This window comes from Mesorhizobium sp. NZP2077, from assembly GCF_013170805.1.
GTDB lineage: Bacteria > Pseudomonadota > Alphaproteobacteria > Rhizobiales > Rhizobiaceae > Mesorhizobium.
In genome coordinates this window covers 5,500,960-5,556,242 of record NZ_CP051293.1, presented here as the reverse complement: position 1 = coordinate 5,556,242, position 55,283 = coordinate 5,500,960, and the positions used below count along the sequence as shown (strand labels likewise).

The 55,283-nt window shown below is 63.0% G+C and carries 59 protein-coding genes, 1 pseudogene and 1 riboswitch (2 of these 61 only partly in view); of the genes and pseudogenes, 42 read left to right on the top strand and 18 right to left on the bottom strand.

The genetic code is table 11. The features are described 5' to 3' along the window. Positions 1–958: the 3' portion of a tetratricopeptide repeat protein gene (locus HGP13_RS27845; RefSeq protein ID WP_172231511.1), read on the top strand. 818 nt of this gene lie to the left of the window's left edge; 958 of the gene's 1,776 nt are visible here — the last part of the coding sequence; its start codon lies off the left edge, out of view; its stop codon occupies positions 956–958. A 71-nt stretch (positions 959–1,029) separates the two neighbouring features. On the opposite strand, the gene HGP13_RS27840 is transcribed toward HGP13_RS27845, so the two are convergent. After that, the gene (locus HGP13_RS27840) at positions 1,030–1,491 is read right to left on the bottom strand and encodes a GNAT family N-acetyltransferase (protein ID WP_172231508.1); all 462 of its coding nucleotides are present in this window, start codon (positions 1,489–1,491) and stop codon (positions 1,030–1,032) included. Between the two features lie 211 nt (positions 1,492–1,702). On the opposite strand from HGP13_RS27840, the gene HGP13_RS27835 reads away from it, so the two are divergent. Then, positions 1,703–2,689, top strand: a complete 987-nt coding sequence (locus HGP13_RS27835; RefSeq protein WP_172231505.1) for a glycine--tRNA ligase subunit alpha — start codon at positions 1,703–1,705, stop codon at positions 2,687–2,689. A 91-nt stretch (positions 2,690–2,780) separates the two neighbouring features. On the opposite strand, the gene HGP13_RS27830 is transcribed toward HGP13_RS27835, so the two are convergent. After that, entirely contained in the window at positions 2,781–2,957 is a 177-nt protein-coding gene (locus HGP13_RS27830; RefSeq protein ID WP_172231502.1) for a hypothetical protein, read from the bottom strand. A 195-nt stretch (positions 2,958–3,152) separates the two neighbouring features. Here HGP13_RS27830 and glyS point away from each other — a divergent pair, with 195 nt between their 5' ends. Together glyS and HGP13_RS27820 are read left to right on the top strand one after the other, a co-directional pair. Continuing rightward, complete coding sequence (gene glyS, locus HGP13_RS27825) at positions 3,153–5,531, top strand: glycine--tRNA ligase subunit beta (protein ID WP_172231499.1); 2,379 nt, start codon at positions 3,153–3,155, stop codon at positions 5,529–5,531. A gap of 110 nt (positions 5,532–5,641) precedes the next feature. Then, entirely contained in the window at positions 5,642–5,926 is a 285-nt protein-coding gene (locus HGP13_RS27820) for an ATPase (protein ID WP_172231496.1), read from the top strand. Positions 5,927–6,006: 80 nt separating this feature from the next. Here the strand turns inward: HGP13_RS27820 and HGP13_RS27815 are convergent, their stop codons facing one another. Both HGP13_RS27815 and HGP13_RS27810 read right to left on the bottom strand, forming a co-directional pair. Then, entirely contained in the window at positions 6,007–6,396 is a 390-nt protein-coding gene (locus tag HGP13_RS27815) for a hypothetical protein (RefSeq protein WP_172231493.1), read from the bottom strand. Positions 6,397–6,567: 171 nt separating this feature from the next. Then, positions 6,568–7,014: a hypothetical protein gene (locus HGP13_RS27810; protein ID WP_172231490.1), complete on the bottom strand. Its 447-nt coding sequence runs from the start codon at positions 7,012–7,014 to the stop codon at positions 6,568–6,570. A gap of 178 nt (positions 7,015–7,192) precedes the next feature. Between HGP13_RS27810 and HGP13_RS27805 the strand changes: the two genes are divergently transcribed. The 3 genes from HGP13_RS27805 to HGP13_RS27795 all read left to right on the top strand — a co-directional run bounded on the left by HGP13_RS27805 (position 7,193) and on the right by HGP13_RS27795 (position 10,358). Next, positions 7,193–8,167: an L-threonylcarbamoyladenylate synthase gene (locus tag HGP13_RS27805; protein ID WP_172231487.1), complete on the top strand. Its 975-nt coding sequence runs from the start codon at positions 7,193–7,195 to the stop codon at positions 8,165–8,167. A gap of 9 nt (positions 8,168–8,176) precedes the next feature. Then, positions 8,177–9,607, top strand: coding sequence for an FAD-binding oxidoreductase (locus HGP13_RS27800; protein WP_172231484.1), 1,431 nt, complete (start codon positions 8,177–8,179; stop codon positions 9,605–9,607). Between the two features lie 184 nt (positions 9,608–9,791). Continuing rightward, positions 9,792–10,358, top strand: a complete 567-nt coding sequence (locus HGP13_RS27795; protein WP_172231481.1) for a DUF6101 family protein — start codon at positions 9,792–9,794, stop codon at positions 10,356–10,358. Positions 10,359–10,588: 230 nt separating this feature from the next. Here HGP13_RS27795 and HGP13_RS27790 read toward each other — a convergent pair whose 3' ends face one another. From HGP13_RS27790 to HGP13_RS27780, 3 genes are all read right to left on the bottom strand, one after another. Then, entirely contained in the window at positions 10,589–11,779 is a 1,191-nt protein-coding gene (locus tag HGP13_RS27790) for an integrase core domain-containing protein (RefSeq protein ID WP_172231478.1), read from the bottom strand. Between the two features lie 118 nt (positions 11,780–11,897). After that, positions 11,898–12,881, bottom strand: a complete 984-nt coding sequence (gene ubiA / locus HGP13_RS27785; protein WP_172234872.1) for a 4-hydroxybenzoate octaprenyltransferase — start codon at positions 12,879–12,881, stop codon at positions 11,898–11,900. A 68-nt stretch (positions 12,882–12,949) separates the two neighbouring features. Next, a complete protein-coding gene (locus tag HGP13_RS27780; protein WP_172231475.1) occupies positions 12,950–13,861 on the bottom strand; it encodes a LysR family transcriptional regulator in 912 nt (303 codons plus the stop codon). Positions 13,862–13,950: 89 nt separating this feature from the next. Here HGP13_RS27780 and HGP13_RS27775 point away from each other — a divergent pair, with 89 nt between their 5' ends. Next, positions 13,951–14,772, top strand: coding sequence for a phytanoyl-CoA dioxygenase family protein (locus HGP13_RS27775; protein WP_172231472.1), 822 nt, complete (start codon positions 13,951–13,953; stop codon positions 14,770–14,772). A gap of 126 nt (positions 14,773–14,898) precedes the next feature. Beyond that, on the top strand, positions 14,899–16,176 hold the full coding sequence (purD, locus tag HGP13_RS27770) for a phosphoribosylamine--glycine ligase (RefSeq protein WP_172231469.1): 1,278 nt from the start codon (positions 14,899–14,901) through the stop codon (positions 16,174–16,176). A gap of 5 nt (positions 16,177–16,181) precedes the next feature. Here purD and HGP13_RS27765 read toward each other — a convergent pair whose 3' ends face one another. From HGP13_RS27765 to HGP13_RS27755, 3 genes are all read right to left on the bottom strand, one after another. Then, entirely contained in the window at positions 16,182–17,294 is a 1,113-nt protein-coding gene (locus HGP13_RS27765; RefSeq protein WP_172234871.1) for a glycoside hydrolase family 25 protein, read from the bottom strand. Between the two features lie 164 nt (positions 17,295–17,458). Continuing rightward, positions 17,459–17,647: a DUF1778 domain-containing protein gene (locus tag HGP13_RS27760; protein ID WP_172231466.1), complete on the bottom strand. Its 189-nt coding sequence runs from the start codon at positions 17,645–17,647 to the stop codon at positions 17,459–17,461. Between the two features lie 40 nt (positions 17,648–17,687). Continuing rightward, a complete protein-coding gene (locus tag HGP13_RS27755) occupies positions 17,688–17,906 on the bottom strand; it encodes a hypothetical protein (RefSeq protein WP_172231463.1) in 219 nt (72 codons plus the stop codon). Between the two features lie 209 nt (positions 17,907–18,115). On the opposite strand from HGP13_RS27755, the gene HGP13_RS27750 reads away from it, so the two are divergent. Both HGP13_RS27750 and HGP13_RS27745 read left to right on the top strand, forming a co-directional pair. Continuing rightward, positions 18,116–19,885 carry an acyl-CoA dehydrogenase family protein gene (locus tag HGP13_RS27750; RefSeq protein ID WP_172231460.1) on the top strand — a complete coding sequence of 590 codons (1,770 nt, stop codon included), beginning with the start codon at positions 18,116–18,118 and terminating at the stop codon, positions 19,883–19,885. Positions 19,886–19,916: 31 nt separating this feature from the next. Further along, entirely contained in the window at positions 19,917–20,666 is a 750-nt protein-coding gene (locus HGP13_RS27745) for a crotonase/enoyl-CoA hydratase family protein (protein WP_172231457.1), read from the top strand. Positions 20,667–20,788: 122 nt separating this feature from the next. Here the strand turns inward: HGP13_RS27745 and pdxH are convergent, their stop codons facing one another. Continuing rightward, positions 20,789–21,406, bottom strand: coding sequence for a pyridoxamine 5'-phosphate oxidase (pdxH, locus tag HGP13_RS27740; RefSeq protein WP_172231454.1), 618 nt, complete (start codon positions 21,404–21,406; stop codon positions 20,789–20,791). A gap of 40 nt (positions 21,407–21,446) precedes the next feature. Here pdxH and HGP13_RS27735 point away from each other — a divergent pair, with 40 nt between their 5' ends. From HGP13_RS27735 to HGP13_RS27720, 4 genes are all read left to right on the top strand, one after another. Then, the gene (locus HGP13_RS27735) at positions 21,447–21,908 is read left to right on the top strand and encodes an RT0821/Lpp0805 family surface protein (RefSeq protein ID WP_172231451.1); all 462 of its coding nucleotides are present in this window, start codon (positions 21,447–21,449) and stop codon (positions 21,906–21,908) included. A 99-nt stretch (positions 21,909–22,007) separates the two neighbouring features. After that, entirely contained in the window at positions 22,008–22,937 is a 930-nt protein-coding gene (locus HGP13_RS27730) for a J domain-containing protein (RefSeq protein ID WP_172231448.1), read from the top strand. 105 nt (positions 22,938–23,042) lie between these two features. After that, complete coding sequence (gene fabI, locus HGP13_RS27725) at positions 23,043–23,864, top strand: enoyl-ACP reductase FabI (protein ID WP_172231445.1); 822 nt, start codon at positions 23,043–23,045, stop codon at positions 23,862–23,864. A 52-nt stretch (positions 23,865–23,916) separates the two neighbouring features. Continuing rightward, a complete protein-coding gene (locus HGP13_RS27720; protein ID WP_172231442.1) occupies positions 23,917–24,504 on the top strand; it encodes a histidine phosphatase family protein in 588 nt (195 codons plus the stop codon). A gap of 120 nt (positions 24,505–24,624) precedes the next feature. Here the strand turns inward: HGP13_RS27720 and HGP13_RS27715 are convergent, their stop codons facing one another. Next, on the bottom strand, positions 24,625–24,885 hold the full coding sequence (locus HGP13_RS27715; protein ID WP_027041441.1) for a DUF1344 domain-containing protein: 261 nt from the start codon (positions 24,883–24,885) through the stop codon (positions 24,625–24,627). A gap of 185 nt (positions 24,886–25,070) precedes the next feature. Between HGP13_RS27715 and aroC the strand changes: the two genes are divergently transcribed. Both aroC and ribB read left to right on the top strand, forming a co-directional pair. Further along, on the top strand, positions 25,071–26,180 hold the full coding sequence (aroC, locus tag HGP13_RS27710) for a chorismate synthase (protein ID WP_172231439.1): 1,110 nt from the start codon (positions 25,071–25,073) through the stop codon (positions 26,178–26,180). Between the two features lie 101 nt (positions 26,181–26,281). Beyond that, complete coding sequence (ribB, locus tag HGP13_RS27705) at positions 26,282–27,382, top strand: 3,4-dihydroxy-2-butanone-4-phosphate synthase (RefSeq protein WP_172231436.1); 1,101 nt, start codon at positions 26,282–26,284, stop codon at positions 27,380–27,382. A 143-nt stretch (positions 27,383–27,525) separates the two neighbouring features. Here the strand turns inward: ribB and HGP13_RS27700 are convergent, their stop codons facing one another. Further along, a complete protein-coding gene (locus HGP13_RS27700; RefSeq protein ID WP_172231433.1) occupies positions 27,526–28,749 on the bottom strand; it encodes an MFS transporter in 1,224 nt (407 codons plus the stop codon). Between the two features lie 118 nt (positions 28,750–28,867). Between HGP13_RS27700 and HGP13_RS27695 the strand changes: the two genes are divergently transcribed. Both HGP13_RS27695 and HGP13_RS27690 read left to right on the top strand, forming a co-directional pair. Further along, entirely contained in the window at positions 28,868–29,467 is a 600-nt protein-coding gene (locus HGP13_RS27695) for a TetR/AcrR family transcriptional regulator (RefSeq protein ID WP_172231430.1), read from the top strand. A 102-nt stretch (positions 29,468–29,569) separates the two neighbouring features. Further along, positions 29,570–30,553, top strand: a complete 984-nt coding sequence (locus HGP13_RS27690) for a hypothetical protein (protein WP_246707141.1) — start codon at positions 29,570–29,572, stop codon at positions 30,551–30,553. A gap of 116 nt (positions 30,554–30,669) precedes the next feature. Here HGP13_RS27690 and bluB read toward each other — a convergent pair. Next, positions 30,670–31,254, bottom strand: a pseudogene (bluB, locus tag HGP13_RS38070) (5,6-dimethylbenzimidazole synthase); the annotation flags it as partial. Between the two features lie 92 nt (positions 31,255–31,346). Further along, positions 31,347–31,527: riboswitch (cobalamin riboswitch) on the bottom strand. Between the two features lie 121 nt (positions 31,528–31,648). Here bluB and HGP13_RS27680 point away from each other — a divergent pair. From HGP13_RS27680 to HGP13_RS27655, 6 genes are all read left to right on the top strand, one after another. Further along, positions 31,649–32,575, top strand: coding sequence for a histone deacetylase family protein (locus HGP13_RS27680; protein WP_172231424.1), 927 nt, complete (start codon positions 31,649–31,651; stop codon positions 32,573–32,575). Positions 32,576–32,578: 3 nt separating this feature from the next. Next, complete coding sequence (locus HGP13_RS27675) at positions 32,579–32,830, top strand: exodeoxyribonuclease VII small subunit (RefSeq protein WP_172231421.1); 252 nt, start codon at positions 32,579–32,581, stop codon at positions 32,828–32,830. 111 nt (positions 32,831–32,941) lie between these two features. Then, positions 32,942–33,208 carry a DUF2277 domain-containing protein gene (locus tag HGP13_RS27670; protein WP_027035955.1) on the top strand — a complete coding sequence of 89 codons (267 nt, stop codon included), beginning with the start codon at positions 32,942–32,944 and terminating at the stop codon, positions 33,206–33,208. A gap of 40 nt (positions 33,209–33,248) precedes the next feature. Next, on the top strand, positions 33,249–34,169 hold the full coding sequence (locus HGP13_RS27665) for a pirin family protein (RefSeq protein WP_172231418.1): 921 nt from the start codon (positions 33,249–33,251) through the stop codon (positions 34,167–34,169). 184 nt (positions 34,170–34,353) lie between these two features. After that, on the top strand, positions 34,354–36,267 hold the full coding sequence (dxs, locus tag HGP13_RS27660) for a 1-deoxy-D-xylulose-5-phosphate synthase (RefSeq protein WP_172231415.1): 1,914 nt from the start codon (positions 34,354–34,356) through the stop codon (positions 36,265–36,267). 148 nt (positions 36,268–36,415) lie between these two features. After that, positions 36,416–36,706, top strand: a complete 291-nt coding sequence (locus HGP13_RS27655) for a hypothetical protein (protein WP_172231412.1) — start codon at positions 36,416–36,418, stop codon at positions 36,704–36,706. Here the strand turns inward: HGP13_RS27655 and HGP13_RS27650 are convergent. Beyond that, a complete protein-coding gene (locus HGP13_RS27650; RefSeq protein WP_172231409.1) occupies positions 36,703–37,104 on the bottom strand; it encodes a GFA family protein in 402 nt (133 codons plus the stop codon). The genes HGP13_RS27655 and HGP13_RS27650 overlap by 4 nt on opposite strands. A 163-nt stretch (positions 37,105–37,267) precedes the next feature. Between HGP13_RS27650 and HGP13_RS27645 the strand changes: the two genes are divergently transcribed. The 4 genes from HGP13_RS27645 (at position 37,268) to HGP13_RS27630 (ending at position 42,326) form a co-directional block, all read left to right on the top strand. Then, a complete protein-coding gene (locus HGP13_RS27645) occupies positions 37,268–38,032 on the top strand; it encodes a TlyA family RNA methyltransferase (protein ID WP_172231406.1) in 765 nt (254 codons plus the stop codon). Next, on the top strand, positions 38,029–39,264 hold the full coding sequence (locus tag HGP13_RS27640; protein WP_172231403.1) for a class I SAM-dependent RNA methyltransferase: 1,236 nt from the start codon (positions 38,029–38,031) through the stop codon (positions 39,262–39,264). The genes HGP13_RS27645 and HGP13_RS27640 overlap by 4 nt, the downstream gene beginning before the upstream one ends. Positions 39,265–39,461: 197 nt before the next feature. Next, positions 39,462–41,813, top strand: a complete 2,352-nt coding sequence (locus HGP13_RS27635) for a caspase domain-containing protein (RefSeq protein WP_348648949.1) — start codon at positions 39,462–39,464, stop codon at positions 41,811–41,813. A gap of 237 nt (positions 41,814–42,050) precedes the next feature. Next, positions 42,051–42,326, top strand: coding sequence for a hypothetical protein (locus tag HGP13_RS27630; protein WP_172231397.1), 276 nt, complete (start codon positions 42,051–42,053; stop codon positions 42,324–42,326). A 308-nt stretch (positions 42,327–42,634) separates the two neighbouring features. Here the strand turns inward: HGP13_RS27630 and tldD are convergent, their stop codons facing one another. The 3 genes from tldD to HGP13_RS27615 all read right to left on the bottom strand — a co-directional run bounded on the left by tldD (position 42,635) and on the right by HGP13_RS27615 (position 45,268). Beyond that, complete coding sequence (gene tldD / locus HGP13_RS27625) at positions 42,635–44,047, bottom strand: metalloprotease TldD (RefSeq protein ID WP_172231394.1); 1,413 nt, start codon at positions 44,045–44,047, stop codon at positions 42,635–42,637. Positions 44,048–44,163: 116 nt separating this feature from the next. Continuing rightward, the gene (locus tag HGP13_RS27620) at positions 44,164–44,631 is read right to left on the bottom strand and encodes a YbjN domain-containing protein (protein WP_172231391.1); all 468 of its coding nucleotides are present in this window, start codon (positions 44,629–44,631) and stop codon (positions 44,164–44,166) included. A 76-nt stretch (positions 44,632–44,707) separates the two neighbouring features. Further along, positions 44,708–45,268, bottom strand: coding sequence for an invasion associated locus B family protein (locus HGP13_RS27615; protein WP_172231388.1), 561 nt, complete (start codon positions 45,266–45,268; stop codon positions 44,708–44,710). 259 nt (positions 45,269–45,527) lie between these two features. Here HGP13_RS27615 and coxB point away from each other — a divergent pair, with 259 nt between their 5' ends. The 13 genes from coxB to HGP13_RS27555 all read left to right on the top strand — a co-directional run. Next, entirely contained in the window at positions 45,528–46,544 is a 1,017-nt protein-coding gene (gene coxB, locus HGP13_RS27610; RefSeq protein ID WP_172231385.1) for a cytochrome c oxidase subunit II, read from the top strand. A 38-nt stretch (positions 46,545–46,582) separates the two neighbouring features. After that, on the top strand, positions 46,583–48,235 hold the full coding sequence (gene ctaD / locus HGP13_RS27605) for a cytochrome c oxidase subunit I (protein ID WP_172231382.1): 1,653 nt from the start codon (positions 46,583–46,585) through the stop codon (positions 48,233–48,235). Positions 48,236–48,309: 74 nt separating this feature from the next. Beyond that, positions 48,310–49,254, top strand: a complete 945-nt coding sequence (locus HGP13_RS27600; RefSeq protein ID WP_172231379.1) for a heme o synthase — start codon at positions 48,310–48,312, stop codon at positions 49,252–49,254. 2 nt (positions 49,255–49,256) lie between these two features. After that, positions 49,257–49,415, top strand: a complete 159-nt coding sequence (locus tag HGP13_RS27595; protein WP_172219753.1) for a hypothetical protein — start codon at positions 49,257–49,259, stop codon at positions 49,413–49,415. Further along, positions 49,415–50,047, top strand: coding sequence for a cytochrome c oxidase assembly protein (locus tag HGP13_RS27590; RefSeq protein ID WP_172231376.1), 633 nt, complete (start codon positions 49,415–49,417; stop codon positions 50,045–50,047). Before HGP13_RS27595 ends, HGP13_RS27590 begins: the two co-directional genes overlap by 1 nt. 1 nt (position 50,048) lies before the next feature. Next, positions 50,049–50,930, top strand: coding sequence for a cytochrome c oxidase subunit 3 (locus tag HGP13_RS27585; RefSeq protein WP_172231373.1), 882 nt, complete (start codon positions 50,049–50,051; stop codon positions 50,928–50,930). Positions 50,931–51,179: 249 nt separating this feature from the next. After that, positions 51,180–51,566 carry a DUF983 domain-containing protein gene (locus tag HGP13_RS27580; RefSeq protein WP_172231370.1) on the top strand — a complete coding sequence of 129 codons (387 nt, stop codon included), beginning with the start codon at positions 51,180–51,182 and terminating at the stop codon, positions 51,564–51,566. Further along, positions 51,563–52,318, top strand: coding sequence for an SURF1 family protein (locus HGP13_RS27575; RefSeq protein WP_172231367.1), 756 nt, complete (start codon positions 51,563–51,565; stop codon positions 52,316–52,318). The genes HGP13_RS27580 and HGP13_RS27575 overlap by 4 nt, the downstream gene beginning before the upstream one ends. 98 nt (positions 52,319–52,416) lie before the next feature. Further along, positions 52,417–53,427 (top strand): 4-hydroxy-3-methylbut-2-enyl diphosphate reductase, encoded by a 1,011-nt coding sequence (ispH, locus tag HGP13_RS27570; protein WP_172231364.1) that lies wholly within the window; start codon positions 52,417–52,419, stop codon positions 53,425–53,427. Between the two features lie 5 nt (positions 53,428–53,432). After that, positions 53,433–54,395, top strand: a complete 963-nt coding sequence (locus HGP13_RS27565) for a homoserine kinase (RefSeq protein WP_172231361.1) — start codon at positions 53,433–53,435, stop codon at positions 54,393–54,395. A gap of 11 nt (positions 54,396–54,406) precedes the next feature. Then, positions 54,407–54,940 (top strand): ribonuclease HI, encoded by a 534-nt coding sequence (gene rnhA, locus HGP13_RS27560; protein ID WP_172231358.1) that lies wholly within the window; start codon positions 54,407–54,409, stop codon positions 54,938–54,940. 40 nt (positions 54,941–54,980) lie between these two features. Then, entirely contained in the window at positions 54,981–55,223 is a 243-nt protein-coding gene (locus HGP13_RS38620; protein WP_281410978.1) for a histidine phosphatase family protein, read from the top strand. Further along, a protein-coding gene (locus HGP13_RS27555; RefSeq protein WP_281410977.1) for a histidine phosphatase family protein crosses the window boundary here: on the top strand, positions 55,213–55,283 show its 5' end (the start). 274 nt of this gene lie beyond the right edge of the window; only the first 71 of its 345 coding nucleotides appear in the window; it begins with the start codon at positions 55,213–55,215; its stop codon lies off the right edge, out of view. Before HGP13_RS38620 ends, HGP13_RS27555 begins: the two co-directional genes overlap by 11 nt.

The following is a 55,283-nucleotide window of genomic DNA, read 5'->3' as shown; positions in this document are numbered from 1 at the left end:
CGACGGTGCTTCCGAAATCCTGCTCGATCTCGCCACCGCGCTCAACCGTGGCGGCGGCGAGCCGTTCGTTCGCCTTTACCTGCAATATGCGCTTGCCCTGCGGCCCGACAGCGACGCGGCTCTCGTGCAGCTCGCCGCCGTCGCCGAACAGTTGAAGGACGGCGAGGGCGCCATCGCGCTCTATCGGCGCATCCCCGACTCTTCACCGCTCAAGGAGCTTTCGGACCTGCAGCTTGGCCTCAACCTGGCCGATCTCGATCGCCATGACGAGGCGATCACCCATCTGAAGGCCTTCGTCGAGGCCCATCCCGACGACATGCGCGCCTATCTGGCGCTCGGCGGGGTCTATTCCTCGAAGGACGATTTCCGCTCGGCCGCCAATCTCTACGACAAGGCCGTCGAGGTGCTGAAAGCGCCGACCGCGGCCAACTGGAACATCTTCTATCAGCGCGGCATCGCCTATGAGCGGCTGAAGGAATGGCCGAAAGCCGAGCCGAATTTCCGCAGGGCGCTGGAGCTGCAGCCCGACCAGCCGCAAGTGCTGAACTATCTCGGCTATTCCTGGGTCGATATGAACACCAACCTCAAGGAAGGCCTGGCGATGATCCAGAAGGCCGTCGATCTCAGGCCGAGCGACGGTTACATCGTCGATTCGCTGGGCTGGGCCTATTTCCGCCTCGGCAGGTTCGATGACGCGGTGCGCGAAATGGAGCGCGCCGTCTCGCTAAAGCCGGAAGATCCGGTTCTCAACGACCATCTCGGCGACGCCTACTGGCGCGTCGGCCGCAAGCTTGAAGCCACCTTCCAGTGGAACCAGGCCCGCGACCTGAAGCCGGATCCCGATGTGCTGGCCACCTTGCAGCAGAAGCTGATGAAGGGCCTGCCGCCGATCGAATCGAACACCGCGCAGGAGACCCCCAAGGTCAAGCCCGAGCCGGTGCCCGCCCCGAAAGGGTGAAATCGGCTTTTTTTTGCAATGCGAACGGGGCTCTTTCGGAGCCCCGTCTTCGTTTGGAGGGCGCGCTGTCCTCAAAATAGTTTGCGATAGACGACAAACCCGGAGCGTTCGCCGACCTTGTCATAGAGCTTCATCGCGGTTTGATTGGTTTCGTGCGTCAGCCAGTAAACCCGGCCCGAGCCGGCGGCCTGGGCGCGCTGATAGACGCCTTCGATCAACGCACGGCCGATCCCCTTTCCGCGCGACGCCTGCGTAGTGAAAAGGTCCTGCAGATAACAGTTTGGCGCGATCGCCGTCGTGCTGCGGTGGAAGAGATAGTGCACGAGGCCGAGAAGCTGTCTGTCGCTTTCGGCAACCAGGGCATGGACCGGCTCATAGGCATCGAAGAAGCGCGACCACGTCATCGCGGTGATTTCTCTTGCCAGCGCCGTCTCGCCGGAGCGGCCATAAAATGCGTTGTAGCCATCCCACAGCGGCAGCCATAGGTCGAAATCCTGTCGCGTGACCGGGCGGACGATAACGGAGCTGGGCATGGCTGAACCTGTCGTCGTTGTTGTGGGGATCGAACAGACCGCAGGCGCCAATTCCCGGCAATGGGCCACCCAGTTGCAAAGTACTCGACATTGTTCAGCACGATCGCGTGGCGACCCTGTGCGCCTTGCTTGACGCTTCGCCGCCGTGTCTCTAGGACGTGCCGCTAAGAGCATGATCCCGAAAAGTGGATACCGGTTTTCGGAAAAGATCATGCTCAAGGGACAGGCTCTAGCCTTTGCTGTCGAGGCCACCGTGACGATTGAACTTCCCGCCCATATGCATCCCAGCCGCTCGTTCCAGGGGCTGATCCTGACCTTGCACAATTACTGGGCGGCCTATGGTTGCGTCATCCTCCAGCCCTACGACATGGAAGTCGGCGCCGGCACGTTTCATCCGGCAACGACGTTGCGCGCGCTCGGGCCGCGGCGTTGGAACGCCGCCTATGTCCAGCCGTCGCGCCGTCCCAAGGATGGCCGCTATGGCGAGAACCCGAACCGGCTGCAGCATTATTACCAGTACCAGGTGATCCTGAAGCCGAACCCGCCGAACCTGCAGGAACTCTATCTCGGCTCGCTCCAGGCGATCGGCGTCGATCCGCTGCTGCATGACATCCGCTTTGTTGAGGACGATTGGGAGAGCCCGACGCTGGGCGCCTGGGGGCTTGGCTGGGAATGCTGGTGCGACGGCATGGAAGTGTCGCAGTTCACCTATTTCCAGCAGGTCTGCGGCATCGAATGCGCGCCGGTGGCCGGCGAACTGACCTACGGGCTGGAGCGGCTGGCCATGTATGTGCAGGGCGTCGACAACATCTACGACCTCAACTTCAACGGCCGTGAAGGTGCCGAAAAGGTCACCTATGGGGACGTCTTCCTGCAGGCCGAGCAGGAATATTCGCGCCACAATTTCGAATACGCCAACACGGCGATGCTGCTCAGGCATTTCGAAGACGCCGAGGCCGAGTGCAAGGCGCTGCTCGATGCCGGTGCGCCGGCGTCGAACGACAATCTGCCGATGCACAAGATGGTCTTTCCCGCTTACGACCAGTGCATCAAGGCCAGCCACGTCTTCAACCTGCTCGACGCGCGCGGCGTGATCTCGGTCACCGAGCGGCAGAGCTACATCCTGCGAGTGCGCAATCTGGCGAAAGCCTGCGGCGAGGCGTTTTTGAAGACGCATGCGGGTGGGCTGGCGGCCTAGAGCAATTCCAGGAAAAGTGCGAAGCGGTTTTCCCGGGAAAAGCGCATAGCGCTTTCCCTTGGGAATTGCGTCAGAACAAAGCTCTGTTGTTTCAGGCAGACCTCATCGTCTCGAGAGACGCGTTGACCGGCGAAAGGATCTGGCCGCTCTGCCCGGCCATCGTCCGGAGGGCCTGGCGCACACCCGGCATCGAGAAGGCGCCGTGGACCTGCGCGGTGAAACAGGCGCTGAGTGCGAGGATCTGGAGAAGTCTGGATGCCGTTTTCATGGTCGTTCAGCCAAGTGTTCCCTGCCTGAGCGTGGGTCGCTTCAGCGCTGCGTTCGGTTCATGGAAATCTTTGATCCAAGGACGGGCGGGGTCGCCGCGTCCCGACAGGGTGGTCAAAATTTCTGGAAAGGGTGACAGCGGCCAGCCGAGTTGCTATGCCCCGCCCGGACCACTCTCCCGCATGAGCTGACCCCGATGCCCGATCTGCTTCTAGAACTTCGCTCCGAGGAAATCCCCGCCCGCATGCAGCGCAAGGCGGCGGGTGATCTGAGGAAGATGCTGACCGACGGTCTGGTCGAGGCAGGGCTGACCTATGAGGCGGCGCGCGAGTACTGGACGCCGCGGCGTCTGACGCTTGATATCAGGGGGCTGACCGCGCGTTCGAAGGATATAAGCGAGGAAATCAAGGGGCCGTCGACGACGGCGCCCGAGCAGGCGGTCCAGGGATTCCTGCGCAAGGCCGGGCTATCTTCGGTCGCAGAGGCGCATGTCCATTCCGACCCGAAGAAGGGCGACTTCTATGTCGCCCACATTTCGAAGCCGGGCAGGGCGGCTGAAGAAATCGTCGCCGAATTGGTGCCAGGCATCATCCGCAATTTCCCCTGGCCGAAATCGATGCGCTGGGGGCCGGCCTCGGCCAAACCGGGCTCGCTGCGCTGGGTGCGGCCGCTGCAATCCATCCTGTGCACCTTCGGGCCGGAGACCGAGGAGCCTGTCGTGGTCGATTTCGAGATCGACGGCATCCGCTCCGGCAACATCACCTACGGCCACCGTTTCCTCTCGCCTGATGAAATCACCGTGCGTCGCTTCGACGATTATGTGAGCAAGCTGGAAGCCGCGAAGGTGGTGCTCGACGCCGACCGCCGCAAAGAGATCATCCTCGCCGACGCCCGCAATCTTGCTTTCGCCAACGGGCTCGACCTGGTCGAGGACGAAGGCTTGCTCGAGGAAGTGTCCGGGCTGGTCGAATGGCCGGTCGTGTTGATGGGTGAGTTCGAGCAGGCGTTCCTCGCCATTCCGGCCGAAGTGATCCGGCTGACCATCCGCGCCAACCAGAAGTGCTTTGTCACGCGTCCGCAAGGTGAAAGCGAAGCGCTTTCCAACCGCTTCATCCTCACGGCCAACATCGAGGCCACGGATGGCGGCAAGGAGATTGCCCACGGCAACGGCAAGGTGGTGCGCGCGCGTCTCTCGGATGCTCTCTATTTCTGGACGACCGACCAAGGCGATCTGCCGGATCTCGCTACGCTTGAATCATCGGCTGAAAAGTTCGGGCTCGATCTGAAAAAGCCGCTCGACCAGCGCATGGCCCGGCTCGACCATCTCAATGTGACGTTCCATGCCAAGCTCGGCACACAGGGCGAGCGGGTGGAGCGGATCAAGCGGTTGGCGGAGGAATTGGCGCCGATCGTCGGCGCCGATGCCGCTCTCGCCACTCGCGCCGCGGTTCTCGCCAAGGCCGACCTGCAGACCGAGGTGGTCGGCGAATTTCCGGAATTGCAGGGCGCCATGGGCCGCAAATATGCACTGCTGCAAGGCGAACATCCATCCGTGGCCGCAGCCATCGAGGAACATTACAAGCCGCAAGGCCCGTCGGACTATGTGCCGAGCGAACCGGTGTCGGTTGCCGTCGCGCTCGCCGACAAACTGGATACGCTGGTCGGCTTCTGGGCCATCGATGAAAAGCCGACAGGGTCGAAGGATCCCTATGCTCTGCGCCGTGCCGCGCTGGGCGTAGTGAGGATCATTCTGGAAAACAAACTCAAGCTTTCGCTGGGCATTGCCATTGCGGCCGCAGTCTCTTCGGCTCTCGCTGCATATGAACAAAAGGGCGAAGGGGCTGAGAGCTGTGGCGTTGTCGCGATGCTCGATTCCCGCATTCGCGACTACAAGGGGACAAGCCAGCTGTTGTCGGAAGCGGGCCTGATTTCCAACTTGTTGAAAGGCGGGCTGGCCAACGCAAGTTCAGAAACTTTTGGCTCCGCCGATCAGGAGCGAGAGTTCTTCGATGGCCAGCGTCTGATGGAACTCAATGCATCGCTGTCGCCATTCATCGCCGACCTCGTTGCATTCTTCCACGACCGCCTCAAAGTCTATCTCCGCGACAAGGGCGCACGCCACGATCTGATCGACGCCGTCATCACGCCGCAGTCCGACGACCTCCTGCAGATCGTGCGCCGCGTCGAGGCGCTCGGCTCGTTCCTCGACACCGAGGACGGCAAAAATCTGCTCGCCGGCACCAAGCGTGCGGCCAACATCCTGGCCGCCGAGGAGAAGAAGAAAACGGCGGTCGCCGAAACCGTTGAGCCGGCTCTGTTCCGGCAGGATACCGAGAAATCGCTGTTTGCGGCGGTGAATCAGGCCGAGAAGCAAGCCGGCGAAGCGATTCAAAACGAAGACTTTTCCGCCGCCATGCTGGCGCTTAGCGTGTTGCGCGAACCCGTTGATTCATTCTTTGAGGGTGTTCTCGTGAATGATGAGGACTTGTCCGTACGTGCCAACCGTCTGGCGCTGCTCGCTCGCATTCGTGCCGCTACCGGTCAGGTCGCCGATTTCGCAAAAATCGCTGGCTGAGAGCCCAGCAAAAATATCTTCGAGCCGGCCGTCCGAGCCGGCTTACAGTCATATGACGATGACCTCTCCGTGGCAAAAGGGACATGTTCCCCAACCCAACGGAGGCTTCCATGAATTCCGATCACGAAATCGAAGTGACTGAAGAAACCTCGGCCGCCGCCGAGGCGATTGAAACCGCTTCCGAAACCGATCACGACGCGGCTGCCGCGGTCGAAGCCGCCGATCACTCTGCCGATCACTCTGATGACGAGGACGGCGACGAAGAAGACGGCGAAGAGTCCGACGAAGACGACGCCGATCACGCGGTGAAGGCCGAAGGCGACGAGGGTGAAGAAGAAACCGAAGACAGCGAGTCCGAAGAAGAAGAAGACGACGACAAGGAAGAAGCGGCCTGAGATTTCAATCCGGTTCTGTCGAGAAAAAGGGCGGCGCATCAGTGCCGCCCTTTTTGTCCATCTTCCCGGAAGCTGACTTGTCAGTCTTCCAGGATGCTGACGCGCACGCTGTTTTCGTAGACGTCGACCTGGATCAGCGGCTCGCCATTGACGATGGCGCGCTTGGTCGAGGCACTCATCGCACCAGGACGCTCCAGCATGCGCTGCAGATCGGCGCGCTGGTCGTTGCTCGTGAACCACTCATCGCCCTGGTCGTCTCTGTCGCGGCGATGGAATTTGTGCCAGTTGGCGCGGTCCTGCCGCACCATCTGCGCGGCGCTGTCCAGCGCATAGCCGTCGCTCGCCTGATGATCGCGCTCGGAAATGCGCGCGACATACGATCCCAGCATGTCATCGGCTTGCGCTGCACTGGCGCCCAGCAGCGACGCCAGCAGAAGCCCGGCCACGGTAACGGTCTTGGATATTCTCATGATCAACCCCCTTTGTACGACGAACCCTTCTGCCAGAGTCGCTTGACCAAATTCAGGCGGCGGCGTCGAACGGCAGATATGTCAGCACGAGCTCACGCGGCAATGGTGCGCAGGGCGCCGGAGCGCCGTCAAGCTGCAGCGACCTGGCCAGTCCACAAAGTTCTCGGGCCGCTACTTGACCTTGCCGACGCCGGAAGCGGGCGCCGTCGATGCGGCCGCCGGTGCGGCTGGCTTCTTCTTCTGTGCGCCCGGTGCCGGAGCGGCCGAGGCGATCGCCTTGGCCGGAGCAGGGGTGGTGGTGGCGGTCGCGGCCGGGGCCTTGCCTTGCGTCGGTGTCGAGAAGTCGCCACCGACGACGCCGCCACGAATGATCATCGGGCCTGGCATGAAACCGTGCCGTGCCTCAGGTGCGTTCGGGATTGCTGCCACCTTCTCATAAGTGACGTCGGGCTCGCCGAGCGCAACGACGGACACCACATCGGTTGCCTTAATTTCGGTGGCCTTCAGCATGAGGATGGAAGGCGTCGCGGCAGGCGGGCCGGGAAAGACCAGCGACGAGGCCTGAACTCCGGTGCTCAACGCCGCCAGGGTGATCCCCAACAGGATACGCACAGACACGATCACCACTCCCCTTTTGCCCAAGCCCTTGTCGTAGCGGACCGGAATTGATGCCGGCTTTCACGGAAACATAGCATTTTAGGGATTGATAAATTGCCAAGGCTATCTCTTGCCGAACAGCCGGCTTGCCCAACAGCCGCCATCGTACTACGCAGCCGCCATCTGCGAGGTGATGAGAGTGGCTGAGATACTTGCCGTTGGCGAAGCGTTGGAGCGGGCGCTGGCTCTGCTTCAGGGTGGCGATGTCGTCGCCATCCCGACGGAGACCGTCTACGGGCTTGCCGGCGACGCCACCAACGGCATTGGCGTCGCGCGCATTTTCGAGGCCAAGGGACGGCCGCGCTTCAACCCGCTGATCGCCCATGTCGCCGACATGGCGATGGCCGAGCGGATTGCTGTGTTCGATCCGCTGTCTAGGAAGTTGGCACAGACGTTCTGGCCGGGTCCGCTGACGCTGGTGCTGCCGCAGCGGTCCGGCAACGGCATTCATCCGCTGGTCACGGCCGGGCTTGACACGATCGCCTTGCGCATGCCGAGAGGCTTTGGCGGCGACCTCATTGCAAGACTCGGCCGGCCGCTTGCCGCACCCAGCGCCAATTCATCCGGCAGGATCAGCGCGACGACGGCACAAGCGGTGGCGGCCGATCTCGGCGCCCGCATCAAGCTGGTCGTCGATGGCGGCGCTACACCGGTTGGGCTGGAATCGACCATCGTCAAGGCCGAAGGGGAACGACTGCGCCTGCTCCGGCCCGGCGGCATTGCCGCCGAGGAGTTAGAAGCAGCCATCGGCGTGAAACTGTTGCGCGGCGGTGTCGCCGGCGTCGAGGCGCCGGGCATGCTTGCCTCGCACTACGCGCCAGGTGCCGCGATGCGGCTCGATGCCGATACCGTTGGCAAAGACGAAGCGTTGCTCGGTTTCGGCGGCCAGCGGGCTGAAGGCTGGCACCATGCGGCTGCCTTTCGCAATTTGTCGGTATCAGGCGATCTGCGCGAAGCCGCGAGCAATCTTTTCGCCTATATGCAGGATCTGGATCGCAGCGGCGCGCGCACCATCGCCGTCGAGCCGGTCCCCTTCGACGGGCTTGGCGAAGCCATAAACGACCGCCTCTCTCGCGCCGCCGCCCCCCGTGACAACACTGAGCCCACACCGTAGTTTTCCCTCATGACCGAAGCTGCAAAGACACTTGATCCTGCTCTCATCGGCCGCTTCGCGGCGATCGTCGGCGACAAATACGCGCTGCGCGACGAGCAGGACATCGCGCCTTACCTTATCGAGCGACGCGGACTCTGGCATGGCGCGACGTCGCTGGTGCTGCGACCGGGAAGTGTCGACGAAGTCAGCCGAATCATGCGGCTGGCGACCGAGACAGCAACGCCCATCGTGCCGCAAAGCGGCAACACCGGGCTGGTCGGCGCCCAGGTACCGGACAGGTCCGGCCGCGAGGTCATCCTGTCGTTGTCGCGGCTGAACCGTATCCGCGAGATCGATGTCCTGTCCAACACGGTGACAGCAGAGGCCGGCGTCATCCTGCAGACACTGCAGGAGGCTGCCGATGCCGCCGACCGGCTGTTTCCGCTGTCGCTCGCCGCGCAAGGCTCCTGCCAGATCGGCGGCAACCTTTCTTCCAATGCCGGCGGCACCGGCGTGCTTGCCTATGGCAATGCCCGCGAACTCTGCCTCGGTGTCGAGGTGGTGCTGCCAACGGGCGAGGTGTTCGACGATCTGCGCAAGCTGAAGAAGGACAACACCGGCTACGATTTGAAGAACCTGTTCGTCGGCGCCGAAGGCACGCTCGGCATCATCACCGCAGCCGTGCTCAAACTGTTCCCGAAACCGAAAGGGCGCGAGGTCGCTTTCGCCGGCCTGTCGTCGCCCGAGGCGGCACTATCGCTGTTCAGCCTGGCGACCGATCGCGCCGGCGCTTCACTCACGGCATTCGAACTGATCAGCAGGAGACCTTACGATTTCACGCTCACGCATGGTCAAGGTGTCGTGCGGCCGCTGGCCGATGACTGGCCCTGGTATGTCTTGATGCAGGTTTCCTCCGGCCGCTCGGAAGCCGACGGCCGGGCGCTGATCGAGGAGGTGCTGGCGGATGGTCTCGAGCAAGGCATCGTTGGCGATGCGGTTGTCGCGGCAAGCCTTGCCCAAGGCGACGCCTTCTGGAATTTCCGCGAGACGTTACCAGAATGCCAGAAGCCGGAGGGGGCTTCGATCAAGCACGACATCTCGGTGCCGATCGCATCGATCCCGCGTTTTATCGAAGAGGCCGCCGGCGCGGTGGCCTCGGTCAGTGCCGGCGCCCGCGTGGTCTGCTTCGGCCATATGGGCGACGGCAACCTTCACTATAACATCTCGCGGCCCGTGGATGGCGACGACGACGCGTTTCTCGCCCTCTACCACCCCATGAACAAGGCCGTGCACGATGTCGTGCGGTCCTTGCATGGATCGATCTCGGCCGAGCACGGCATCGGCCAGTTGAAGCGCGACGAACTGATCGCGACGGCGCCGCCGATGGCTATCGATCTGATGCGTAGGGTGAAAACCGCCTTCGATCCGGCCGGCATCATGAATCCCGGTAAGGTTATCTGATCCTTTCAACATCTTGTGGTCGGTGGCATTCCGATAACCATCCCTGAGATCAGCAAAATTTAACCGACTTTCTTAAGCGCGGCGGTAAGGAGCCCGCGCTACTGTTTCCCCATAACGAGGCCGGGAAAACTGGCCCGGAGAGAACCGGACACCGGCTCTCAGGAGACAGACAGGAAGGCACTCTATGAACACTGGACTGAAGCCAGTCTGGGCGGGACGCAACATGCGCCTCGACCCATTCCGCCTGCCGCAGGTGGTGAGCTACGCCACGCGCGACGACTATGGCGACGTGACGTTCACCATCGATCACCGCGGCGCCGTGATCCGTCGCCTGCTCGAGATGAGCGGCGTGCCGGCGATCATCGCTCTGCCAGCCAATGCGTTCCGCGGCGTTGCCGCGCGCGCGATGGAGGATCCGGACGGCAATGTCACGGTGACCCTGGAACTCCTGCACAATGATCCGATGCTGTCGGTGCCGCTTTTGGTGGCCGACGATCTCGAAGATGTCGCCGCCGACTGGCGCGCCTGGGCCGATGCCTACCGCCTGCCGATGCTCTTGATCGAATCGGACGGCGTCGCCCGCACCTTGGAAGAATCGCTCGGCGCCGCCATCAAGACGCTGCCGCCGCAGGATCGCCGCAAGGGCCGCATTTCGAACACGCGCCGCCCGCGTTTCCTCGCCCGTCGCAGGGCCGGCAACCTCGGTCTCAGGCTGGTCATCGACGGCCAGGAGATCATTTCGCGCGACTAGCCTTCTTCTCCCCGTCACTATACGGGGAGAAGTGCCCGGCAGGGCGATGAGGGGCAGCGCTGACCTAAGTGTTTGGCCACCACCTTAAGACTTAGTTGAGTGTGCGTTGTGTCGCCGCTGAATCTCTCGCCTCGCCTCCAAGGCTGGCGCCGCCCCTCATCCGGCTGCCGGTGTCCAGCCGATAGATGGGTAACAGTTTGAACCGGATACATAGGTAACAGTTTTCGCCCTTATGGAGGGTTCGCCGCAGCGCCAAGCTGTTGGGTTGGCGCGGCGCTTCGGCGAACCAGTTTCATGTGCTTCTGGTCGATGAAGCCGAGCGGATGGGCATAGAAGCGCATGGCCCATTCGCCGTTCTCAGTTTCTTCGATGGCAATAGGCTCGCCCGCCAGCGTGGCCGAGACGTAGATCTCGGCGCCCTGCCATTTGATGGCGCCGTTCTGGCGTACACTGCGCATCGCCGCCTCGGCCGGATAGTCCGGCTCGGGTGTCGTCCTGGGCATGGGGCGTGTCGAGGGACGGTAATGCTGTGCCGGGGTGCCCATGCCAAGTGCCTCGTGCGGGCGTTCCTCATTGTAGCTGCACCGGAAGGCCTCGAACGCCTGAGCTTGAGCCGCCCTGTCGGCCTCCGGTGCCTTGGCCATCGGCAGCATGGTCAGGTGGAAGCGCTCATGGCGCCCGTTCTGCTGCGGCTTGCCCGGCTGGATGCGCTCAAGGGCGATCCCGAGTTTGACGAAGCGCGCCGCAAGCGGCGTCAGGCCGGTGACGCCGGGCGAGGCGAAGGGTGGACCATTGTCGCTTCTGAAGCGATCCGGCAGCCCATGCTCTTCAAACAGCCGCTCGAACACCGGCCAGGCCTCGGCTTCGGCCGTGGAACCCGTTGCTTCCAGCGCCAGAAGGTAGCGGCTCGATGCATCCATCACCGTCAAGGGTTCGCAACGCCACCCATCACGGGTTCGGAACCAGCCCTTGTGATCCCCAGTCCATACCGCGTTCGGCTCTGAAGCTTCCGGCCATGGACCATTGCCTGCCGCCTTCCAGCGCCTGCGCTTACGCCCCACAAGTCCATGTCGCTTCAGAATCTCACCGGCCGTCGAGACCGCAGGCCAGCCGCAGCAGGGCTCCGCTCGCTTGAGCCTGGCCATGATCTTCTTGGGTCCCCACAGCGGGTGGGCCTCCTTCATAGCCACGATCCGCTCCACCACATCCCAAGGCGTCGCCCGGCCGTGATTGAGCGGCGCTCGCGGCAGGTCATGCAAACCATCCCCGCCAAACTCCCGATAGCGCCCAAGCCATTTGTAGCCGCTCTTGCGCGAGATGCCGTAGGCCGCACAGAGCGCGCTCATCGTCTCCTCACCCGAAAGGCAGTCCACAACAAACCGTAGCCGCTCGTCCATGATGCCAGTCTCTCGCCAAACCATCGCCGGTCCTCCGGCGGACAAGAAAACTGTCACCCATGCTATCGGTCCATTCTGTTACCTATCTATCCGGTTCGGACACCGCCACCTTCTCCCCGTATAGTGACGGGGAGAAGGAAAACTACACCAGCGGCTTCAGCGCCACCCACAGTGCGCCGCCGATCAGGCCGAGGAAGATCAGCCAGCCGACCTGGTTGTTCGACCGGAACAGCCGCAGGCATTGGTCGGGATCGTTGATATCCAGAACCGCGATCTGCCGGGCCATGTGGGCGCCGGCGGCGATCAATCCGGCGAGCGCCACCACCGGCGCCTGCGCCGACGCAAAGGCGATGGCGAAGCAGATCAGCGTGCCGCCATAAAGTCCTGCCAGCCACGCCTTGGTGTTGTCGCCAAACAGGCGCGCCGTCGAACGCACGCCGACAATGGCGTCGTCCTCCTTGTCCTGATGCGCATAGATCGTGTCGTAGCCGATCACCCACAGGATCGAACCGATATAGAGCATGATGGCGGGGCCATCGAGATCGCCGAATTCGACCGCCCATCCCATCAACGCGCCCCAGGAAAAGGCCAGGCCGAGAAACAGTTGCGGCCAGTTGGTTATCCGCTTCATGAATGGATAGATTGCCACGATCACCAGCGAACAGACGCCGAGCAGGATGGCGAAGCTGTTGAACTGTATGAGCACGGCAAGGCCGACCAGGGCCTGCAGCACAAGAAACAGCCAAGCCCGCCGGCGCGTGGTCTGGCCTGACGGCAGCGGACGCGAGCGGGTGCGTTCGACCTGGTTGTCGATGCCTTCGTCAACGATGTCGTTATAGGTGCAGCCGGCACCGCGCATGGCGATGGCGCCGGCCAGGAACAGCACAAGATACCACGGCGCTGGCAGCAGCGAGAGCAGCGGGTCGCCGGGGCGCGGATAGGCGCTCGCGGCGAGTGCGGCCGACCACCAGCACGGCCACAAAAGCAATTGCCAGCCGATCGGCCTGTCCCATCGCGCAAGCTGCGCATAGGGCCAGATCGGGCGCGGCAGCACGCGGTAGACCCAATGGCCGTTCGGCGCATCGGCAACACGGCCCTGGGCGGCTTTCGACTGGATAGGTTCCATGCCCATGGAGTGGCAGCAGCCGCGGAAACCGTCAAGCGGCAAGCGGATGAAGCGCGACCATCAGCTCGTCAGGAGGTGAAGATGTCGCGCTTGGAAAACCAGTCCCTCGCCGTCTCGACGAATGCCAGTGCCGCGTTCGACACGCGCTGATGCGTGTCATAGGTGAGCAGGATCCGTTGCATCGGCAGCGGATCCGACAATGGTTTGCAGATGAGAGGCAGGCCATCATAGCTGCGGTCGCCATGCGGGCGGGTATAGCTGACCGCGACGCCAAAACCGTTCGCCACCATGCTGCGCTGGAGTTCGAACGAACTCGTCGCCCTGTCGGCCACCGGCGAGAGGCCGCGGCTGCGGAACAGGTCGAGCATATGCTGCCAGCTGTGCGGCTGATCCGTCGTGATCAGCGGATAGGCGGCGAGGTCCGCCAGGCTGACCGACGGTTGGTCCGCCAGGGCATGACCCGCCGGCAACAGCGCGTGCGGGCGAAGTTCGTGCAGCAGGATGCGCGCGAAATGTGTCGGCAAGCTGAGATCATAGGTGAGGCCGAGATCGATGACGGCATCGCCAAGCCGCCGCCCAAGCGTCTCGAACGTCTCGTCGCGGACGACGACTTTCACCGCGGGATAGCGTTCGGAAAAGGCGCGGAGCAGGGCCGGTGCGAAGAATGGCGCCAGATCCTCGAAGCACCCCAGCACCAGTTCGCCGCCGACAGCCGATTTGCTTGAACCCAGGCCGACGAGTTCGTCCGTTTCGGTGAGAACCTGTCTCGCCTTGGCCACGAAAGCGCGACCGAACGATGTCGGCGACACGCCGCTCCCCCGCTGGCGGACGAACAGCTTCTGGCCGAAATTCTTTTCGACAGCGTCAATCGCCACCGAAATTGAAGGCTGTGAGACGTTCAGCATCTTTGCCGCGCCGGTGACGCTGCCATGGCGCGCCACGGCGACGAGATAGCGCAATTGCGTGAGGGTGACGTTCATAGGATTAGTCTATATATCAGATGGAAAGTTATTATTTTACTGAATGAAAGAGGATTGCGATAGTCGGTTCATTCCAAGAGGAGAACACCATGGCTTCCCAAGCTGCCACCCACACTGCGGACGCCCCCGTGATCGACGCGGACACAATTGCCGACTACCAGCGTGACGGCGCGGTTTGCATCCGCGGCGCCTTCAAGGGCTGGGTCGACACGATCGCTGCCGGCATCGAGCGCAACATGCAGAACCGCAGCGCCACCGCATCGGATATCGCCAACGGTCGCGGCAGTTTCTTCGATGACTACTGCAACTGGGAGCGCATTCCCGAATTCGTTGAGGTGGTGCGCGAATCGCCGGCGGCGCAAATCGCGGCGGCGGTCATGCAGTCGCGCACGGCTCAGTTCTTCCATGATCATGTTCTGGTCAAGGAACCCGGCACGCAGAAGCCGACGCCCTGGCATCAGGACATCCCCTATTATTTCGTCGATGGTCAGCAGACGGTCAGCTTCTGGATCCCCATCGACCCGGTGAAGGAGGCGACGCTGCGCCTCATCGCCGGCTCGCACAAATGGGACAAGATGATCCTGCCGGTGCGCTGGCTGGACGACAGCAATTTCTATGCCGGCGAGGGCGACTATCTGCCGGTGCCGGATCCCGACAACGACCCGTCGATGAAGGTTCTCGAATGGGAGATGGAGCCGGGTGACGCCATCCTGTTCGACTTTCGCACCGCGCATGGCGCGCGCGGCAACCCGACCGCGGCACGCCGCCGGGCGCTGTCGCTGCGCTGGGTCGGCGACGATGCCCATTATGTCGAGCGGCCGGGCCGCACATCGCCGCCCTATCACGGCCATGGCATGCAGCCGGGCCAGAAATTGCGCGAGGACTGGTTCCCGGTGGTGTTTCCCGCCTAGATCGAGTTGCCAGAAGATCGGGATAACGTTCCCGTGCGCAATTCGGATCAAAACACCCTGATGCCTTGACCCGCCGCCCAGAGAGCAATAGCGGGTTGCTCCAAGGGTTAGCATCAAGAGGTGGCCATGAACGTTCTTCTTCTAGGCTCCGGCGGCCGCGAACATGCGCTGGCCTGGAAGATCGCCGCCTCGTCGCTGCTGACCAAGCTCTGCGCGGCTCCCGGCAATCCGGGCATCGGCAGCGAGGCCGAACTGGTCAAGCTTGATATCACCGATCATGCCGCCGTCGCCGCCTTCTGCCGGGAGAAAAAAATCGACCTCGTCGTGGTTGGTCCGGAAGGGCCGCTCGTCGCCGGCATCGCCGATGATCTGCGCGCCGAAAATATCCGCGTCTTCGGGCCTTCCAAAGCTGCCGCGCGGCTGGAGGGGTCGAAGGGTTTCACCAAGGACCTCTGCGCCCGATACAACATCCCGACCGCCGCGTATGGTCGTTTCGGCGATCTGGCCTCGGCGAAAGCCTATGTCGAAAAGATGGGCGCGCCGATCGTCATCAAGGCCGACGGGCTCGCCGCCGGCAAGGGAGTCACCGTCGCCATGGCGCTGGACGAGGCGCGGGCGGCACTCGATGCCTGTTTTGAGGGCTCCTTCGGCGCCGCCGGCGCGGAAGTGGTGGTCGAGGAATTCATGACCGGCGAGGAGGCGAGCTTCTTCTGTCTCTGCGACGGCACGACGGCACTGCCCTTCGGCACGGCGCAGGACCACAAGCGCGTCGGCGACGGCGACACCGGCCCCAACACCGGCGGCATGGGCGCCTATTCGCCGGCTCCGGTGATGACGCCGGAAATGATCGAGCGCACCATGCGCGAAATCATCGAGCCGACCATGCGCGGCATGGCCGAGCTTGGCGCGCCTTTCGCCGGCATTCTCTTCGCCGGGCTGATGATCACGGACAAAGGGCCGAAGCTGATCGAATACAACACCCGTTTCGGCGATCCGGAATGCCAGGTGCTGATGATGCGGCTCAGGGATGATCTGCTGGTCCTGCTCAACGCCGCCGTGGACGGCCAGCTGGCGCACACGTCCATACGCTGGCGCGACGAGGCGGCACTCACCGTGGTGATGGCGGCGAGGGGCTATCCCGGCACACCTGAAAAAGGCTCCGTCATCCGTGGCGTCGAACAGGCGGCGGGCGAGGGCGTCCAGGTCTTCCACGCCGGCACCGCCATCAACGGAGGCGCACTGGTCGCCAATGGCGGCCGCGTCCTCAATGTGACCGCGACCGGTGCCACGGTCGGCGAGGCGCAAGCGCGGGCCTATGCCGCGCTCGACCGGATCGATTGGCCGGACGGTTTCTGCCGCCGCGACATCGGCTGGCAGGCCGTGGCGCGCGAGAAGGCGAGCTAGCAGCCCTACTGCTGGCCGCGATCGATTTCGGTCGAAGCGGTACTGAGCGGATCGGCCGCGGCAAAGGCGGCGTCGAGCTGTTCGGGTGTACGCTGCTCGGTCCGCTTCCAGGCGACGTATTGCGCGATGCCGAAGCTCGGCCGTCGTGGCACCGTCTTCACCACAGGCATGCGGAACCCGTCGCTGAATTTGGACCAGCGCGAACCGAGCACCGCGACCATTTCCTCGACGGTCGGCGGCGTTGCCACATCGGCATAGATGAGGGTGGCCTTGCCGGCGAGCGCTGCTTCGCGCGAGAGCGGTACAGGCACGCTGGCAAGATAGTCGGATGGCACGTCGATCAGCCCGCCAAAGGGCCATTGCTGGCGCAGCGTGGCAGCGTCTGTCGGTGCGACGTTGACGTCGATGTCGTCCGGCGTGCCGGCAACCCTGTAGGGGCAACGGAAGCGACCGCAATTGGCCTGCGACGAGAACTGCCAGAGCGCGTAGCCCTGCCAGTTGCCCATTGGAAAATGCACGTCGATGTCAGTCTTGTAGCGCGCATACCAAAGCGGCAGCCGTGACAGGAGCCGGTATTTGTAGCGGTTGTCGGCAATGTATTGGGCCGTCTTGCCATTGGTGTAGAGCACCGGGAAGCGGCCGATGCGCCGATGCACCTGGCGCACGAACTCCTCGGCATCGTCGAGCGACATCCACTGCGAGGGATCGATGCCCTCGATGTCGAGCGCCATGAGATCGTCCGGCGCAGGATCGGCAAAATCGAGGAAATTATTGGCCTGCTCGACCGGATTGCCGGGGCGGGCGAGATGATAGGCGCCCCATTTCATGCCGAGAGCCTTGGCCACGACCCGGCGCGTCTGGAACAGTTCGCGCGTTACCGCATGGCGTTTCCACAGCGCCTTGCAGAGCTTCACCTCGGTGTCGCTGCCGAAGCAGAAATAGGGCGGGGGCATGCCGTCTGACGCCTTGTTGATGAAACCGGCGATGCGCTTGTCGGTGGCAAGCTGCGCCCAGTCGATGGAATTGTACTCGTAGGCATCGACCACCAAAGCGCGGTCGGCACTCTTCCACGGCTCGGAAAAGTCCGAGGCCTTTGCCGCCGATATCAGCGCCATCATCGCCGCAAGAGCGATCGCTGAGCGGCGAAGAAGATGCGCCGGCGTTTTCAAACAGGGGTTCCCCGTTGATCAAACACCGATGGTGAGCCGGTATGGTTAAGGAAGTGCTTCGGCGTGGGAGCCGCGGTTGAGCGGCATTTGGCGGATCACAATGAGGGCGAGAGTTACCGGGACTCAGCGACAAGTCGTTTGTAAGCCTTCGCGGCTTTGCGTAGCGCTTCATTCGGTTCCGGCGGGTTCATAATCGCTTCCACCAAGGCGATCTGATCCTCGATTGAAAGGTGGATGACGGCGGCCTCAATGGAGGGCTGCGCTGCTTCGGTGTGGACAATACCGGCCTGTTTGTTGGGCATCGCGATACCTTAGGTCGAACGCTCATCGCCGGCTGAACGGCTAGAATTCAAACGGATCGGGCGCGGGGGCTTGCTGCAGCGTGCCTTCGGCGGCGCGTTTGCGATGGTGGGCGAGAGAGCATTGCGGCGAGCACAATATGCCGCGATCCGACCAGTAGGCCGCACCGTGTTCGAGCTGACCCCCATGATGCCAGAAACCCGTTGCGCGGTAGGGCAAGCCGTATTCGATGCAGCGATAGGCGTCGGGTCTGGCGAGCATGGGCTGGTTCCGGTCGGCTGGTTCTGTCTGTCGCCGGTCGACTTGATCCGGCGTTCATCGAATTTAATACAGGCCGGCGCGATTGCAAAATCCGCGTGACAAAATTTGACGTTTACGTAAAAAGAAGATGGGAGACCGCCCAAAGGCGGATGGTTTTGCGGCTCCGCCAGCCATAGGGTCGGCAGGCGGAAGCTGAGGAGGAATAAGGCATGTATCGGGCACCCGTCGAGGATATTGCATTCACGCTCAAGCACGTGGCTGGCATGAAATCCGCCCTGGATTCCGGCGCATTCGGCGATCTCGGCGAGGATCTGGTCGATGCCGTTCTCGGCGAGGCCGGCCGTTTCGCCACCGAGGAGGTGGCACCGCTCTACAAGATCGGCGATGAACACGGTGCCGTGCTCAAGGATGCCGCCGTCACCACGCCGCCTGGCTGGAAGGAACTCTATCGCCGCTGGATCGATGGCGGCTGGAATGCGCTTTCTGGGCCGGAAGAATATGGTGGCCAGGCGCTGCCGACGATGCTTGGCGTCGCCGCGCTCGAAATGTGGAATTCGGCCGCCATGGCCTTCGGCATCGGCCCGACGCTGACCATGGGCGCGGTCGAAGCGCTGGACAAGCATGCCTCCGGAGACCTCAAGGCGAAGTATCTCGTAAAGCTCGTTTCCGGCGAATGGATGGGTACAATGAACCTGACCGAGCCGCAGGCCGGCTCGGACCTCGCTGCCCTGCGCTCCCGCGCCGAGCCGGCCGGCGACGGCACCTACCGCATTTTCGGCCAGAAGATCTTCATCACCTATGGCGAGCACGATTTCACCGACAACATCATCCATCTGGTGCTGGCGCGGCTGCCGGACGCACCGGCCGGAACACGCGGCATCTCGCTGTTCCTGGTTCCGAAGTTTTTCGTCAACGACGATGGCTCGCTCGGTGCCCGCAACGACGTGTTCTGTTCCGGCCTTGAGCACAAGCTCGGCATCCATGCCTCGCCGACCTGCACCATGATCTATGGCGATGGGTTCCAGGGCGCCAGGCCCGGCGCCATTGGCTGGCTGATCGGCGAGGAAAACAAGGGCCTCGCCTGCATGTTCACCATGATGAACAATGCCCGGCTTTGCGTCGGCATGCAGGGTGTCGCGGTGGCGGAAGCCGCCACCCAGAAGGCGACTGCCTATGCCAACGAACGCCGCCAGGGCAAGGCGGCGGGTTACGCCGGCGCCGGCATGGCGCCAATCGTCCATCACCCCGACGTGCAGCGCAATCTTTTGACCATGAAGGCGCTGACGCAGACGGCGCGGGCGATCAGCTATTCCTGTGCCCATGCCATCGACATGGCGCAGGTCTCGGAGGGTGATCAGGCCGCGCATTGGCGCGACCGCGCCAATCTGTTGACGCCTCTGGCCAAGGCATTTTCGACCGATGTCGGCGTCGACGTCGCCTCTCTGGGGGTCCAGGTGCATGGCGGTATGGGCTTCATCGAGGAGACGGGTGCCGCAGCCTTCTACCGCGACGCGCGCATCGCGCCGATCTACGAGGGCACCAACGGCATCCAGGCGATCGATCTGGTGATGCGCAAGCTGCCGCTCGGCGGCGGCGAGCATGTGCATGGCTTCATCGGCGAATTGGCCGCGGTCGCCAACGCCGTGCGCACCTCCAACCTGCAGGGTTTCGGCCGCACCGCCGATGCTCTCGACGCGGCGCTCGGCGATCTGACGCAGGCGACGCGTTTCCTGCAAGAACTGTCGGCCGATGGCCGGACGGAGGAGGCGCTGGCGGGGGCGACGCCGTATCTGAGGCTGATCTCGCTTGCCGCCGGCGGTGCCTATCTGGCGCGGGGCGGTCTTGCCGATCAGGGGCGCATCGTGCTGTGCCGCTTCTTTGCCGAGAACCTGCTTGGTGAGGCACGCACCTTGAAGGAACGCGTCATCGACGGCGCGGAAAGTCTCGCTGCCGCCGGCAAGACGCTGATATCAGCTTGAATTCTCATAGCGCTCACCAGGGAAAAAGACCGTGACAGACCATATCCTCGTCGAGCGCCAGGGCGCCATCCAGATCATCCGCATGAACCGCCCGGACAAGAAGAACGCACTGACGCGCGCCATGTATGCAAAGATGTCGGCGGCGCTTGCCGAAGGTGACGCCGATCCGGCGATCCGGGTCCATGTCTTTCTTGGTGTCCCCGGAGCCTTTTCCTCCGGCAGCGACCTTGCCGATTTCATGGTCGTGGCCACCGGCGGCGATGGCGGTACGGAAGTCTGGGATTTCCTGATGGCGCTGGCCAGGGTGGAAAAACCCATCGTCTCCGGCGTCGACGGCATCGCGGTCGGCATCGGCACGACGATCAACCTGCATTGCGACTTGACCTTCGCCACGCCTCGGACCGTGTTCAGGACGCCTTTCGTCGACCTCGGTCTTGTGCCCGAGGCGGGATCGAGCCTTTTGGCGCCGCGCATCCTGGGCCAGCAGGGCGCGTTCGCGCTGCTCGGCCTTGGCGAGGGTTTTTCCGCCGAGCGCGCGAAGGCCGTTGGCCTGATCTACGAAGTGGTCGAGGAGGGCGCGTTGGAAGCCTCGGTCCTGGCGGCTGCCGGCCAGATCGCCGCCAAGCCGCCGCAGGCGCTGAAGATCGCGCGCGACCTGATGCGCGGCTCGCGTGACGACCTTGTTGCCCGCATCGGCGAGGAAAGCGAGCATTTCCGCGAGCGGCTGAAGTCGGATGAGGCTCGCGCGGCGCTGACCGCTTTCATGACCAGAAAGAAGTAGCTCAGCTTCCCACCTCCCCTTGATGGGAAGGTCGGCCCGCAGGGCCGGGTGGGGTGCAGCGCCGACTTACCCCCTACAGCTTCGTTGCTCAGGCGCAGTGAAGACGTCGCCATTTCACAGACTCAGGGATAGAGCCGCGTCTTGTCCCAGCCACCTTTTGCGTTGCGGGAGAAGACCACCCGATCATGCAGCCGGAACGGCCGATCATGCCAGAACTCGATCGTCTTCGGCACGATGCGGAAGCCCGACCAGTGTTTTGGTCGCAGGATTTCGCCGATGGCATGACGGGCCGTGTATTCGGCGACAGCCTTCTCCAGTGCGAAGCGGCTTTCCAGTGGCCGGGATTGTTTCGACGCCCAGGCGCCGATACGGCTGCCGCGCGGCCGTGTCGCATAATAGGCGTCGGCTTCGGCGTCGCTGACGATCTCCACCGGACCGCGGATGCGCACCTGGCGGCGCAGCGATTTCCAGTGGAAACACATCGCCGCCTTCATGCTGCCAAGAATCTCCTGGCCCTTCGCGCTCTCGAAATTCGTGTAGAAAACAAAGCCGCCCTCATCGAACCCCTTGAGCAGCACCATCCGCACATCCGGCATGCCTTCGGCATCGACGGTCGCCAGCGCGACGCCATTGGCGTCGTTGATCTCGCTCTTGCTGGCATCGCCCAGCCAAGCAGCAAAAAGGCGAAACGGCTCGGCCGCTTCGGTAAAGTCACTGGTTGTTAACTCTGTGTCACTCATAGTTTTTCTCAGATTGTCACGAGATCAGGGAGGTTGCCGATTGTTGCGTATCGCGCAAGCTTTTGACAGCAGGCAATGGAGCGTTATCGCTTCGGCCAGCGCGAAAGCGGCGATCGTGTCAATCGCACTGCCGCTTGTTGGCTGTGGCGCAGGCGGCTTCAGCCTGGAAAAGGCCGAAGTCGACCGCTCGATCCTGACCAGCAGCACGCAGGCTTCGGCCGCCTCGACCGATTCGGATCGCGACTCCGACCAGACGACGATCGGCAATGCGGTGTCCTCCGCCGACATCGAGCAACTCAGCGGTCAGGCCGTGCCGTGGGCCAATACCGGCACCGGCTCACGCGGCTCCATCACCGAACTGGCGGAATTGAAGGACAGGGGCCAGACCTGCCGCCGCTTCAAAGCCTCGCGCGAGAGCTTTGATGGCGTTGCCATGTTCGAAGGCGAACTGTGCCTCGCCGGTGCCGGCGGCTGGCGCATGCAGGGCTTCAAGGCGCTCTGATTTTCCGCCTTTGATATGATGCGCCGCTACTGGAATTTCTTCCTATGCGAGCGCATATAGGGGCAAGTATGGACTCAACTCATTTCCAGGGCACGAAGCATGCGCGACCCGTATGAGGTCCTGGGCGTTGCAAAGAACGCATCGGCCAAGGACATAAAATCGGCGTATCGGAAACTCGCCAAGAAACATCATCCGGACCAGAATCCGGATGATCCCAAGGCGAAGGACCGTTTTGCCCAGGCCAATCAGGCCTATGAGATCGTCGGCGACGAGAAGAATCGTGCTGCCTTCGATCGCGGCGAGATCGACGCCGACGGCAAACCGCGCTTCCAGGGATTTGAAGGCGCCGCCGGTGGCGGCGATCCCTTCGGTGGGTTTCGCCGCCAGCAAGGGCCCGGTGGTTCGCGATTCGAATTCCGGTCTGGGCGCCCTGGCGGTGATCCGTTCGACGGCAACAGCGATATTTTCAGCCAGATTTTCGGCGACGCCTTTTCTGGCGCGCGCGGCGCGGGTGCTGGCGATCGCCGCCAGCCGGCGACGGCGGCCGATCTCAACGTCACGCTCGACGTCACCATCGAGGAAGCCGCGACCGCCGAAAAGGTGACGGCGATGTTCCCCGATGGCCGCAAGGTGGCGGTCAAACTGCCGGCCTTTGTTGAGGATGGCCAGACCATCCGGTTGAAGGGGCAGGGCGAGCAGGGCCCGGGCCAGCCTGGCGACGCGCTGGTCAAGATCCATATCCGCCGGCATCCGCGCTACCGCATCGAGGGCCGCGACCTGCATGCCGATCTGCCGGTGTCGCTGGCCGATGCCGTGCTGGGCGCCAAGGTGCCGGTCGAGACGCCAACCGGCAGGCTCGCGGTCAATGTTCCCGCCTGGTCGAGCTCGGACAAGGTCCTGCGGCTCAAGGGCAGGGGTCTGCCGGAGAAAGCTGGCGGCCATGGCGACCTCTACGCCCATGTGCGCATCATGCTGCCGGAGGGCGGGGATTCTGCGCTCGAGGCCCTGCTGCGCGGCCAAAAAGGCTGATCCAGCGCTTTTGTCCCCCGAACTGTCTGGTTTGAACGCTTGAAGGGGCTGTGTGCCTGTGCGATAGGCACTCCACAAAGCAGAAACCTTGCGGAGAGCGCTCACATGGCGGGTGGACAGGGCCTGATGGCCGGCAAGCGCGGCCTTATTCTTGGCGTCGCGAACAACAGGTCGATTGCCTATGGCATCGCCAAGGCCTGTGTGGATCATGGTGCCGAGATCGCGCTGACCTATCAGGGGGAGGCGTTCAAGAAGCGCGTCGAGCCGCTGGCAGCGGAACTCGGCGCCTTTGTCGCCGGCCATTGCGACGTCACTGATCCGGCGACCCTCGACGAGGTTTTCGCCAATGTCGCCAGGCATTGGGGTGGCAAGATCGACTTCCTCGTCCATGCCATCGCCTTCTCCGACAAGGACGAATTGACCGGCCGCTATGTCGAGACGACGCGCGATAACTTCCTGCGCACCATGGACATTTCGGTCTATTCCTTCACCACCATCGCCAAGCGTGCCGAGGCGCTGATGACCGATGGCGGCTCGCTTTTGACGCTGACCTATTATGGCGCCGAGAAGGTGATGCCGCACTACAACGTCATGGGCGTCGCCAAGGCCGCGCTCGAGGCCAGCGTGCGCTACCTCGCCGTCGATCTCGGCGCCAAGAAGATCCGCGTCAACGCCATCTCCGCCGGCCCGATCAAGACGCTGGCCGCGTCCGGCATCGGCGACTTCCGCTACATCCTGAAGTGGAACGAATACAATTCGCCGCTGAAGCAGACGGTCACCCAGGAAGAGGTCGGCGATTCCGGCGTCTATTTCCTGTCCGACCTGTCGCGTGGCGTCACCGGCGAAGTGCATCATGTCGATTCCGGCTACCACGTGGTCGGCATGAAGGCGGTCGACGCGCCTGATATTTCGACGGTCAAGGACTAATTCCCTCCGCCTATCCTCCGCCCAGGCCTTGGCCCGATCTCCGGAAGACCTGATGTACCCGCTGGTTTATATCGTGCGCCACGGCCAGACCGCGTGGAACGCCGAGTTCCGGCTTCAGGGCCAGGCCGATACCGATCTCAATGTCCTTGGCCGCGAACAGGCGACCGGGAACGGGGATCGGCTGGCAGAACTTGTCGGCGATCCCCATGATTTTGATTTCGTCGCCAGCCCGATGCGGCGAACGCGCGAAACGATGGAGCGCATCCGCGCCGCGATGAAACTCGATCCGCTCGCCTATCGAACCGATATCAGGCTCATTGAAGTCAATTTCGGCGACTGGCAGAGTTTTACCTTTGCCGAGCTCGAGACGCAGTCACCCGGAGCGAGCCGGTCTCGCGCACTCGACAAATGGAACTTCCAGCCCCCCGGTGACGGGGCGGAGAGCTACCAGATGCTGCTCGAACGGGTGAAGCCCTGCTTCGACGAGATGGACCGCAGGACGGTCTGTGTGACGCACGGTGGCGTCATACGCGCGCTGTTTCGCTTCGTGCTTGATATGGCCGAAGACGAGGCCGCGAACCTGCAGATACCGCACGATCGCGTGCTCAAGCTTGAAGGCAAGAGCCTGGAATGGCTTTAGGCGGTCTAAATGGCCTTGGAAATGACACGGCAGTTTGCGGCCGCAATCGCGTAAGAGACGGCTGGGCCGGCTCGGCGTAATGTCGAACCGACGGCATGTATCCAATTTGGGTTGGAAGCTTTAGTTCGTATCGCCGTCCGGTAACTGCATGTCAGTGATGACGTTCTCGCCATTGGTCACGTCGTAAGCGATGACGATGTCCATGCCCGGCTTCAGTGCGTCAAGATCGGTCTCGGCATTCAGCTTGTAGGATTTGCCGTCGTCCAGCGTCAGGGTCAGCGCGTCCTTGTCGACCTTCTTGATCAGGCCTTCGGTCTGGCCGGCGAAAGCAGCGGTGGAAAGCAGCAGCGTGGCGGCAACAGCGCCAATCAGGGTACGCATAATCGTCCTCTTTGGTCATTGCGCCGGCTTGGGTGGCGGCGGATCCTCAACGGCGGATGGAAGAAAGCAGAAACCAGCCGAATGTGTCAAAACTTAAACGGCGGGGATGACAGTTTGACCACTGCAAAAAACGCCAATAGAAGGCAGGCTTCAACCGGCTCCCCTGCCGGGCAGGGCACTTTTCCATGTCTCACAACACGTTCGGCCATCTTTTCCGCGTCACCACCTGGGGCGAAAGCCATGGGGCGGCACTTGGCTGCGTGGTCGACGGCTGCCCCCCCGGCATCCGCTTTACGCGTGACGAGATCCAGGCCGAACTCGACAAGCGCCGGCCGGGCCAGTCGCGGTTCGTCACCCAGCGCCGCGAGCCGGACGAGGTGAAGGTGCTGTCGGGCTTCGTGCTCGACGAGGACGGCGAGACGATGATCACCACCGGCACGCCGGTCTCCATGCTGATCGAAAATGTCGACCAGCGTTCGAAGGACTATGGCGAGATCGCCCGCCAATACCGGCCGGGCCATGCCGACTACACCTATGAGGTCAAATACGGCATACGCGACTATCGCGGCGGCGGCCGCTCTTCGGCCCGCGAGACTGCGGCGCGGGTGGCAGCCGGAGCATTGGCGCGCAAGGTGGTGCCCGGCATGGTGGTGCGCGGCGCGCTGGTGTCGATGGGCGAGAAGTCGATCGACCGCGCCAACTGGAACTGGAATTTCATCGGTGACGCCGAGAACCCGTTCTTCACCCCCGATCCGGCTTCCATCCCCGTCTTCACGCGGTATCTCGACGGCATCCGCAAGGCCGGTTCCTCGGTCGGCGCAGTGATTGAGATCGTCGCCGACGGCGTTCCGCCGGGGCTTGGCGCGCCGATCTATGCCAAGCTAGATCAGGACATCGCTTCCGGGCTGATGTCGATCAACGCCGTCAAGGGCGTCGAGATCGGCAACGGCTTCGAGGCCGCGCGCATCACCGGCGAACAGAATGCCGACGAGATGCGCATCGGCAATGACGGCAAGCCGGTATTCCTGTCCAACAATGCCGGCGGCATCCTGGGCGGCATCTCGACCGGCCAGGCGATCATTGCGCGCTTCGCCGTCAAGCCGACCTCGTCGATCCTGACGCCGCGCAAGTCGATCGACAAGGACGGCAACAACGTCGAGGTGATGACCAAGGGCCGGCATGACCCCTGCGTCGGTATCCGCGCCGTGCCGATCGGCGAGGCGATGGTTGCCTGTGCCATCGCCGATCATTATCTGCGGCATCGGGGACAGACGGGGAAGGGAGTAGGGCAGTAGGGCAGTATGCTACGCCCAGCGCTCAGACAGCCAAATTTTTGCTTTCCCCTACTGCCTTACTGCCCTATTCCCCTACTGCCCTGCGAGCAAAGCGAGCGTCCATGCCTTACGACCAGAAGAAGATTGTCGAAGCCATCCGGGCCTTCGAACGCGGCGAGATCGTCGTCGTCATGGACGATGACGGGCGCGAGAATGAGGGCGACCTGATCGTCGCTGCTGTTCACTGCACGCCGGAGAAGATGGCCTTCATCGTGCGCAACACGTCGGGCATCGTCTGTACGCCGATGCCGCGCGAGGAAGCCAAGCGGCTCAACCTGCAGCCAATGGTCGCCGACAATGATTCCGCCCACACCACCGCTTTCACCGTCAGCGTCGATTTCAAGCATGGCACGACGACAGGCATTTCCGCCGACGACCGCACGCTCACCGTTCGCAACCTCGCCAACGGCAATGTCGGTGCCTCCGATTTCGTCCGCCCGGGCCACATCTTTCCGCTGATCGCGCGCGAAGGTGGCGTGCTGATGCGTTCGGGCCATACCGAAGCGGCTGTCGATTTGTGCAAGCTCGCCGGCCTGCCGCTGATCGGCGTCATTTCCGAACTGGTCAATGACGACGGTACCGTCAAGCGCGGCCCGCAGGTACAGGCTTTCGCCGAAGAGCATGGTCTCAAGCAGGTTTCGGTCGCCGACCTCATCGCTTATCGGCAGCGCAAGGAAACGCTGGTCGAGCGCGTCGCCTGCTCCGATATCGACACGCTTGGCGGCAAGGCGCAGGTCTTCACCTACACGCTGCCCTGGGACACGATGCATCACGTCGCGGTCGTCTTCGGCGATATTCGCGACGGTGAGGACGTGCCGGTGCGCCTGCATTCCGAGGATGTGGTGACAGACGTCTTCGGCACCAGCCATAGGCTCGACGCCATCATGAAGGCGATGGGCGAGCGCAAGCGCGGCGTCATCGTCTATCTCAGAGAGGGTTCGGTCGGTGTCGCACATCAGGAGCGCAAGCGCCCGCTGAGCGGCGACCGCGAGGATCATGAAGAGGCTCGCCGGCGCGAGAACGAATGGCGCGAGATCGGGCTCGGCGCACAGATCCTGAAGGATCTCGGCATTTCCTCGATCAACCTGATTGCCTCACGCGAGCGCCACTATGTCGGCCTCGAAGGCTTTGGCATCCACATCGCCAAGACCGAGATTCTCTAGGATATGTCGATATTCAGGTGAGGCCGGCCTGCAAATGACGGCTTTCTCCCGGTGCTCACGGACCGGAAAGTCCGCTGCGCTCCGGTTCTCGAAATCCATCATTTTTGGCGCGGCCTGACCTGAATCTCAACATGTCCTGGCCGTCACTCGGCGGGAGCCGCGGCAGCTTCGCATCCATTCAGCTCGCACCTGTGGGTGGCAAGGCTGCGCTGTCCAAGCAGCACGGTGGCCAGCGCAATCGTGCCCGATGCAACGGAGACCCAGAACCCGCTCTGGGCGCCGAACGCATCCACCACCGCGCCGGCGACGAACGCGCCCAGCGCCATGCCGATGCCGATCCCTGTTGTCACCCAGGTAATGCCCTCGGTTAGCATCGCTTCCGGCACATGCCGCTCGATCAGCCCGAAAGCGGTGATGAAGGTCGGCGAGATCGCCACGCCGCTAAGGAACACGGTCAGGGCCAGCAGCGGCACTGAGCCAGCCGTGAGCGGCAGCAATGTGCTGAACGCCAGGACGGCGACGGCAATGGCGAGTTGCCGCTGCAGTGGTGCCCTCAGGTTGAGCGCGCCGACCACGATGCCGAGCGCGAACGATCCCACTGCATAGACGCCGATAACGAGGCTGGCGGCACCGGGCTGGCCGAGCTCCTTGGTGAGCGCTATCGTGCTGACCTCCGTCGTCGCGAAAGTCGCGCCAACGAAGATTATGGCGAAGGTGATGATCTGCACTGGCCGCAGACGGATGGCCGAGCCGCTGGAGTCATGACCAACCGGCCGCACTTGTGGTTCGGTTGAACGCTGCAGGATGAACGCGGCCCAGCCAATGGCAAGAAACAGCGTGCTTGCCAGGACGCCGGCTTCCGGAAACAGCGCGGCGCTTAGTCCTACCGAAAGCGATGCGCCGAGAATATAGACCAGCTCGTCCGCGACTGACTCGAAGGCGAATGCAGTGTTCATTTGCGGACGTCCGCGAAAAAGCTCGGTCCAGCGCGCGCGAACCATTGCCGGCATGCTGGGCATGGCGGCTGCCGCTAGCGCCGACACGAACAGCGTCCATACCGGCCAGTCCTGATTGGCCGCAATAATCAGCACCGCAAAGGCGATAAATGTGATGAGGGTCGTGGGGACCGCAACCCGCGTCTGGCCAAGGCGATCCACCAGCCTCGACGTTTGCGGCGAAACGAATGCGTTGCCGAGAGCGAAAGTCGCCGAGACCGCACCTGCCAGCCAGTATTCGCCGCGCGTCTGCGACAGCATGGCCACAATACCGATCGGCGCCATGGCGATCGGCAGGCGCGCGATGAAGCCGGCGGCCGCGAAGCCCTTGGCGCCAGGAGCACGAAAGATTTCAGCATAGGGGTTTTGCATGGGGTTCCTCGACAAAAGGCGATCTGCCAATTACATACGGAGCGTATGAGAATTAGGTAGACCATACGCGAGGTATGTCAATTGGCATACGGAACGTATGTGGATAAGGCCAGACAGAATGCACAGACCCCGCAAAGAGATGATCGCCGAGACGCGCGCCAAGCTGATCGCCGCGGCCCGCCAGGCCTTTGGCACGACAGGCTATGCCGAAGCGTCGATGGATGATTTCACCGCATCCGCCGGACTGACTCGCGGCGCGCTCTATCACCATTTTGGCGACAAGAAGGGGCTGCTGGAGGCGGTTATCGCAGAAATCGATGGCGAGATGGCGGCCCGGGTGAATGAGGTCGCGTCGAAAGCGCCGACTCGCTGGCAGCATTTCGTCGACGAATGCACGACCTATATCGAAATGGCGCTGGAGCCGGAAATCCAGCGCATCATGTTCCGCGACGGTCCGGCCGTTCTTGGAGATCCGGCACAATGGTCGAATGCCAATGCCTGCGTCGGTTCAATGACCGATCATCTGATCGCGCTGCAAGAGGAAGGGGTGGTCGTCCCCAGCGTCGACCCCGAGACTGCCGCACGGTTGATCAATGGCGCCAGCAGCCAGGCGGCGCAGCGGATCGCCAATTCGAACGACCCCGAAGCGACGTCGAAGAAGGTGGTGGCGGCGTTCAAGCAATTGCTGGAGGGGCTGCTCAGGAAACCAGGTTCATAACAGAACTAAAATCCCCGTTCGGCGCCTCGCTGGCCACCCCCGATTGACAATCTTTGGGGTGAGCGCATCCTCCGCAGCCATCTCTGAGGGGAGATTCGGGCCATGTGGGATTTCGAGATCGGCCGGTCGGTGTCCATCATGATCAGGACCTGGCCTTTCATTGTCTTTCGCATGATCATCTATTTCGGCATCACGCTGGCCTACATCGTGGCAACCGGCACCGGCGCCTCCGTCGGCTATGGCGTCGGCCATATCTCCACCGATCCCGACGGGCCTATGTCTTTTGCCCTGTGGGGTGGCGTGGTCGGTTTCGGCATCGTTTCGATCGCCGTCTACTGGATCCGCGAATACATCCTCTACGTTGTCAAGGCCGGCCATATCGCCGTCATGGTCCATCTGATCGATGGCCGGGATGTTCCTGATGGCCAGAACCAGATCGCCTATGCAAAGCAGGTCGTCACCGAGCGTTTTGCCGAGGCCAACATCCTTTTTGTCGTCGACCAGCTGGTCAAGGGCGCCATCCGTGCCATCACCGGCCTGCTCGGCGGCATCGCCGCCTTCCTGCCGATCCCGGGCCTGAGTGGTCTGGTCTCGTTCCTCAACACGGTGATCCGCCTGTCGCTGACCTATGTCGACGAGATCATTCTCGGCTACAACATCCGCATCAATTCGTCCTCGCCCTTCGAGACGGCGCGGCAAGCCGTTGTGCTCTACGCCCAGAACGGCAAGATCATGGTCAAGAACGCCGTCTGGCTGGCAGTCATCATGTGGGGCGTCTCTTTCGTCATCTTCCTGCTGATGCTGGCCCCTGCCGCCGCCATTTTGTTCATGATGCCCGGGCAGCTGGCTGGCTGGGCCTTCGTGCTCGCCATCGTCTTCGCCTGGGCCTTCAAGGCGGCCTTCATCGAACCCTTCGCCATCGCTTGCCTGATGCAGGTCTATTTCAAGACCATCGCCGGCCAGGTGCCCGATCCGGCCTGGGACGCCCGATTGGCCGAGGCGTCGTCGAAGTTCAGGGAGTTGAAGGACAAGGCGCTGGCCTCGTTCGGCGGCTCGCGCTGGGGTCCGGCTGGCGCGACGCGCTGATCGGCGGGCTGCGCCGGCGCAATGGCAGCGATGTTGAGGTCCGCCACGGCTGACTTGAGCTGCGCCTCGCCTTGCCCGCAAAACGTCTCGCTCATGATCAGTTCGGGCAGCGGCAGGCGTCGGCCCCAGCCATGCGTTTCGAGGTCCGGTTTCGGTGCGAACTCGGAAACATGGCCGACGCAGAGATAGGCGATCGGCGTCACGTGCTCGGGAATCGACAGCAGGCCTTTCAGCGCTTGCGGCTCGATGATGCTGACCCAGCCGACACCGACGCCTTCGGCACGCGCGGCCAGCCAGAAATTCTGCACCGCGCAGACCGTGCTGTAGAGATCCATCTCCGGATTGTGCCAGCGTCCCAGCGGCGAACCCTGCGAGCGCCGGCGGTCGCAGGTGATGCAGATGTTGAGCGCGCTTTCGCAGATGCCTTCGAGCTTGAGCTTGCGGTAGAGCGCCTGTTTGTCTTCTTCGATTTCAGGCAGTTCCTGTTCTCGCGCGGCCAGGAACAGGTCGCGCACCTCCGCCCGTCGCGCGGCATCGCGGATGACAATGAAATTCCACGGCTGCATGAAACCGACAGACGGCGCGTGATGGGCGGCAAGCAGCAGCCGCGCCAGCACCTCATCATCGAGTGCGGTGGGGAGGAAATGGCTGCGGACATCGCGCCGCGTGAACATGGCGCGGTAGACCGCGTCGCGCGCCATCTGGTCAAATCCGTCGCCCACAGGAGCGGTCATAGAATCCGGCATCGCTTGTCCCCTTGCGATTGCAGTCCATGTCCGCCGCCTGACCATGCGGATGACGATGCCTGCCAGGCCGGTCTTCTGGCTTGGGATCAACCCGCGTCCGGTGCCTTCCCGTCATCGACAGTGGCATTTACCGGCGCGGTCCCCCTCACAGCGTTGGGCACGCCACGGAGTTCAACCGTGTTCCCGATTCTCCCGCTTGCGGCGGGCACCAGGCAGTGGCCGCGACCTTACGCCGAAGCGCCGGCAGCGCCAATCCCCGCAGCGACGCCAATGGACGCAGGCATGATTTTCCCCAGCCATCAAGCGGCAACGCATGGCCATCGTGGCGCCGGGGCACTAGATAGGGAGCATGACAACCCGTCTTTACACCCACCCGATCTTTCTTGAGCACATCACACCGCCCGGTCACCCCGAGCGGCCGGACCGCTTGCGCGCCATTGAGCGCGTGCTCGACGACGAGGCCTTCGCCGCGCTTGACCGCGTCAAGGCGCCGGAGGGCGACGAGGCCACGATCCTCTACGCCCATCCCGCCGATTTCGTCGCCCGCATCCGCGCTGCCATTCCCGAAGAGGGCCTTGCCCGCGTCGATGCCGACACCACCGCCAGCCCGAAGAGCTGGCAAGCGGTGATCACCGCGATCGGTGCCGCCAACGCCGCCGTCGATGATGTTTTTTCAGGCCGTGCCGACAATGTCTTCGTTGCCGCGCGGCCGCCTGGACACCATGCCGAAAAAACGACGGCGATGGGCTTCTGCTTCTTCAACACGGCGGCGATTGCGGCGCGCTATGCGCAGAAGAAGCATGGCGTCGAGCGCGTCGCGGTTGTCGATTGGGACGTGCACCATGGCAACGGCACGCAGGATATTTTCTGGGACGATCCGTCGGTGCTCTATTGTTCGACGCACCAGATGCCGCTCTATCCCGGCACCGGCGCGAAGAGCGAGACTGGCGCCGGCAACATCGTCAACGCGCCCTTAGCGCCGCAGACCGGCAGCGATGTGTTTCGTGATGCCTTCCTGTCGCGCGTGCTGCCGGCGCTCGACAATTTCGCGCCCGATCTGATTATCATTTCGGCCGGCTTCGACGCGCATCACCGCGACCCGCTGGCCGAAATCAACCTGACCGAAGACGATTTCGACTGGGCGACGGGCCAGCTGATGCAGCGTGCGGCCCGCCACAGCGGCAACAGGCTCGTCAGCCTGCTCGAGGGCGGCTACGATCTGCAGGGACTGGCATTTTCGGTCGCCGCCCATGTCGGCCGACTGATGAAAGGATAAACGATGGCTGCTGAGACCAACGAAGACGTCAAGGCGATGAGCTTCGAGCAGGCACTCGACGCGCTGGAGAAGATCGTCGATGATCTGGAGCGTGGCGACGTGGCGCTCGACCAGTCGATCAAGATCTATGAGCGCGGCGAGGCGCTGAAGGCGCATTGCGACCGGCTGCTGAAGGCCGCCGAGGACAAGGTCGAGAAGATCAGGCTGTCGCGCGACGGCAAGCCGGTCGGAACCGAGCCGCTCGACGCTGACTGAGTCACGGTCGCGAATGACGGTCTTGCCTTACCGGTTTTTGGACACGATCATGGTTGAGGGTTAAGCTCGCCCGATTGAAACGGCTCCAGGACAAGAGGAGATACGGAAGCGATGTGCAGAAACATCAAGACCCTGTTCAATTTTGATCCGCCGGCAACCAATGACGAAGTCCGCGACGCCGCACTCCAGTTCGTCCGCAAGCTGAGCGGAACGACGCGGCCGTCGAAGCAGAACCAGCACGCGTTCGACCACGCGGTCGAAGCCATCGCGGCATCGGCGCGTGAGCTGCTCGATTCGCTCGAAACCCATCAGCATCCGCGCAATCGCGAAGAGGTGGCGGCCAAGCTGCGGGCAAAGGCGGCGATCCGGTTTGCCTGATGCGCCCAGAGTGGTCCACGACCGCTGATAAGGAGAGTTCATGAGCTTTTTCCCGGGCAAAGACCCTGAAGCCGGCGATGCCTTCGCCAGCGACCAGATCGAGCTGATGGTGATCCCGAACGCCAAGGACATTGGCGGTTTTCAGGTGCGCCGGGCCTTGCCGACCGCCAAGAGGCGGCTGGTCGGGCCGTTCATCTTCTTCGATCGCATGGGTCCGGCGATCCTGCGCGCCGGCCAGGCGCTCGATGTCCGTCCGCATCCGCATATCGGCCTGTCGACGGTCACCTATCTGTTCGACGGCAAGATCCGGCATCGCGATTCGCTGGGCACCGAAATGGTGATCCAGCCCGGCGACGTGAATCTGATGACCGCCGGCCGCGGCATCGTCCATTCCGAGCGCACGCCCGAGGAACTGCGCGGTGCGCCGATGTCGATCTCTGGCCTGCAGACATGGCTGGCCTTGCCCGATGGCAAGGAAGAGGTGGCGCCGGTGTTCGAGAACACCGCTGCCTTGCGGGTGCCCGAGATCGATGCCGAAGGCGTCCGCGGCCGCGTCGTTATCGGCGACTTCCAGGGACTGCGCTCGCCGGTGAGGGCCGATTCCGAGACACTCTATGTCGACCTCAGACTGGCGCCCGGCGCCAGCGTGAAAATTCCGGCCGATGCGGAAGAGCGCGCCATCTACACGCTGGAAGGCGAAGTTGTGATTTCCGGCGACATCTTTCCGGTTGAACGGCTGCTGGTGTTTCGGCCCGGTGACGAGATCGTCGTATCGTCGCAAACCGGCGCGCATTTCATGCTGTTCGGCGGCGCCTCGCTCGGCTCGCAGCGCTACATCTGGTGGAATTTCGTCTCCTCGTCGAAGGAACGCATCGAACAAGCCAAGCAGGAATGGAAGACGGGCCGCTTCGATATCGTTCCTGGGGATGAGGAAGAGTTCATCCCCCTGCCGGAAAACTAATGAATATCGCCCAAAAGGCGCCCGGTTTCGGGACCACGACATGCAGGCAAACAAGAACTTGAAAGCGCGGGCATAAGCTGTTTCGACGCGCTGTGCTTTTGGGAGCAGGCCCGCGTCACCGACACGCATTTACTTTCGCCGGCCGGCGGCCTATCCCGCCGTTGAACAGAAAGCCTGAGCACCCGTGAACGCAACGCCGCATACGCCGCTTCTCGACAAGGTCCGCATTCCTGCGGATTTGCGCGCGCTCGACGAGAGCGCGCTGCCGCAACTTGCGTCCGAGTTGCGCCTCGAACTGGTCGACGCGGTGTCCCGGACCGGCGGCCATCTCGGCGCCGGCCTCGGCGTGGTCGAGCTGACGGTGGCGCTGCACTATGTGTTCAACACCCCGGATGACCGGCTGATCTGGGATGTCGGCCACCAGGCCTATCCCCACAAGATCCTGACCGGTCGCCGCGACCGCATCCGCACACTGCGCCAGGAAGGCGGCCTGTCAGGCTTCACCCGCCGCGCCGAGAGCGAATACGATCCCTTCGGCGCGGCGCACTCCTCGACATCGATATCGGCCGGCCTCGGCATGGCGGCCGCGCGCGACCTCGCCGGCGGCCGCAACAATGTGATTGCCGTCATCGGCGACGGGGCCATGTCGGCCGGCATGGCCTATGAGGCAATGAACAATGCCGGCGCGCTCGACGCCCGCCTGATCGTCATCCTCAACGACAACGACATGTCGATCGCGCCGCCGACCGGCGCCATGAGCGCCTATCTGGCGCGTCTGGCCTCGGGCAAGGCCTATGCCGGCCTGCGCGATTTCGGCAAGAAGCTGACCTCTTACCTTGGTAAGCGCGCCGATCGCGCGATCACAAGGGCGGTCGAGCATGCACGCGGCTATGTTACCGGCGGCACCTTGTTCGAAGAACTTGGTTTCTACCACATCGGCCCGATCGACGGGCACAATCTCGAACATCTGATCCCGGTGCTCAAAAACGTCCGCGACAATGGCGAAGGCCCGGTGCTGATCCATGTCGTCACCCAGAAGGGCAAGGGCTACGCGCCGGCGGAAGCCGCCGCCGACAAATATCACGGCGTCAACAAGTTTGACGTTATCACCGGCGCGCAGGCCAAGGCGCCGGCCAACGCTCCGGCCTACACCAAGGTGTTCGCCGAAAGCCTGATCCAGGAGGCCCGCGAGGACGACCGCATCGTCGCCGTCACCGCCGCCATGCCGAGTGGCACCGGGCTTGATCTGTTCGGCGAAGTGTTCCCGTCAAGAACCTTCGATGTCGGCATCGCCGAACAGCACGCGGTGACCTTCGCCGCCGGCCTGGCGACGGAAGGCTACAAGCCGTTCGCGGCGATCTATTCGACCTTCCTGCAGCGCGCCTACGACCAGGTCGTCCATGACGTCGCGATCCAGAAATTGCCGGTGCGTTTCCCGATCGACCGCGCCGGCTTCGTCGGCGCCGATGGCGCCACCCATTGTGGCGCTTTTGACACCACCTTCCTGGCAAGCCTGCCTGGCTTTGTCGTGATGGCGGCGGCGGATGAGGCGGAGCTGCGCCACATGGTGCGCACGGCCGCAAGCTACGATGACGGCCCGATCGCCTTCCGCTATCCGCGCGGCAACGGCGTCGGCGTCGACATGCCGGAACGCGGCTCAGTCCTCGAAATCGGCAAGGGCCGCATCGTCAGGGAAGGCACAAAGGTGGCGCTATTGTCCTTCGGCACGCGGCTGCAAGATTGCCTTGCTGCCGCCGAGGAACTTGGCGCGGCCGGGCTTTCCACCACCGTTGCCGATGCCCGCTACGCCAAGCCGCTCGACCAGGATCTGATCCGGCGGCTGGCCCGCTCGCACGAGGTTCTGGTGACGGTGGAGGAGGGGGCCATCGGCGGCTTCGCCAGCCACGTGCTGCAGTTCCTTGCCCATGAAGGACTGCTGGAAAGCGGCCTGAAGGTGCGCCCGCTGGTGCTGCCCGATGTGTTCGCTGACCACGCCAAGCCCGAAAAGATGTATGCCGATGCCGGCCTCGACGCCGCCGGCATCATACGCACCGTTTTCACCGCGCTCGGTCATACGGCCCGCGCCCAGCGCGCTTGACTCAAAACCTCAAGCGCTTGAATCAGTTTGCCGGGTTGATTTCGTAACGCATTGTTAACACTGTCGTTTGGCGTTTTGCTTACCGTGTCCCTTGGTCGTTTTTCAACGGCACCCTGCTAGATGGTGATCAGGCAGGGAGACAACAACAATGAGAACGCATCTGTGTGGCGTGGCGCTTTTAGCCACCATCGCAGCATCCGCCGCCGAGACGCGTTACGACCGCAATCTCGAAAAAGCGGCGGTGGGCATCGTCGCCGGCAAGATGGGCGATATCAGGGGCGGCTTTTCCTACAAGCAGGTGCCGCAGCTCGTCGTCCTGCCCGATCCCGTGCCTGCGTCCGCGGTTGCGGCTGAGCCTCCAAATAAGCAAGCTTCAGCGGATCGGCACGACGGCTTGTCTCCTGCCGTCGAGCGCCAGGTGTCGCGCAACATTTTCTAAAACCACATATCGCGAACGCAGCGGCCATCGCGCGGCAGATCGTCGTAAGTGTCGAGACCGTCGAAGTGGTCGATCGGCAGATCGGCGACGGCCTCCGGCGGGGCCAGCCGTACATTGACGGCGATGCGTGTTCGACCCGAGGCGCCGGCGCGCAAGCCGCGCCAAGCCAGCACGCAAGCGCAGGTCGGGCAGAACAGGATTTCCAGCGAGGGATCGCTCTTCCCGGCGCGCGTATAGCTGGCCATCGGTCCCGAAACGCGAATGCGTTCGTTGACATAGTCATAGGCCCAGAGCGTGCCATAGCGCCGGCAAAGCGTGCAGTTGCAAGCTGTGATCGGCCCAGGATCGTCCTCCAGGGTCCAGTGGGTTGCACCGCAGTGGCAGGTTCCCGTCAGCATTCCTTCTCCCCCGGGTTTCGACGACAGAGGGCTCTGCTTGATACCATTTTGCCGGACCTGGTACCGCGCACGCAAGCCGCTACGCGGCTCGATGCGTTAGCCGCTTTTTTCTGGTTGCGCCCAATGTCCTTGCCTTCGCTGCCGGCTTTCGCCATGAAGGCCGATGAACTCGCCTTTGCCAGCCAGCACCCGCCAGCGGCTCGACGACCTGCTCGTCCAGCGCGGGCTGTTTGCCAGCCGCTCGCGTGCCCGCGACGCCGTCGAGCGTGGCACGGTGACGGTTGATGGCGTCATGGCCCGCAAACCCGGTCAGAACGTTTCGCCGCAATGCCTTGTTACAATCGATGATCGGGCGCAGGGCTATGTTTCGCGCGCGGCGCTGAAGCTGATCGGCGGGCTCGACCATTTCAGCCTCGATCCGGCCGGCCGCGAAGCGCTCGACATCGGCGCCTCGACCGGCGGGTTCACCCAGGTGCTGCTCGAACGCGGTGCGTCCCATGTTACGGCAATCGATGTCGGACACGGCCAGATGCATGCCGATGTCGGCAAGGACCCGCGCGTGACGGTCGTCGAGGGCTTGAACGCCCGCGATCTCACTGCCGCGGATCTTGCCGGCCGTGTTCCGGATTTCATCGTTTCCGATGTCAGCTTCATTTCGCTGAAACTGGCGTTGCCGCCGGCGCTTGCCATTGCGAAGCCTGGTGCCGCCGCGATCTTGCTGGTGAAGCCGCAATTCGAGGCGGGTCGCGAGGCGATCGGCAAGGGCGGTCTGCTGAAAGACCCCTTCGACGCCGCCCGTGTCGCCGGCCTGCTGCAGGATTGGCTTGATGCCGTTCCCGGCTGGCGCTCGCTCGGCCTGCATCTGTCGCCGATCGAAGGCGGCGACGGCAATCGCGAATTCCTGCTCGGTGGGATCAAGGATCGATGAGTACGCGCTTCACCATTAAAAAGCTGGGCGCCCAGGGCGATGGCATTGCCGAGACCGAAAGCGGCGATCTGTTCATCCCCTTCACGCTGCCGGGCGAGACCGTCACCGCCGCGCGCGAAAGGGACCGCGCCGCGTTGATGGCCGTGCTGGAGGCCTCGCCGCTGCGCATCGAACCCGCCTGCCGCCATTTTACCGAATGCGGCGGCTGCGCCCTGCAACACTTCGAGGCCGAGGCCTATCGCCAGTGGAAGCGCGAGAAGGTGGTGCACGCCCTGAAGGGCTTCGATTGCGAGATCGATGCGCTGATCGCCTGCGCACCGCACACGCGCCGCCGTGTCGTGCTCGCCGCCCGGCGCAGCGATACGGGCATGCTGCTCGGCTTCAATCGCCATCTGTCGCCGGAAATCATTTCCATATCCGAATGCCCGATCTCGCTGCCCGAGATCGTCGCCGCACTCGACCGGTTGCGGGCGCTCGCCGACTTGATATGCGCCACCACCAAATCGTTCCGGATGGCGGTCACGGTGACCGGTTCCGGCCTCGACGTCGCGGTGCATGAATCCGGCAAGCTCGGCGAACATCAACGCCGCATCGCCTCCAATTTTGTCCTTGCGCAGGGATTTGCCAGGCTGTCCATCGACGACGAGATCGTCATCGAACCGAGGAAGCCTGTGGTGATGTTCGGCAGCGTCGCGGTCGCCGTGCCGCCGGGTGCCTTCCTGCAGGCGACCGAGGCCGCCGAACAGACCATGGCCGAGATCGTCGCCGGCCATCTGAAGCGCGCCAAGAAGGTCGCCGATCTCTTCGCCGGCTGCGGCAGCTTTGCCTTGCGGCTGGCCGCGAAGTCGGAAGTGCACGCTGTGGAAGGCGATGCGGCGGCACTTTCGGCGCTGGACAAGGGGTCACGCTTCGCAACCGGCCTGAAGCGAGTGACGGGCGAACGCCGCGACCTGTTCCGCCGGCCGCTGACGTTCAAGGAGTTGAACGCCTTTGACGGACTAGTCTTCGATCCGCCGCGCGCCGGTGCCGAGGACCAGTCGAAGCAGATCGCCCGCTCGGATGTTCCGTTCGTTGCCGCAGTGTCCTGCAATCCGGTGACGCTGGCTCGCGACCTGCGCATCCTCATCGATGGCGGGTACACATTGAAAAGCGTGACGCCGATCGACCAGTTCCTGTGGTCGCCCCATGTCGAAGCCGTCGCTCTGCTGGAAAAGCCCAGGAAACGCCGATAGGCGGATCTCGGTTCGACTGCTGCGCGGACAGAAAGCGATCACTTTTCCTTGAAATAGCCGGTTAGGCTATACTCGATCCCAACCTGCCGAGATCGCGCCGCAAAGCCGCCTCTTTGCGTCCGTCTAGTCCAGATCGCTGGAGGAGGGGAAGGGTCCCGACAGCGTCGGCTCTTTACCCATGGTGGCCTGAAATGCGGATGCTCCAGAAATTCCTCAGTTTATTCGTCCTCTTGCTCGTCGTCGCCGCCTCCGCGACGGGCGCGCTCGCGCAACAGCAAAAACGCCTCGCTTTCGTCATTGGCAACGCTGCCTATCCGTCCGGCGCGCTGGTGACACCCGCCAACGACGCCGGACTGATCGCGCAGACCTTGCAGGCTGCTGGTTTTGATGTGGTCGGCGCCCGTGATGTGGATCAGGAGTCGCTGCGCGGCGCGCTGCGCGACTTCCTCGGCAAGGTCTCCGCTGCCGGACCCGACGCGGTCGTCTTCGTCTACCTCGCCGGCCAAGGTGTGCAGTTCGAAGGCGAGAACTACTTCCTGCCGGTCGATGCCCAGATCACCAATCCAGCCGACGTCCCGCTCCAGGCGATGCGGCTCTCCGACCTCACCAAGTCGCTGGCTGGACTGCCGACGAAGGTCAACATCGTCGTGCTCGACGCGGCGCGACCGAATGCATTCCCGCAAACGAACCAGCCGCTGGCGGGCGGTCTCGCGCTGGTCGATCCCGACCCGAACATGCTGATCGCCTTCAACGCCGCGCCGGGAACCGTCGCGCCGGAAGGCAAGGGACCGTACGGCGCCTATGCCCAGGCGCTGGCCGAGATGATGCGCGACGGCGGCCTGTCGCTCGACGATGTGTTCGACCGCACGCGCCTGCGCGTCAACGAAGTGACGCAAGGGGCCGAAGTGCCTTGGAACACCTCGAAGATCAGCGCGCCCTTCGTGTTCTTCGATCGTGCCCCGGACGCGCCCGCGCCGAAAGTTTCGGAGGCCGAATCCCAAGCCAACCGGACCAGGGAAATCCGCGACTTCGATGCCCACGACGCTTATGTAGCGGCGCTCGATCGCGACACGCTGCGCGGTTATGAGGATTTCGTCGGCGCCTATCCGCACGATCCGATGGCCAAGCGCGTGCGCGCCATCATCGCTGCGCGGCGCGAGGCGATCACTTGGCGCGAAACCTGGCTGCGGGACACGCCGGAAGCCTACTGGTCATATCTCCGGCGCTACCCGCATGGCCCGCATGCCTGGGATGCCCGTCGCCGGCTTGAGCATTTCGATGCGGCCCTGGAGCCCCCGGAGGATTTCACCGTTTACGCCTATGACGTGCCGCCGCCGCCGGAGGAGGAAATCGTCTACGTCGACCGTCCCGTACTCTATTTCGACGACCCCGATTTCGATTTCGATCCGCCGCCGCCCGTGACGGTGATTTTCCTGCCGCCGCGGCCGCGCGACTTCATCGAACTGCCGCCACCGCCGCCGCCAGTCGGAATCTTCCTTCTGCCGACGCCGGTCTTTGTGCCCGTGCCGGCGTGGGTCAACCCGCCGCATGACATCTTCCCACCGCCGGACAATGTCATCTTCAACAACATCCACAACACCACGATCATCAACAACACGACGATCAACGAGAACAACAACCAGGGCGGCGGCCTCACCACGGGCCAGAAGCTGACCGCCGGCGCCGTGGGCCTGGGTGCAGCCGCGCTGGCGGCCAAGGTGGCGCTGCCGGCTTTCCTACATAAAAAGGAAACCGTGCTGTCCAAGCAGAACGCCGGCGGCCTGCCGCTGAAGCCCCGGCAGGATGGCCAGCAGCCCGGAGGTGCCACGCCGCTGTCGAAGACATTGCCTGCCGACAAGCTGACAGGTCATGCCTTGCCCGGCGCCGACGGTAAGACGCTGCCGCTCGTCAATGGCAAGCCGGTGCTGAATGGACAGAACCTGCCCAACAACCCGAACCTGCCCAACAACAAGTCCAGGAAGCTGTTAAACAAACAGGGCACCGCAGGTGGAAACGCCGTGACCGGCAACCCGGTGGTGAATGGGCAAAACGGGGCCAATGGCCAAGGCAATGGGCAGGGCCAGAACGGTACCGGCAAAACTGGCAAGAAGCTCCGCAAGATCCCTGGCGCCAACGGTGCGCCTGCGGCGAACAACGCATCGGTGCTCAACGGCCAGAATTCAGGCCAGAATCCGCCCAATGGCAAGTTCAAGAAGCTTCACAATCAGGGCGGTGGCCAGACGAACGGCCAGGCCAATGGGCAACGCAGTGGGGCTCAGGGCAATGGTAACGGTCCCAAATTCCACAAGCCACCTGCCAACGGAAACGGTGGCGATAATGTCCAGCAGAAATTCAAGGTCAATAATGGCAATCAGCAGTTGAAGGTGCTGGGTCAGCCCAAGCCGCAGAGGCAGGAGTTCCACGCCCAGCCGAAGCAACAGATCCAGCAGGTGCACCGGCAGCCGCAAGCGCAGCCAAGGCCGCCGCAGCCGCCGGCCGTCAAGAAGCCGTCTTGCGGGCACCCCAATGAGCCCGCTTGCAAGAAGTAGCACATGTCGCCTGGGTGGCCTGGCTTCGGTCGGGGCATGCGCAGGACTTGAAACGCATCGCCGGTGGCGTTGTGTGAGGTGAGGCGGCTGTGCAGAGCCGGGGGCAAAACATGGCCGGCCCGCTGCGGCGACCCGCGATCAGATCACAACTGCGTGGTTGACCACAGCTGAGATTGCGCGGCGCCCCGGCTCGCTGATACCCAGTCAGTGCCGGGGGGCCTCAAGGGAGTAACCATAATGAGGATTGCAAGCGTTCTGACGTCTATCGCCGTGGCCGGATTCATTGCGACGGGAGCCGCCGCGGCTGCGACGGCAACAGCAGCCACGACGACCACTGCGCCGGCCGCCACCACGGTCGCCCCCGTGAAGAAGGCGCCGGCGACCGCCATGACGCCGGAGAAAACCGCGATTTCCAAGCAATGTTCAGCCCTTGCCGATGCCAAGAAGCTGCACGGCAAGGCGCGCGCGAAATTCCGGGCCGATTGCAAGAAGAACGGCGGCAAACCCACTTGATCGACCGCCGTCGCGGCCGAGGTTCGCTGCCAGCCTGCCCCAGCGGGGAGGCTGGTGGCAATTTCGGGAAAATATGAGCCTGGTTGCCTTTGAAGCCGCACCCATGATCTGTCGCCGGCGCATATTGTAGAAATCCTGCACCTTGGCGGGGTCGCGGGCAAAACCTTCGGGCGTCGCAACGTCTTCAAGGTTGAATTTCGCCCAGACACCATCGGGGTCGCGGAATGACGATCTTGGATCTGGACATGGTCGCTTGCCCCCCGGAAACATCATTTGGGAGGCGACGCTACCGGAACGATCCCAAGGCATCAAACCCGTGTGCCGCCGACCGTCATCTGGTTCATCCTCAGATGCGGCTGGCCGACGCCGACCGGCACGCCCTGTCCGGCCTTGCCGCACATGCCGATGCCGTTGTCGAGCTTCATGTCGTTGCCGACCATCGAGACGCGGTGCATGGCATCCGGCCCATTGCCGATCAGCATCGCGCCCTTGATCGGCTGCGTCACCTTGCCGTTCTCGATCATGTAGGCCTCGGTGCAGCCGAATACGAATTTGCCCGACGTGATGTCGACCTGGCCGCCGCCGAAGGAGACGGCGTAGATGCCGTTCTTGACCGAAGCGATGATCTCGTCCGGCTCCATGTCGCCTGAAGTCATGTAGGTGTTGGTCATGCGCGGCATGGGCTGGTGCGCGTAACCTTCGCGCCGGCCGTTGCCGGTGGCTTTCATGCCCATCAGCCGGGCATTCTGCCGGTCCTGCATGTAGCCGACCAGTTTGCCGTCCTCGATCAGCACGTTGCGGGCCGATGGCGTGCCTTCATCGTCGACGGTGAGCGAGCCGCGCCGCTCGGGGATGGTGCCGTCGTCGACGACGGTGACGCCCTTGGCGGCGACCTGCTGGCCCAGCAGGCCGGCGAAGGCCGAGGTCTTCTTGCGATTGAAATCGCCTTCCAGCCCGTGCCCGACGGCTTCGTGCAGCATCACACCTGGCCAGCCGCTTGACAGCACGATGTCGAAGGTGCCTGCCGGTGCCGGAATGGCTTCGAGGTTGACCAGCGCCTGCCGCAGCGCCTCCTTGGCGGCGTGCTTCCAGCTGTCCTCGATCAGGAACTCGCCAAACGCCTTTCGTCCCCCCATGCCATAGGAGCCGCTTTCCTGGCGGTCGCCATCGCCGACCACGACCGAGACGTTGATGCGGACAAGCGGCCTGATATCGCGCACCATCTGGCCGTCGGCGCGCACGATCTCGACATGCTGCCAGGAGGCGGCGAGCGAGGCCGTCACCTGGCGTACGTGCGGATCCTCGGCGCGCAGCCAGGCGTCGATTTCCTGCAGCAGCTTTGCCTTGGCCTCGAAGGAGGGCGAGGGGATCGGGTTCTCGTCGCCGTAGAGATGGCGGTTGGTGCGGGCGGGCGCGGCGGCAAGCGTACCGGAATAGCCGCCCTTGACGGTCGAGACGGCAGCGGCCGCGCGCAGCAGCGAGGCCTCGGACAGGTCGCTCGAATGGGCGTAGCCGCTGGCTTCACCCGCGACCGCACGCAGGCCAAAACCCTGGTCGGTGTTGAAATTGGCGGTCTTCAGCCGGCCATTGTCGAACATCAGCGCCTCGCTCTCGCTGTATTCAAGAAACAGTTCGCCGTCGTCGGCGCCGTTGATGGTGTCGGCGACGATCTGCTTGATGCGATCGTCTGAAATGTCGAATTGGCCGATCAGGCTGTTCATGGCGCATCCGTTCGTGGAGGAGAGCTGGTTTCCCACGATGTAGGCGCGAAGCCGCGCCGAGACAATCGCCCCGACGCGATGTCAGGGCAAATGCGCACGCCGACACGCCGCTGGCGTCACTTTTGGTTGATGAAGTCCTTGATGTTGGTGGTCATCGAATCCCAGTTCGAGAAATCTTCTTCAAGGTTAGCCTTGGTGATGCCGCCGATGAAGCTGATATCCATCTTGAAGTTGGATCCGTCGCCGGAAAACGCCTTGACCCAGCGAAATTTCTTGTTCCACTCATTGGCTTGTTCAGCTGTGAAGGCGTCGGTGTAGCCCGAGGAAAACTGGATCGATTTGCACTTCTCATGGTTTTCGCAGCCATAGAAGTAGATGACATATTTCATTCCTTCGAGCCGGCCGGAGACCATGGGGTCGCCACCGTCATCCTTGTCCAGCTTGGCCGAGCCGTAACCTTTCGCAATGTCGAGAATTGCGGCCGGATCCGGCGCGGTGATGATTTCGGCGTCTTCTGCCCACGCAACGGAAACCGCGCCGGTCAAAATCAGACCGGCGGATAAAAGCAACGAAAACGAGCGCATGATGATCCCCACCGCCAAAACCCCGCATCCCCAGGAATTCTGCGTCAGAACCGGTTATTTCGCAAGCGTCCTGCTCTCAGGGTAGGGCGGCAAAGCCGTCGGCAAAACCCTTGAGGTCGACAGGGATGCCGATGCCCTCTTCTGGCGTCTGGAAGACGATGAACGTCGCCGATGTTCCGGTCTTCAGCGTGTCGAGCAGCGGCTTTTCGAGGATGACCTCGGCGTAGCAGCCATCCTGGAAGCAGCGCACGAAATAGGCGCGGCCGATGTCCTTGCCGTCAACATTGAGGCCGAGCCCGTTCGGCAAAAGCACGCCGAGCGGCGCCAGCACGCGCAGGATCTCGGCCTTGTTGTCGGCGGTGCGCAGCACGACGACCGACAGTCCCATCTCCGGACGATCCTCGGCGACGACATTCTGCATCATCACGCATTGTTCGGCGGTTGCACCCGCCGGCGTGTCGCAGATGATCGACCATGCGCCATGCGTCGAGCGCACCGTGCCGCTCGGCTGGGCGGCATTGGCCTGACCGGTGACGAACAGACCGGCCGCGGACAAGACGGCGAGAAACACGGCCTTCGCCAGTGCTCTCGAAAGCTCCTGTCTCGTATGCCTCAGTCCCGAAAGCCAAGAGTTCATGACGGCTCCATTGCGAATCACGGCACTTTAAGCCGCGCCAATGCCAAGTAAAGGACGAGACCGCGGTCGAACTGTCCCGAAACAGGCGATGCCGCGCTTTTCCCTGCCAAATTCGCCTGAATTACGACGCTTCGCACACCCCGCCGGGCTGAGGCGGGCGGCTCGCCGAGCACACGCGATTCCCGGCCCTGGCCGCTGCCCCGGAAGGGCCATGCCAGCTTGCGCGCAAAAATGCCGCACAGTTTCCTCCGCTCCTTTCTTGCGGAGGGAAAAAGAGTATGGTTTGAACCACCTTGAGACTGTCGGGATTCCCGTCCCGGCATTGTTCGTTATTCTCGTTGGCACAGCCGCGAGGAACTGGGAGACGAAGAGGGCGATGAGAAATTTCCTAGCAGACGCCAGGTTTCTAGCCAGTGCCAAGTTTCTGGGTGCTTGTGCTGCCACCGCGTTTTTCGCCGGCACGTCCGCCCATGCCGATCAGCCCGTGGCTTGGGAGACGACCTTCCAGGCGCCGGCGACCGACATGATGCGGCAGATCGAGTGGTTCGGAAACTACACGATGTGGTTCATCGTCCCGATCACCATTCTGGTGCTGCTTCTCCTCGCCTACTGCATCGTGAAATTCCGCGCGAGCGCAAACCCGGTTCCCTCCAAGACCAGCCACAACACGCTGATAGAGGTGATCTGGACCGTCGGCCCGGTCGTGGTCCTGCTCTGCCTCGCCATTCCCTCGTTCCAGCTCCTGACCGCGCAGTACACCCCACCGGAAGAAGCCAAGCTGACCGTCAAGGCGACCGGCAACCAGTGGAACTGGGACTACGAATACCAGACCGACAACACGCTCTCCTTCAATTCGGCCATCCTCCAGGATGGCGATCGCGCCAAGGCCGGCAAGGAGGATCGCAAGGTCTATCCGCGCCTGCTCGCCGTCGACAACGAGTTGGTGGTGCCGGTCAACACGATGACGCGCGTGCTCGTCACCGCGACCGACGTAATCCATTCCTTTGCCATGCCGTCTTTCGGCATCAAGATCGACGCTGTACCCGGGCGCACCAACGAAACCTGGTTCAAGGCGGAGAAGGAAGGCCTCTATTATGGTCAATGCTCGCAGCTTTGCGGCAAGGACCATGCCTTCATGCCGATCGCCATTCGTGTCGTCTCCGACGCGCAGTTCAAGACCTGGCTGGCCGCGGCCAAGACCGATCTGCCCGGCGCCAACAAGACGCTGATGGCCGAGGTCGATGGCCAGAACAAGGTAGCGGCCGCCGGCAATTGATGCCGCGGGTTAGCAAGATTTAGGGAACGGAGCGGAACATGGCAGACGCTGCAGCTCACGACGGGCACGACCACAAGCCTTATCACGGTTGGGTGCGCTGGGTTTATTCGACCAACCACAAGGACATCGGCACGCTCTACCTGATCTTCGCGATCATGGCCGGCATCATCGGCGGTGCGCTGTCGGTTGCCATCCGCATGGAGCTGCAGGAGCCCGGCATCCAGATCTTCAGCGGTCTGGCGCAGATGGTCTACGGCATGAACGGTGACGCCGCGGTCGACGGCGGCAAGAGCATGTACAATGCCTTCGCCACCGCGCATGCGCTGATCATGATCTTCTTCATGGTCATGCCGGCGCTGATCGGCGGCTTCGCCAACTGGATGGTGCCGATCATGATCGGTGCGCCCGACATGGCGTTCCCGCGCATGAACAACATCTCCTTCTGGCTGCTGCCGCCGGCCTTCATCCTGCTGCTCACCTCGATGTTCATGCCGAGCGCCCCCGGTGCCTATGGCGTTGGTGGCGGCTGGACGCTTTATCCGCCGCTGTCGACCTCGGGTCAGCCCGGGCCCGCCATGGATCTGGCGATCCTGTCGATCCACATTGCCGGTGCCTCGTCGATCCTCGGCGCCATCAACTTCATCACCACCATCTTCAACATGCGCGCACCGGGCATGACGCTGCACAAGATGCCGCTGTTCGCCTGGTCGGTGCTGGTCACCGCCTTCCTGCTGCTGTTGTCGTTGCCGGTTCTGGCCGGCGGCATCACCATGCTGCTCACCGATCGCAATTTCGGCACCACCTTCTTCGCCCCCGATGGTGGCGGCGATCCGATCCTGTTCCAGCACCTGTTCTGGTTTTTCGGTCACCCGGAAGTCTACATCCTGATCCTGCCGGGCTTCGGCATCATCAGCCACGTCATCTCGACCTTCTCGAAGAAGCCGGTGTTCGGCTATCTCGGCATGGCCTACGCCATGGTCGCGATCGGCGCCGTCGGCTTCATCGTGTGGGCTCACCACATGTACACGACCGGCCTGTCGCTCGACACGCAGCGCTACTTCGTCTTCGCCACCATGGTCATCGCGGTGCCGACGGGCGTGAAGATCTTCTCCTGGATCGCGACGATGTGGGGCGGGTCGATCTCGTTCAAGACGCCGATGTTGTGGGCGCTGGGATTCATCTTCCTGTTCACCATCGGTGGCGTTACCGGCGTCCAACTGGCCAATGCCGGCCTCGACCGCTCGCTGCATGACACCTATTTCGTCATCGCCCACTTCCACTACGTGCTGTCGCTGGGCGCGGTGTTCGCCATCTTCGCCGGCTGGTACTACTGGTTCCCGAAGATGACCGGCTACATGTACTCGCCCGTCATCGCCAACACCCACTTCTGGGTCACCTTCGTCGGCGTCAACCTGATCTTCTTCCCGCAGCACTTCCTCGGCCTTGCCGGCATGCCGCGCCGTACCATCGACTATCCGGACGCGTTTGCCGGCTGGAACTATGTGTCGTCGATCGGCTCCTATATCTCGGCCGTCGGTGTGGCGATCTTCCTCTACGGCGTGTTCGAAGCCTTCCAGAAGAAGCGGATCGCCGGTGCCAATCCATGGGGTGAGGGCGCCACCACGCTCGAATGGCAGCTGCCCTCGCCGCCGCCGTTCCACCAGTGGGAGCAGCTGCCGAAGATCAAGTAAGGCGGCTCCCGCTCGAATACGAAACCGCCGGCCCGCCGGCGGTTTTGGCCAACGGAATGATGGACTGAGTACGCATGGCCCTAGTCAACGAAACCAGCATTGACGAAGCGGGCTTCCGCATGTCGGAAGCGACGGCGGGCGATTTCTTCGCCCTGCTGAAGCCGCGCGTCATGTCGCTGGTGGTGTTCACGGCCTTTGTCGGGCTGGTCGCCGCACCCGTGACCATCAACCCGCTGCTGGCGGTGATCGCCATCCTGGCTATTGCCATCGGTGCTGGCGCTTCGGGCGCGCTCAACATGTGGTACGACGCCGACATCGACGCGGTGATGACCAGGACGGCCAGTCGTCCGGTGCCGTCCGGCCGTATCCAGCCGCACGAGGCGCTGACTTTCGGCCTGGTGCTCTCGGTACTGTCGGTGATGACGCTCGGCGTTCTGGTCAACTGGCTGTCGGCGAGCCTGCTGGCCTTCACCATCTTCTTCTATGCCGTCGTCTACACGATGTGGCTGAAGCGCTGGACGCCGCAGAACATCGTCATTGGCGGTGCTGCCGGCGCCATTCCGCCGGTCATAGGCTGGGCCGCGGTGACCGGGTCGGTCAGCCTCGAAAGCATCATCCTGTTCTTGATCATCTTCCTGTGGACGCCGCCGCATTTCTGGGCGCTGGCGCTGTTCAAGTCCGAGGATTATGGGCGCGCCGGCATACCGATGATGCCCAATGTCGCCGGTGAGGCGTCGACCCGCCGTCAGATCTTCGCCTATGCGCTGGTGCTGGCCCCGGTCGGCGTGCTGCCGTGGCTGCTCGGTTACACCACGCCGATCTATGGCGTGGCTGCCGCGCTGCTGGGCGTTGGCTTTGTCTGGTATGCGTGGAAAGTGCTCGGCATGGCCGACGACGACCGCGCCATGAAGCCGGCCAAAGCGCTGTTTGCCTATTCCTTGCTTTATCTCTTCGCCATCTTCGCTGCCTACCTGGCCGACAGCGTCGTCGAACGCGCGCTTGCCATGGGTGGGGTATGACCATGGTTGAGGAAAAGCTCGAAACGGTCACCTTGACCGACCGCCAGAAGAAGGCCCAGCGCAGCCGTTCGGTTGCCATTGGCGTGGCGCTTGCGGTGCTGGTCGTCATTTTCTACATCGCAACGATCGTCAAGTTCGGCCACAATCTGGGCACGATGTGATGAGCGTCGAGGTGTCCAAAAAGCCGGCCGGCAGAAACAGCAACGCCATCGTCGCGGCGGTCTGCCTTGCCTTCTTCACCGGCATGATCGGCATGGCCTATGCCGCCGTGCCGCTCTACAAGATGTTCTGCCAGGCGACAGGCTATGGCGGCAAGACGCAGCGTGCCGAGAAGCAGTATGCCGGCCGCGTGCTTGATCGTGAGATCACAGTGCGCTTCGATGCCAATATTGCCGGCGTGCCGTGGGAGTTCCAGCCGGTCCAGCGTTCGATGACCATGAAGATCGGCGAGACCGTGCAGGCGCATTATCAGGCGACCAACAAGTTCGATCGCCCCGTCACCGGCCGCGCCACCTTCAACGTGCAGCCGGAACTGGCTGGCCCGTATTTCAACAAGGTCGAGTGCTTCTGCTTCACCGATACGTCGCTGAAGCCCGGCGAGGCGCTGGACATGCCGGTCCTGTTCTACGTCGATCCCGATATCGTCAATGTGCCGGAACTGAAGGACGTGAAGACGATCACCCTGTCCTACACGATGTTCCCGGTCGAGAAGACCAAACCGGTCGCCTCCTCGGAACCGGTCCAGGGCAGCAGCAAGACAATTTCCAATACCGAAGCAAATCTCGGGGGTTGATATGGCAGACGCGCACGCAAAACCACAGCATGACTATCATCTCGTCGACCCGAGTCCGTGGCCTTTCCTGGGCTCGATAGGGGCGCTTGTCATGGCCTTTGGCGGTGTCGCCTTGATGGAGTACCTGAAGGGCGGCACCTTCCCGATCTTCGGCGTCAACATCGCCAATCCGTGGCTGTTCTTCATCGGCGTCGTGATCGTCCTCTACACCATGTTCGCCTGGTGGTCGGACACGATCAAGGAAGCGCATGAGGGCCATCACACGCGGGTCGTGTCGCTGCATCTGCGCTACGGCATGATCATGTTCATCGCCTCGGAAGTGATGTTCTTCGTCGCCTGGTTCTGGGCCTATTTCGACGCCAGCCTTTTTTCCGGCGAGGTCCAGAACTACGCGCGCCACACATTTACCGGTGGTGTCTGGCCGCCGAAGGGCATGGAAGTTCTCGATCCCTTCCATTTGCCGCTCTACAACACCATCATCCTGCTGCTGTCCGGCACCACGGTCACCTGGGCGCACCATTCGCTCATCCATGGCGATCGCAAGGGCCTGATCAACGGCCTGGTGCTGACGGTCGGCCTCGGCATGCTGTTCACCATGGTGCAGGCCTACGAGTACATGCACGCTCCGTTCGGCTTCAAGGATTCCATCTACGGCGCCACCTTCTTCATGGCGACCGGCTTCCACGGTTTCCACGTCATCATCGGCACCATCTTCCTGCTGGTCTGCCTGATCCGGGCGATGAAGGGCGACTTCACCCCCAAGCAGCATTTCGGCTTCGAAGCGGCCGCCTGGTACTGGCACTTCGTCGACGTGGTCTGGCTGTTCCTGTTCGCCTCGATCTATGTCTGGGGATCGGTCGGCGCGGTGATCGAAGGTCACTGATACCGGTCTGCTGATAGCGATCCGGGGAATTCGAGAAGGCGGCCACGGCGATGTGGCCGCCTTCTTCTTTTCGGCGCGATGATAGCCGATAGATGGGGTCCTTGGCCGGCCTGGGGGGTTTCTGCTGGTGGTCGGCTGCTTCAATTGGTCGACTGGACCGAGGCCGGCATTGCGGATACGGATCACGGCAAGGACGAAATCTGGGCAATGGTGGCCGACGGCACACCGATCGAGATCGAGCGGTAAGCAATGAGCGACGACAAGGCGATCTGGCCTCCGATCGATCCGATTTCGGCCGGCCTGCATGGCCGCTGTCCGCGCTGCGGCGAGGGGCGGCTGTTTTCCGGCTTCCTCACCGTCGGCAAACGGTGCGTCAATTGCGGCCTCGACTATTCCTTTGCCGATGCCGGCGACGGGCCGGCGGTCTTCGTCATCCTGATTATCGGCTTCATCATTGTCGGCCTGGCGCTCTGGGTGGAAGTGACGCTGAGCCCGCCGCTCTGGCTGCATCTGTTGATATGGATTCCACTGGCCCTGGTGCTGTGCCTGACGGCGTTGCGGTTGATCAAGGGTGTGCTGCTCACGCTGCAATATGCCAACAAGGCGGCGGAAGGCCGGCTGGATCGCGGCGAATGAGCGAGGCGTCCATCAAAGAAAGCGGTCGTTCGCGGCCACGATCGGCGTTGCTGCTTGGCCTTGGCCTGGCGCTGCTTTTGATCCTGCTGGCGCTCGGCACCTGGCAGGTCCAGCGCCTGCACTGGAAGGAAGGTCTCCTGCAGACCATCGACCAGCGTACCCGCTCGGCGCCACGCCCACTGGCCGAGGTCGAGAAGGAATTCGCCTCGACGGGGGACGTCGACTACACGCCGGTCACGGTCTCCGGCACGTTCCTCCATTCAGGCGAACGCCATTTCTACGCGACCTGGGAGGGTGATGCCGGCTTCAACGTCTATACGCCGCTTGCCCTCGACGATGGCCGCTTCGTGCTGATCAATCGTGGTTTCATACCTTATGATCTGAAGGATCCCGCCAAGCGGGCCAAAGGGCAGGTCACAGGCAAGGTGACCATCACTGGGCTTGCCCGCAATCCGCTGCCGGCCAAGCCGTCGATGATGCTTCCCGACAATGACGTGGCCAAGAACATCTTCTACTGGAAGGACCGCGACGTCATGGCGGCCAGTGCCGGCCTGCCTGCCGGGTTCACGCTGGTGCCGATCTTCATCGACGCCGACAAGACGCCGAATCCCGGCGGTCTGCCGGTCGGAGGCGTCACCATAATCGACCTGCCGAACAGCCATCTGCAATATGCCGTCACCTGGTATGGGCTTGCCGCGGCACTCGCCGCCGTGCTCATCCTGCGGCTTCGCCGTCCCGCGAAAGAAGAATGAACGCGCGCGCCTTTCTACCGACACCCTTGACAGGGCCCGCTCTTGACAGAACAGGGGTAGGCGCCTCATTTCGGCGCTGACGAACCGGCCAGGATTTAATGCTTCAGACAACCACCAAGCCTCCGCTGACGATCCGGCTCTGCCAGCCACGCGGTTTCTGCGCTGGCGTCGACCGTGCCATCCAGATCGTCGTGCTGGCGCTGAAGAAATATGGCGCGCCGGTTTATGTCCGTCACGAGATCGTCCACAACCGCTACGTCGTCGAGGGGCTGCAAAGCCTTGGCGCCGTCTTCATCGAGGAGCTTTCCGAAATCCCGGCCGAACACCGGCAGTCGCCGGTCGTCTTCTCGGCGCATGGCGTGCCGAAATCGGTGCCGGCGGATGCCCAGGCGCGTAACCTGTTCTATCTCGACGCCACCTGCCCGCTGGTCTCCAAGGTCCACAAGCAGGCGATGCGCCATCAGCGGCTTGGCCGCCATGTGCTGTTGATCGGCCATGCCGGCCACCCCGAGGTGATCGGCACGATGGGGCAATTGCCGGAGGGCGCGGTCACGCTGATCGAGACCGAGGCTGATGCCGCCAGGCTTGAACCTGCCGATCCAAAGGCGCTGGGATTTGTCACCCAGACCACGCTGTCAGTCGAGGACACCGCCGGCATCATCCGCGCGCTGCAGGACCGCTTTCCCGCCCTCCAGGCGCCGGCGGCGGAATCGATCTGCTACGCCACCACCAACCGCCAGGAAGCGGTCAAGGACACCGCCCCGGGCGCTGACCTCTATCTGATCGTCGGCGCTCCCAATTCCTCCAATTCGCGCCGCCTTGTCGAAGTGGCGGAGCGTGCCGGCGCCACCATGTCGCTTCTCGTGCAGCGCGCCGCCGAGATTCCGTGGAATGACATCGGCAACATTTCGACGCTCGGCCTGTCGGCAGGGGCATCGGCGCCGGAGATTATCGTCGACGAGATCATCGACGCGTTTCGCCAGCGCTTCGATGTCACCATCGACCTGGCCATCACGGCCACCGAAACAGAGGATTTTCCGGTCATGCGGGTACTGCGCGATGTCGAACTGACGCCGGCCGACATGGCCTTCGTCAATGGGGCCGCGTAAGCCAGATGGCGGTCTATACCGACGTTGCGGAGGGCGAACTCGGCGCTTTCCTGAAGCACTACCCGGTCGGCGAGCTGCTGTCCTACAAGGGCATCGCCGAGGGCACCGAGAATTCGAATTTTTTGCTGCACACTTCGACCGGCTCCTACATCCTGACGCTCTACGAGAAGCGGGTCGAGAAGGCGGATCTGCCGTTCTTCCTCGGGCTTATGGGCCATCTCGCCAACAAGGGCGTGTCCTGTCCGCTGCCGGTCACCGCGTATGACGGCAGCGTCATAGGCACGCTGGCTGGCCGGCCGGCGGTCATCATCACCTTCCTCGAAGGGCTTTCGCTGCGGCGGCCGACGGCAACGCATTGCGCCGAGGTCGGCAAGGCCCTGGCTGCCCTGCACCTGGCCGGTGCCGATTTTTCGATGACCCGTCCCAACGCGCTCGCCATCGACGGCTGGCGCAAGCTCTGGGACGCAGCCCGCGCCCGGGCCGACGAGGTCGAGCCTGGACTGGCGGCCGAGGTCGACGCCGACTTCGCCGATTTCGAGCGCAACTGGCCGAAAACCCTTCCCGAGGGTATCATCCATGCCGATCTCTTCCCGGACAACGTCTTCTTCCTGGGCGAGAAGCTCTCCGGCCTGATCGACTTCTATTTCGCCTGCGATGACCTCTACGCCTATGATGTCGCCACCTGCCTCAACGCCTGGTGCTTCGAGAAGGATTTTTCCTTCAATCTCACCAAGGGCAAGGCCCTGCTTGAGGGCTATCAAAGCGTGCGTCCCTTGAGTGCAGAGGAAAAGGCGGCGTTGCCGATGCTGGCGCGCGGTTCGGCGTTGCGCTTCATGCTGACCCGGCTCTACGACTGGCTGACCGTTCCTGATGGCGGCCTGGTGATGAAACGCGACCCGACCGAATACATCAGGCGGATGCGGTTCCATCGGTCAATCAAATCTGCTTCGGAATATGGATTGGCCTGATATGGGGCATCATGAGCAAACAGGTTGAAATCTTCACCGACGGCGCCTGTTCGGGCAATCCAGGCCCTGGCGGCTGGGGTGCCATCTTGCGGTTCAACGGCACCACCAAGGAGCTTTCCGGCGGTGAGGCCGAGACGACCAACAACCGCATGGAGTTGCTGGCGGCGATCTCGGCACTGAATGCGCTGAAGGAACCGTGCACAGTCGAGCTTCATACCGACAGCAAATATGTCATGGACGGCATTTCCAAATGGATCCATGGCTGGAAAAAGAACGGCTGGAAGACCGCCGACAAGAAGCCGGTCAAGAACGGCGAGCTCTGGCAGGCGCTTGACGAAGCCAACCGGCGCCACAAGGTCACCTGGAACTGGGTCAAGGGCCATGCCGGCCACGCTGAGAACGAGCGCGCCGACGAATTGGCCCGGGAAGGCATGGCGCCGTTCAAGAGAGGCTCTTTCAAGCCAGCAGTGTCGGCGCCAAAGCCGGATGTTCAGGCAGAGCAGCCGGCGGCCACGAAGGCGCGTCGTTCGACTCAGAGCTATTGATTTCCGGCAGCCGGTCCGCTCCCAGGCAGGAACCTCGATCATGCCGATCCTCTACTACGTCACGCATCCCCAGGTGCAGATCGATGCCGCCGTTCCCGTGCCGGAATGGGGGCTGTCCGACATTGGACGGGTGAGAGCCGTTGCCATGCTCGATCGGCCATGGCTCGGTTCAATCCGGCGTATCGTGTCGTCGGCGGAGCGCAAGGCAATAGAAACGGCCGAAATCCTGGCGAGGCATCTCCACCTTGCGGTCGAGGTGAGGGAGCGGATGCATGAGAAATGATCGGTCGGCGACGGGCTTCCTGCCGCCGCCCGAGTTCGAAGCGGTCGCCGACCAGTTCTT

Coding starts and splice junctions, on each gene's coding strand:
- HGP13_RS27840 (WP_172231508.1), bottom strand. CDS start 1,491: ATGCCCAGCTCCGTTATCGTCCGCCCGGTCACGCGACAGGATTTCGAC.
- HGP13_RS27835 (WP_172231505.1), top strand. CDS start 1,703: ATGCTCAAGGGACAGGCTCTAGCCTTTGCTGTCGAGGCCACCGTGACG.
- HGP13_RS27830 (WP_172231502.1), bottom strand. CDS start 2,957: ATGAAAACGGCATCCAGACTTCTCCAGATCCTCGCACTCAGCGCCTGT.
- glyS (WP_172231499.1), top strand. CDS start 3,153: ATGCCCGATCTGCTTCTAGAACTTCGCTCCGAGGAAATCCCCGCCCGC.
- HGP13_RS27820 (WP_172231496.1), top strand. CDS start 5,642: ATGAATTCCGATCACGAAATCGAAGTGACTGAAGAAACCTCGGCCGCC.
- HGP13_RS27815 (WP_172231493.1), bottom strand. CDS start 6,396: ATGAGAATATCCAAGACCGTTACCGTGGCCGGGCTTCTGCTGGCGTCG.
- HGP13_RS27800 (WP_172231484.1), top strand. CDS start 8,177: ATGACCGAAGCTGCAAAGACACTTGATCCTGCTCTCATCGGCCGCTTC.
- HGP13_RS27795 (WP_172231481.1), top strand. CDS start 9,792: ATGAACACTGGACTGAAGCCAGTCTGGGCGGGACGCAACATGCGCCTC.
- HGP13_RS27790 (WP_172231478.1), bottom strand. CDS start 11,779: ATGGTTTGGCGAGAGACTGGCATCATGGACGAGCGGCTACGGTTTGTT.
- ubiA (WP_172234872.1), bottom strand. CDS start 12,881: ATGGAACCTATCCAGTCGAAAGCCGCCCAGGGCCGTGTTGCCGATGCG.
- HGP13_RS27780 (WP_172231475.1), bottom strand. CDS start 13,861: ATGAACGTCACCCTCACGCAATTGCGCTATCTCGTCGCCGTGGCGCGC.
- HGP13_RS27775 (WP_172231472.1), top strand. CDS start 13,951: ATGGCTTCCCAAGCTGCCACCCACACTGCGGACGCCCCCGTGATCGAC.
- purD (WP_172231469.1), top strand. CDS start 14,899: ATGAACGTTCTTCTTCTAGGCTCCGGCGGCCGCGAACATGCGCTGGCC.
- HGP13_RS27765 (WP_172234871.1), bottom strand. CDS start 17,294: ATGATGGCGCTGATATCGGCGGCAAAGGCCTCGGACTTTTCCGAGCCG.
- HGP13_RS27760 (WP_172231466.1), bottom strand. CDS start 17,647: ATGCCCAACAAACAGGCCGGTATTGTCCACACCGAAGCAGCGCAGCCC.
- HGP13_RS27755 (WP_172231463.1), bottom strand. CDS start 17,906: ATGCTCGCCAGACCCGACGCCTATCGCTGCATCGAATACGGCTTGCCC.
- HGP13_RS27750 (WP_172231460.1), top strand. CDS start 18,116: ATGTATCGGGCACCCGTCGAGGATATTGCATTCACGCTCAAGCACGTG.
- pdxH (WP_172231454.1), bottom strand. CDS start 21,406: ATGAGTGACACAGAGTTAACAACCAGTGACTTTACCGAAGCGGCCGAG.
- HGP13_RS27730 (WP_172231448.1), top strand. CDS start 22,008: ATGCGCGACCCGTATGAGGTCCTGGGCGTTGCAAAGAACGCATCGGCC.
- fabI (WP_172231445.1), top strand. CDS start 23,043: ATGGCGGGTGGACAGGGCCTGATGGCCGGCAAGCGCGGCCTTATTCTT.
- HGP13_RS27720 (WP_172231442.1), top strand. CDS start 23,917: ATGTACCCGCTGGTTTATATCGTGCGCCACGGCCAGACCGCGTGGAAC.
- HGP13_RS27715 (WP_027041441.1), bottom strand. CDS start 24,885: ATGCGTACCCTGATTGGCGCTGTTGCCGCCACGCTGCTGCTTTCCACC.
- aroC (WP_172231439.1), top strand. CDS start 25,071: ATGTCTCACAACACGTTCGGCCATCTTTTCCGCGTCACCACCTGGGGC.
- ribB (WP_172231436.1), top strand. CDS start 26,282: ATGCCTTACGACCAGAAGAAGATTGTCGAAGCCATCCGGGCCTTCGAA.
- HGP13_RS27700 (WP_172231433.1), bottom strand. CDS start 28,749: ATGCAAAACCCCTATGCTGAAATCTTTCGTGCTCCTGGCGCCAAGGGC.
- HGP13_RS27695 (WP_172231430.1), top strand. CDS start 28,868: ATGCACAGACCCCGCAAAGAGATGATCGCCGAGACGCGCGCCAAGCTG.
- HGP13_RS27690 (WP_246707141.1), top strand. CDS start 29,570: ATGTGGGATTTCGAGATCGGCCGGTCGGTGTCCATCATGATCAGGACC.
- HGP13_RS27680 (WP_172231424.1), top strand. CDS start 31,649: ATGACAACCCGTCTTTACACCCACCCGATCTTTCTTGAGCACATCACA.
- HGP13_RS27675 (WP_172231421.1), top strand. CDS start 32,579: ATGGCTGCTGAGACCAACGAAGACGTCAAGGCGATGAGCTTCGAGCAG.
- HGP13_RS27670 (WP_027035955.1), top strand. CDS start 32,942: ATGTGCAGAAACATCAAGACCCTGTTCAATTTTGATCCGCCGGCAACC.
- HGP13_RS27665 (WP_172231418.1), top strand. CDS start 33,249: ATGAGCTTTTTCCCGGGCAAAGACCCTGAAGCCGGCGATGCCTTCGCC.
- HGP13_RS27655 (WP_172231412.1), top strand. CDS start 36,416: ATGAGAACGCATCTGTGTGGCGTGGCGCTTTTAGCCACCATCGCAGCA.
- HGP13_RS27650 (WP_172231409.1), bottom strand. CDS start 37,104: ATGCTGACGGGAACCTGCCACTGCGGTGCAACCCACTGGACCCTGGAG.
- HGP13_RS27645 (WP_172231406.1), top strand. CDS start 37,268: ATGAACTCGCCTTTGCCAGCCAGCACCCGCCAGCGGCTCGACGACCTG.
- HGP13_RS27640 (WP_172231403.1), top strand. CDS start 38,029: ATGAGTACGCGCTTCACCATTAAAAAGCTGGGCGCCCAGGGCGATGGC.
- HGP13_RS27635 (WP_348648949.1), top strand. CDS start 39,462: ATGCTCCAGAAATTCCTCAGTTTATTCGTCCTCTTGCTCGTCGTCGCC.
- HGP13_RS27630 (WP_172231397.1), top strand. CDS start 42,051: ATGAGGATTGCAAGCGTTCTGACGTCTATCGCCGTGGCCGGATTCATT.
- tldD (WP_172231394.1), bottom strand. CDS start 44,047: ATGAACAGCCTGATCGGCCAATTCGACATTTCAGACGATCGCATCAAG.
- HGP13_RS27620 (WP_172231391.1), bottom strand. CDS start 44,631: ATGCGCTCGTTTTCGTTGCTTTTATCCGCCGGTCTGATTTTGACCGGC.
- HGP13_RS27615 (WP_172231388.1), bottom strand. CDS start 45,268: ATGAACTCTTGGCTTTCGGGACTGAGGCATACGAGACAGGAGCTTTCG.
- ctaD (WP_172231382.1), top strand. CDS start 46,583: ATGGCAGACGCTGCAGCTCACGACGGGCACGACCACAAGCCTTATCAC.
- HGP13_RS27600 (WP_172231379.1), top strand. CDS start 48,310: ATGGCCCTAGTCAACGAAACCAGCATTGACGAAGCGGGCTTCCGCATG.
- HGP13_RS27595 (WP_172219753.1), top strand. CDS start 49,257: ATGGTTGAGGAAAAGCTCGAAACGGTCACCTTGACCGACCGCCAGAAG.
- HGP13_RS27590 (WP_172231376.1), top strand. CDS start 49,415: ATGAGCGTCGAGGTGTCCAAAAAGCCGGCCGGCAGAAACAGCAACGCC.
- HGP13_RS27585 (WP_172231373.1), top strand. CDS start 50,049: ATGGCAGACGCGCACGCAAAACCACAGCATGACTATCATCTCGTCGAC.
- HGP13_RS27580 (WP_172231370.1), top strand. CDS start 51,180: ATGAGCGACGACAAGGCGATCTGGCCTCCGATCGATCCGATTTCGGCC.
- HGP13_RS27575 (WP_172231367.1), top strand. CDS start 51,563: ATGAGCGAGGCGTCCATCAAAGAAAGCGGTCGTTCGCGGCCACGATCG.
- ispH (WP_172231364.1), top strand. CDS start 52,417: ATGCTTCAGACAACCACCAAGCCTCCGCTGACGATCCGGCTCTGCCAG.
- HGP13_RS27565 (WP_172231361.1), top strand. CDS start 53,433: ATGGCGGTCTATACCGACGTTGCGGAGGGCGAACTCGGCGCTTTCCTG.
- rnhA (WP_172231358.1), top strand. CDS start 54,407: ATGAGCAAACAGGTTGAAATCTTCACCGACGGCGCCTGTTCGGGCAAT.
- HGP13_RS38620 (WP_281410978.1), top strand. CDS start 54,981: ATGCCGATCCTCTACTACGTCACGCATCCCCAGGTGCAGATCGATGCC.